Source organism: Pseudomonas avellanae BPIC 631 (genome assembly GCF_000444135.1).
In the GTDB taxonomy this organism is placed as follows: Bacteria; Pseudomonadota; Gammaproteobacteria; order Pseudomonadales; family Pseudomonadaceae; genus Aquipseudomonas; species Aquipseudomonas avellanae.
In genome coordinates, this window is the sequence record NZ_ATDK01000250.1 from 1 (window position 1) to 42,694 (window position 42,694).

Consider the following 42,694-nt stretch of genomic DNA (forward strand, 5'->3'; position numbering starts at 1 on the left):
GCGGGATATCAGTCATTATCTGATGCATCGCTACAACTGGATTCGGCCACACCAGTTCAATGATGGACTGGCGCCCGCTCAGTACGAGAAAAACCTTAACGTCGTGTCCGGGATGAGTTGACCACTACACAACCCCATCAACTCGCGCCCGCCCCTTGAACCTCCTCCTAACCCCAACCACCACAATCACCACCAGCAACCCAACCACCACAAAAAACACCGTATTGAAAACCGGAAACGGCTGATCACGACTCGTCACGGCTTCGATTTCTGTCACGTTGGGAAACATCGACAGGATCGTTATCCGCCAGCCGTAATAACGAATCAGCGCCAGTTGCTGTGCATCACGTGAGTAGCCCTGGGCTTTGGCCTGGATGTCGGCGGAGTCGAATTTGAAGTACCACGGGAAGCTCCAGGCGGTGTCTTCGTTGCGGTAGACCACGACCTTTTTGGTGTCCGGGTCTTCGGTGTTGATGAAGTACACGTCGCGCGTCGGGCCGTCTGCCGGGTTTTCGGCGTTGACCACGCCGTCGGCGTCCATTCTTTTGACTTCCACGCCGGTGATCATCACGACATCATGGCGCGGCAGGACGTAGTAGAGGCTTAATGCGCCGATCCCGAGTGCAACGAATACCACAAGCCAAATCGACCTTTTAAGCCACTTCATACCAGCGTCCTCTGTTTAAAATTGCGTGACTTTGCCCTAATCCGAACGTATTCGAAGCAAAACAGTTATTACAAAATTCGACAAGGCCGTTTCAGGCGGCGCAGTCTTCCGGAGATTGACATGATTTGGTTCCTTGAAGGGCAGTCCAGCCAGCGCGAAGTGATCATGGGCGCGCGCGATGCATTGCCTGCGTCGGTAAAGATTATTGCTTCCCATCGCCAGCAACGCTCCGAAATTACCGGGCAGGCCGATGTGGCGCTGCAAGAGCCGGTCGACAATGAAGAGCGCATCGACTGGGTGCTCGAAACCGCTCGCTCGCTGGGCGTGAAGACGATCGTCGCCGGGCGAATCGGCGGCGTTTATGAAGCGCAGCGTGCTCGTTTTGTCGCTGAAGGCTTGGACCTCGTTACCGGCGGAACGTCCCTGCAAACGTTTCTGGATGTCGATGACAAGAGTCGTTTCACGGCGGCGGCCGAGGCGGCGGGGCTGGCGTGTATCCCCGCCATCACTGCCTGCAACACTGAGGAGCTGCAAGCGGCCTATGACACTTTGTCGGTCTCGGGCGAGGTGTGTATCAAGCCGGTGGTCGGGATTTATGGCCGTGGTTTTTGGCGGTTCAAGACCGATGTCGACGATTTTCGCTGTTTCGCCAACCCTGATGCGCGCGAAACGACGTTTCAGGCGTACCTTAATGCCTATCGTCAGGCCGATGAGCGCCCGGCGATGTTGCTCATGCCTTACATGCCCGGCAACGAGTGTTCAGTGGACATGGTCTGCGAGCACGGCAAGGCGGTCGCGTTTGTCGGGCGGCGCAAGGTGGGTTTGAATCAGACGTTCGAGCGCGACAGCGAAGCCGTGCAATTGGCGGTGCGAGCCGCCGAGCATTTTGCCTGTGACGGGCTGATCAATGTGCAGACCCGCGACGACGCTGACGGCACGCCACGCTTGCTGGAGATCAACCCGCGCTACTCGGGCGGGATCGGTTACACGCGCGAAACCGGCGTTAACCTGCCGGGCATTTTTGCTGCGCGGCGTCTCGGCTTGAAAGAACCGGAAACACATTGGCTTGAGGATATCCGGGTCAAGGCCATAACCGTCGCTGTACGGGCTACGGTTTGATCAGGATAATAGATTTTTGCTATCAATAATCGCTCTTATCAAGGAGGATCGGGCATGCGGCTTCTGGCGCCAGGTGCAAACACTGCTTTAGCTAACGCCCACTGCTCCTGGAACCTGGAGAGCGGTACATCTTCGGTGTTCGGTGAATACGCCGCCGTGGCGCTGCTGGCGGTCAACGAAAAACGCCAGCCCATGGGCGACCCGGCGCTGTTGCATCAAGAGCAAAGCTGGATGGAGTGGAGCGGCGGCCCCCAGGATGTTGGCTGCACGCTCAAGCTGGACAGGCTCCCGGCGGGCAGTGATCGCGTATTGCTGATGGTTTACGTGTACGCCGCGATGGGCCCGATCCGCGATTTTGCCAGCTTGCGCCTCAAGGTGGATGCCGATATCGAGCATCGCCTGGACCTGCGCGATAACGGCGAAGCGGCGATCATCATCGGCGAGTTCTACAAGCGCAACGACCAATGGAAATTTCGTGCGCTGAGCGAAGGCTCGGCGTACGGGCTGTCGGCGTTCGGCCGCAAGATCGGTCTGGAAGTGGACGATCGTCATCCGCGTCGCCCGTCTGGCGGGGCGGGTGGGCCGGCGGGTGGTCCACGGCACGATTCGGCCACCGGCACCGCGTTTGCGGTCGGGCCGGCGCACGTCATGACCTGCGCCCATGTGATTGAAGACATGGGCGTGCTCTATATCAATTCGCTGGAAGGCCGCTACAAGGCCGAGCCCGTTGTGATCGACCGCCGCAACGATATCGCCTTGCTGCGGGTGCAGGGCGCGTCGCCGTTGTCTGCGGTTACATTCCGCGAGGGGCAGGGCTGTGAACCGGGTGATACCGTGGCGGTGCTGGGTTACCCACTGGCGTCCATTTCCGGCGGCGGGTTGCAGGTGACGCAGGGCGGTATTTCCGGGCTGTTCGGCCTGCACAACGATGCCAGCCTGTTCCAGTTCACTGCGCCCATTCAGCCGGGGTCCAGTGGCAGCCCGTTGTTCGACAACGGCGGCGCAGTCATCGGCATGGTGACGTCCACGGTACCGGACGGGCAAAACATGAATTTTGCAGTGAAATCCGCACTGCTGCTGTCCTTTCTACAGGCGTGCCGCATCAACGCGCCGCAGGCCCGTGCGGAAAGGTCGTACACCACCACAGAAATCTCACGCACCTTCCAGTCATCGTTATGGCTCGTCGAAGCCTCTCGCCAATGAAGTCGGTGTTGCCTGCCCATGTTGCAGGCGCCAGGGGCTGCGGCCCCGTTAATCAGGAATATATCGATGGACAGCAGCGCAGCTTTTTCCAACCCTACAAAGCTTCGTGCTGATCTGCTTCGTGGTCGCCTCGACGTCAGTGTCGATTCGTCCACCATTGCCCCGGATTCACTGTTCGGCTTTGCCGAGCGGCGCAATCCCAAGCGCGCGTTTCTGTTTGTTTCGCGGGTGCTTGGCCGTCACATCCCGGCGCGCCCGAGCGTAATGCTCAAGAGTTTTCAGGACCTGGCGCACAAGATTCCGGCAGACCTGCCAGGCCCGGTGCTGGTCATCGGCATGGCCGAAACGGCCGTCGGCCTGGGTGCCGGTGTGCACCGTGCCTACAGCGAAACACGCTCGGATGCGCTGTATCTGGTCAGTACGCGCCATCCAACCGGCACCGAGCTGTTTGCCCGCTTTGAAGAAGAGCACAGCCACGCCAGCGCGCACTTGATCCACCTGCCTGCCGATACTGCGCTGCGCGACATGATGCTCGGTGCACGTTCGCTGGTGCTGGTCGATGACGAAGCGTCGACGGGCAAGACGTTCATCAATCTGCATCAGGCGCTGGTCGAGGCCGGGCTGAGCAAGATCGAGCGGGTGGTGACCTGCGTGCTCACCGACTGGTCGGCAGGTGCGGTCAGCACATCGATGGGCGCTTCGGCGGAGCAGGTATCGCTGTTGCAGGGCTCGTATTCCTTTGACGAGGACGCCAGCGCGCCGCTGCCAGAAATGCCGGAAGTCGGCACCGTTGCGATGGGCGACTGGCCGCTGGTGACCGCCAACGACTGGGGGCGCATGGGCGTGCTGGCGGTTGCCGATACGCTGGCGCCTGGCCTTACGGTAAACAAGGGCGAGCGTGTTCTGGTGGTCGGCACCAGCGAGTTTGTCTGGCGTCCGTTTCTGCTGGCCGAGCGCCTGGAGAAAGCCGGAGCTGATGTGCATTTCAGCTCCACCAGCCGTTCGCCGATTGCGCTGGGGCATGCCATCGATCACGCGCTGTCGTTCTCGGACAACTACGGGCTGGGCATCCCCAACTTTCTTTATAACGTGCGGCCGGGTCAGTTTGACCGGGTGCTGATCTGCACCGAAACCCCAAGGCAGGCCGTACCCGCCGAGCTGATTGAAGCGCTGAACGCCGAGGTGATTTGCGATGAGTAACGACCGCCCGCTGATCTTCGTCGATCTGGACGACACCCTGTTCCAGACCGCGCGCAAAACACCGGCTGACATTGAAAAGCACGTCGCAACGCTGGATATCAGCGGCAATGCCAACGGCTACATGACCAACGTGCAGAAGTCCTTTGCGCACTGGCTACTGGCGCACGCCGATGTGGTGCCAGTGACCGCGCGCAGTGTCGAGGCTTACAGCCGGGTGAAATTGCCGTTCACTGCCGGCGCGATCTGTTCGCACGGCGGCGTGATGCTCGATGTCATGGGGCGACTGGACCCTGACTGGAACGAGCAGATGAAGCAGACCCTGGCCAGCTATCAGTCGCGGTTGCATGAATTGTCTGCCACCACGCTGGCAATCGGTCAGGAGATGGGCTTTTCACTGCGTGGCTGGGTGGTTGAAGAGGCGCAGCTGTTTCATTACGTGGTGACCAAGCACAACGAAAGCGACGACAGCATCCTCACCAAGGTACTCGCCGAAATGCAGGCCCGAGGCTTGCTCGATGGCATGCACATCCACGGTAACGGCAACAATCTGGCTTTCCTGCCCGAGGGGCTGGCCAAGCGCTACGCCGTTCAGGAATGGCTGCGCCGTGACCTGGCGATCAATGGCGAACGCCCGGTGCTCGGTTTTGGCGACAGCATCACCGACCTGGGTTTCATGGACGAGTGCCACTGGTGGGCGACGCCTGCGCGCAGCCAGTTGGCGAAAATGTTTGTCGGAGCGGCACATGAGTGATCCCGTTCACGGGCTCGACACGGTCGGCAGCGGCAGCTACCTGAGCGACGACGTGCATTTTCTGCTGCGCAGCGTCGACATGCAGACCACCGGCGTCGAGGAAAAGGAACGCCTGATCCAGACGCGGCAAAAACACTATTCGGAAATGATCAGCGAAGAATCCGCGCCCAGTGCTGCCCACAAGGCGCTGTACGAGCTGGCGCTCAGCCAGAACGGCGCGCGCATGGCTGCTGATGTGCAGGCGCTGGCGCAGGCGCTCGATCGTGAATACGACGGCTCGCCGATTATTCTGGTGTCATTCGTGCGCGCCGGTTTGCCGCTCGGTGTGCTGTTGCGTCGGGCCTTGATTGACCTTGATCGCGAAGCGCATCACTACGGCATCAGCATTGTCCGCGATCGCGGCATCGATACCGTAGCGCTGGAGGCCATCATTGAGGCTCACGGCGCGCAGAACATCGTGTTTGTCGACGGCTGGACCGGCAAAGGCGCGATCTCCGGCGAGATCCGCCGCAGTCTGGCAGGCGACACACGTTTCCCCGAAGACCCGCGTCTGGTGGTGCTCGCCGATCCATGCGGCAGCGCCTGGCTGGCGGCGTCTGCTGAAGACTGGGTGATTCCGTCCGGCATTCTGGGTGCAACGGTGTCCGGGCTGGTGTCGCGCTCTATCTGGCCGACCGACGGCGGGCTGCATGGTTGCGTGGTCTATGAGCATTTGCAGGCGCACGACGTTACACGCGGTTTTATTGAACAGATCGACATCCAGCGTCGTCAGAAAGAATGTGCGCTGACGCTGGCACCCTGGACGCCTCAGCAGCGAAGCGAACTCAAAGCTAGGGCATCCCGGGTGATCGGCGCGCTGGCCGAGCGCTTCGACGTCAATAACCTGAATCGCGTCAAGCCCGGCATTGCCGAAGCCACACGGGCAGTCATGCGCCGCGTGCCGGATCACGTGCTGGTCCGCAATCTGGCTGACAGTGACGTGCAATTGCTGCTGCATTTGACTGAAAAAGCGGGCATCCCCGTTGAAGAAGTCGGCGATGTCCTGGGGCCCTATCGGGCGGTGACCATCATACGGAGTCTCGGCTAATGGCCTTATTCTCGCCTTACGCGCTGGGGGCAACGCTGTACATGCCCGCTACCCGAGACGACATCGTCGATGTGGTGTTCGGCGAAAAGATTCCCGAGCTGCGTTCGCTGGTTGTCTGCCTGGAAGATGCAGTCGCGCTGATTGATGTCGACACCGCATTGCTCAACCTGCGCCAGGTGCTGACCCGCATCCACGATCGGGGCGGCCGTCCGGCCAATGGCCCGCTGCTGTTCGTTCGCCCGCGTGACGCGGCGATGGCGCGTATTCTCAACGACTGGCCGTTGATGGCCCACGTTGACGGGTTCGTTGTCCCCAAGCTGTCGCTGAAAAGTCTGACGAGCTGGGAGGCGGCGGTTACCAACCCTGCGCTGGCATTGATGCCTACACTGGAAACTCCGGAAGTGTTCAACCCGACGGCCATGGTCGAGCTGGGGCAGGCGCTCAAAGCCAGCCTGCACGAGCGGATCATCGCCCTGCGCATCGGTGGCAATGACCTGATGGGCTGCCTGGGCTTGCGCCGCAATCCGGCCATGACTTTGTATTCAACGCCGATGGGTTATGTGATCCCGATGCTGGCGGGGGTGATGGGCGCGCAGGGCTTTGCGCTCACCGCGCCGGTGTTCGAACAGCTCGCCACGCCAGACATTCTTGAACAGGAACTGGCGCTCGATATTACCAATGGGTTGGTCGGCAAGACGGCAATTCACCCCTCGCAGGTCAATATCATTCAGAATGCACTACGCGTCAGTCTGGAGGACATGAACTCCGCCCGGATGATTTTGAACTCTGTGGCGCCCGCCGTGTTCAAGTACAACGATGCGATGTGTGAACCGGCCACCCACTACAAGTGGGCAACCCACATCATGGAGCGCGCCAAATGGCACGGAGTGTTACCCACACCCGCTTCGATCATGGATGCCAGCATTCGACTCGCTGAGGCAGTTAGCTAGATGATAGAACCTGACCTTGAAACCGTAGAACCTGATCTTGCACCGGTAGGACCTGATCTTGAAATCGAAGTGGAACAACGCTTGCTGGCGGTGTTCGATTTCGATGGGACGATTACCCGGCACGACAGCTTTGTTCCGTTTCTCAAGTTCGCCTTCGGGCAACGTGTTTTCTCCGTACGCATGGCGCGGCTGGTGCTGCCCAGCCTTGGCTATCTGACCAAGCGCCTGACCCGTGACGAACTCAAAGGCCGGCTGATCAAGGCGTTTCTGAGCGGCGTTGAAGTGCAGTGGCTGCAACAGAAGGCCGAAGCCTTCTGCCAGTCGCACTGGAAACGCCTGATGCGTCCTGCCGCGCTTGAGTCCATCGCGGCTGAAATCGAAAAGGGTGCCATTGTCACGCTTTGTTCAGCATCGCCTGCTATGGTCCTGCAACCCTTCGCTGATCGCTTGAAAGTGGAGCTGATCGGCACCAATCTGGAAGTCATCGACGGCAAGTTGACCGGCTTGATCGAGGGCAGTAATTGCCGTTGCGACTCCAAGGTGGCGCGTCTTGAAAGCGTCTACGGGCCGCTGACGCAGTTCCGGGTTCGCGCCTGGGGCGACACGCGAGGTGATCACGAATTGCTTGCCGCTGCTCAGGATGCGCACTGGCGATTGTTCCATCCGACGTGGCGCCGAGGCCGTTACAAAGGCCCCGTTAACGCCAAGTTACACAATCCCGATGGCAAAGACGGGCCAACACGGTAAGGCTGTAACACTTTTATCCGTATTCCGACGACCACATGGAGCGAAAAATGGCACTCACTTTGGCAAAGAACCAGACGATTTCCCTCGAGAAAACCGCTGGCACCGGCCTCAAGAAAGTCAGCATGGGCCTTGGATGGGACCCTGAGAAAGCCAGTGGTTTCTTCGGCAAACTACTCGGCGGTGGCGGCGGCGATATCGACCTGGATGCCTCGTGCATCATGCTCGATGCCGATAAAAAGCCGCTCGATCTGGTCTGGTTTCGTCAGTTGCAATCGCGTGACGGTGCCATTCAGCACTCCGGCGACAACCGTACTGGCGAAGGCGCTGGCGATGATGAAACCATCAGCGTTGACCTGGAAAAACTGCCAGCAACGGTCAAGTATCTGGTGTTCACCGTCAACTCGTTCACCGGTCAAAACTTCGAAAAAGTCGCCAATGCCTACTGCCGCATCGTGGATCTGGGCACGCGCAACGAACTGGGCCGCTTTGATCTGTCCGAGAAAGGCCAGCACACGGGCGTGGTGATGTCTTATCTGTCGCGTACGCCGTCCGGCTGGGATTTCACCGCCGTAGGCCAGGCCACCAACGGCCGTACTGCCGATGATCTGGTTGAACTGGCCATTGGAGCTGTGCGCGCATGACCCAACTTGTCCCGGGCGCCAACGCCCCAGTCGCTGCCGGTCCGCTGACGGTGGAGATCATTTATTCTCCGCTCGCGGATGCGGATATCGATGTATCTGCGTTCCTGCTGACCAGTTCCGGCAAGGTGCGTGGCGATCAGGACATGTGCTTCTACGGCCAGAAAAGCGTGAACGGCGGCGCGGTCCAGCAGACGGAAGCGTCGGCCGGTCGTGCGGTGTTCAGCCTCGATACCGGCCGCCTTGACCCTGTCATCGAGAAAGTTGCCCTGACCGCGACCATCTACGAGAACAAAGCCAGCTTTGGTAGCGTGTCGCGCCTGGCTCTGAACATTACCGGCGGCATTGAAGCGGATATCCCTACCAACGGCATGAAAGAAACCGCGCTGATTCTGGGCGAGTTCTATTTGCGCCAGGGCGCGTGGAAATTCCGCTGCGTCGCCCAGGGCTTTGCCGGCGGCCTTGAGCCACTGGCAAAAAACTTTGGTGTTGAAGTCTCTGCGCCTCAGGATCAGCCTGCACCTGCACCTGCACCTGCACCTGCACCTGCACCTGCACCTGCACCTGTTCCAGCGCCAGCGGCCAAGTCGACCGTCAACCTGAGCAAGATCACGCTGGACAAGACCCGGGCTTCGATCAGTCTGGAAAAATCCAGTGCCGGCTTCGGCGAGATGCGCGTCAACCTGAACTGGAACCGTCGCAACGACACCAAAGGCGGCGGCTTCTTCTCGATGAAGAAGAGCACGGCCATCGACCTTGATGTAGGCTGCCTCTTTGAATTGCAGGACGGTTTCAAAGGCGCGGTTCAGGCGCTGGGCAACTCGTTTGGTTCGCTCAATGACGAGCCTTTCATCAAATTGATGGGTGATGACCGTACCGGCTCGATCAGCGACGGCGAGTGGCTGCACATCAACGGTGCCCACTGGAACAAGATCCGTCGAATTCTGGTCTATGCCTTCATCTACGAAGGTGCGCCGAACTGGAAAGAAACCGACGGAGTTGTCACCATTCACGCGCCAGGTCAGCCGCCCATCGAGGTTCGCCTCAATGAAGAAGGTGGTCGCCAGGGCATGTGTGCAATTGCTTTGCTGGAAAACGACAACGGTGCGGTCAAGGTGACGCGCTGTGTCGATTTTCATAACGGCCACAGCAACATGGACAAGGCCTATGGCTGGGGCATGCGCTGGGCTGCCGGTTCCAAGTAAACAATACCGTGGTATTTCTGGGCTGGCTGTGCCGCCTCATGGGAGATAGACATGCTGGACTGGTTGAAAACAAACGCAACAGCTGCTCGCGACAAGCTGGCTTCCGAAGTCTCGAAGTTCAAGAATCGCGAATTCATGGACGCTGTAGTTTCCGGCTGTGCCCTGGTATCGGCCGCTGACGGTGATATCAGCTCCAGTGAAAAGCAGAAAATGGCCGGTTTCATTCAAAACTCTCAGGAACTGAAAGTTTTCGACATGAAGGAAGTCATTCAAGGCTTCCAGGAAGCCTGCTCCAAGTTTGAGTTCGATTTTGAAATTGGCCGTGCCGAAGCGTTGAAAACCATCGGCAAGATCAAAAAGAAAGAAGATGCCTCCCGTTTGCTGGTGCGCGTCTGCTGTGCTATCGGTGGTGCCGATGGCAGCTTCGATGAGAAAGAGCGGGAAGTCTGCCGCACGATCTGCCGAGAGCTTGGCCTCAACCCGTCCGATTTCGACCTGTAATTTTTTACCCTAAGGAACGCAGTTAAATGGAAAGCACCTCTCTAGGCTTCCCTCCACTCACGATGGCGGTTTTCGTCGGTCTGGCCATTACGGCCATGGCTATCGATATGTTTTCCCATCGCGGAAACAAGCCGATCACCCTCGCGCAAGCTTCGGCGTGGTCGATTTTCTGGGTCGCCATTTCGCTGGCTTTCGCCGGTTTCCTGTATGTGCAGCATGGCTCCGAAGTTGCCACGCTGTTCGTGACCGGTTATGCGCTGGAAAAAGTGCTGAGCGTCGACAACCTGTTCGTGTTCATGGCCTTGTTCTCCTGGTTCAAGATTCCGGATGGCCTGCGCCACCGCGTTCTGTACTGGGGCATCATCGGTGCCATCGTTTTCCGCGGCATCTTCGTCGCCATCGGTACAGGCCTGCTGGCGCTGGGCCCGTGGGTCGAAGTGGTGTTTGCGGTCATCGTTGCCTGGACAGCCATCATGATGCTCAGAGCGGGTGATGACGACGACGAAGAAGTCGACTACTCGCAACACATGGCTTATCGCTTCGCCAAGAAACTGTTCCCGGTGTGGCCAAAACTGCACGGCAGCAACTTCTTCGTGCGTCGTTCGGTGTTGGAAGAAGAAGTCAAGAAACCGGAAAACGCCGGTATCACACTGGCCGCCAAAGGCGCTCTGTTCGCGACCCCGTTGTTCCTGTGTCTGGTCGTGGCAGAGATCTCCGACGTACTGTTCGCCTTCGACTCTGTGCCTGCAATCATCGCAGTGAGCCGTGAGCCTCTGATCGTGTTCTCGGCCATGCTGTTCGCGATTCTGGGCCTGCGTACCTTGTATTTCGTACTTGAAGCCCTCAAACGTTACCTGGTGCATCTGGAGAAGGCAGTTATCGCCTTGCTGTTCTTCATCGCCATCAAACTGGGCCTGAACGCGACCAACCATCTGTTCCATCACGGTTACGAAATCAGCGCCAACGCCAGCTTGCTGGTCGTGGTTGTCGTGCTGATCATCGGTATCGTTGCAAGCCTGCTCTTCCCGGGTAAAGAAGAACCTGCCGAAGAAAAAGCGTAAACACTGGATAAAGGAGATAAACGAATCATGGCTTTGACTCTGCAAAAAGGTGGCAACCTTTCGCTGTCGAAAACCGACCCTACCCTGACCAGCGTATTGATTGGTCTGGGCTGGGATCCGCGTGCCACTGACGGCCAGGAGTTTGACCTGGACGCCAGCGCATTCCTGCTGAGCGCCAATGGCAAGGTCCGCAGTGAAGCTGACTTCATTTTCTACAACCAGCTCAAGAGCGCCGACGGATCCGTCGAACACACCGGTGACAACCGTACCGGTGCTGGCGACGGCGACGACGAAGTGCTCAAGGTCGATCTGACCCGCGTACCTGCCGATGTCGACAAGGTCGTTTTTGTCGTGACCATTCACGATGCCGACAGCCGCAAGCAGAACTTCGGTCAGGTGGGTGGCTCGTTCATCCGCGTCCTGAATGAAAAGTCCGGCTCTGAAGTTGTTCGTTATGACCTGGCAGAAGACGCTTCGACCGAAACTGCAATGGTGTTTGCCGAGCTGTATCGCAACGCTGGCGAGTGGAAGTTTCGTGCGGTTGGCCAGGGTTATGCCGGTGGCCTGAAAGCTGTTGCCAACTCTTTCGGCATGAATTTCTGATTCACGCCTAACCATTTTTCTGAAAAGGATTACGAACATGGCAGTAAGTCTGAGTAAAGGCGGTAACGTTTCCCTGTCGAAAGAGGCCCCGGGCCTGACAGAAATCACCGTGGGCCTGGGCTGGGATCCACGTGTTACCGATGGCACCGAGTTCGATCTGGACGCGTCGATCTTCATCGTTGGCGAAAATGGCAAGGTGTTGGACGACAACAGCTTCATTTTCTACAACAACAAGAAATCGACCGATGGTTCGGTTGAACACCTGGGCGACAACCGCTCCGGTGCTGGCGACGGTGATGACGAGTCGGTAACGGTCAAGCTCACTGGCCTGGCAGCTGCAGTCAAGAAGCTGGTTTTCGCAGTCACCATCCACTCGGCCGAAGAGCGCAAGCAAAGCTTTGGTCAGGTTGGAAACGCTTACATCCGCGTTGTGAACAAGGCTGACGGCAAGGAAATCGCTCGCTACGACCTGTCGGAAGATGCATCGACCGAAACCGCGATGATCTTCGGCGAGCTGTATCGCAATGGCGACGAGTTCAAGTTCAAGGCCATTGGCCAAGGCTTCGCAGGCGGCCTGAAGCCGTTGGCAGAAGCACACGGCGTGGCAATCGGCTAAACCCGAGCAACGCCCAATAAAAACCCCCGCCAGCGATGGCGGGGGTTTTTTATTGGGGCTTTTGAACGTATTGGCTGGTTACAAGGCTATCCGTTCACATGCTCCAGTGTGGCACGATAGTTAAGATTATCGTTCCGCACGCTCCAGCGTGGGAACGCATTTCGCGACGCTCTGCGTCGCAAAGAGGACGCGGAGCGTCCTGAACGGCATGTCGACGCGGAGCGTCGCACGATAGTCAGTAGTTGAGATCATCGTTGCGCATGCTCACCCCCTACAGGATCCCCGCACCCTTGGCCGCTTTCAGCCAGTCTGGAAACTCTTCCATCAGCAGGTCATAGAGCTTCTCTTCCGGCACCTCGTCCAGACGGTCCAGGGCAAAGAAGTTGCAGTTGTCGACGACCCTGCCGCCCATGTCATCGAGCTTTTCCAGAATGCCGTAACCGCGACCACCCAGGCCTACGAACTGCCAGAAGATCGGCAGCTTGGCGGCTTCGATCATCAGCTTGGTGATTTCCCGGTCCTGATGCACGCCGCCGTCGCTGATGAACAGGATGTAGACCGGCGTCTTGTCGCCTGACTTCTTGTAATAGTCGATGACCATGCGCATCGCCTTCGGCTCATCGTTGATGCGTGAGCCCAGTTCCCAGTCTTTCCAGCCTCCGTGATCGGTCTTGATGAAGTTCTGGAAGTTTTTCAGCGTGACTGCATTCAACTGCTGCGGCTTTGCCCCGAACGCCCAGCAATCCAGCGCACCGTCGTCATCGAAATGCACGGCAAGGGGGATCAGGCGATCAACCACTTCCTGAACGTGACCACGGGTGTATTGCGGGTTCATCGAGCCAGACGCATCCAGCACCAGGCCGACCCGTGCCTTGGTGTCGGTCAGCTTGGCTTTTTCCAGGCTGACCTGGGCCTTCTTCGCCAGGCTGATCAACTGCGGCGCAGCGTCGGCGATTTTCTTTTCCAGTGAAATGCGTGCAGGGGCGGCAGGCGCGGGCGGCGGCGCATCCGCGACTTCGCCGCCAAAATGCACCACCAGCGCATCCAGCCCGGCGTTGTAGCCCTGCAGGTTGGATGCGATGCGCCATTCACCGTTCTTGCGGTAGATGTCAGCAACCATGATGGCTTTCTCGGCGGCGAAGGTTGCGCCGGAGAATTCGCCACGAGCCACTTCGCGGCCCTGATGCTGAATGCTGAAATGACTCGCCTGGATATCGCTCATGACGCCCGCGCCATCGATGGACGCGGTGAACACCAACCGATCGATGGAGGCTGGCAAGCCGTCCAGCGCGAGCTGGAAATCCCCGCCGTTGGCCTGTTTTACGCTGTTGCAGGGGCTGGTCGGTTGGTTGAAGAAGATCATGTAGCGGTCGTCCGACAGCTTGCCGTTGGCATCGACGCCAAAGCAGACGTAGTCGATCACATGCGCGGATTTGATCACGATCGACAGCGTGAGATCGTTGCCCTGAATCAGCGTGGAAAGGGGGATGCGTTGACCTTGAGTAATCTGCATGTCGCTTCCTTGGCAAAGAGGGCGTCGGATAGCCCTCGGTCAAATGACGAAGTGGTCACATTAACGTTCGCTTCTGCCCACACCGGCCGGCCCGGCCGCCAGCATGCGCCCGGCCAGACGCGAAAAGGGCAGGCTTTGCAGCCATACCGTGCCAGGCCCGGTCAACCTGGCGAAAAACACGCCTTCACCGCCGAACAGCATGGATTTGATGCCACCGCCGACCATGCGAATATCGTAGTCGACCGTCTGAGTCATGGCTGCCAGGCAGCCGGTATCCACATCCAGCGCTTCGCCCGCGGCCAGTTCGATCTTGCGCACCGTGCCGCCCATGTGCACGAATACCCAGCCATCACCTTCGAGCTTTTGCAGGATAAAGCCTTCGCCGCCGAACAGTCCGGTGAGGATTTTCTTCTGAAACTGGATGCCGATGGAGACGCCCTTGGCACCGGCCAGAAAGCTGTCTTTCTGGCAGATCAGCTTGCCGCCGAAATCGCGCAGGTTCAGGGGCAGGATGGTGCCGGGGTAGGGCGCAGCGAAAGCGACCCGGCCCTTGCCGGAGCCTTGTTGCGAGAACACCGTGGTAAACAGGCTTTCGCCGGTGAGCATGCGCTTGCCGGCACCGAATAACGAACCCAGCAGCCCGGACGACTGATTGCTGCCGTCGCCGAAAATAGTCTCCATTTGCACGTCGCAGGTCTTGTACATCATCGCCCCGGCTTCGGCGACTGCACTCTCGCCGGGATCAAGTTCCAGCTCGACAAACTGGGTTTCTGCGCCGTACAGCTTGAAATCCACGCCATCGGTCGCTTGCCCCTGACCGTAGCCGCCCGAGGCGTTCGGGTCCGGGGTAAACGAAGGACGTTTGGCGGGTACAGGCGCAGGTGTAGGGCCGGCCTGTGCGGGCAGGCCTGAGGGCTTGGGCTGAATCATGTCCGGCGTCGGATCCGGGAACGGTGTCACGCCGTCCTTTTTCATGGCGCGCACCTTCGCCACCTGATAGATCGGCAGCCAGTCCGGCATGCCCTGTTTCCAGCACCAGGCCCCAGGCGCTTCGCGCGCGATCAGCCGCGCCGCAGCGTCATCCATCGGGCCGAGCTGCTTGCCCGCATTCATGACAAACCAGTGTTCCAAAGCGTCTACTCCCCAGCGATTGGTGACAGTCGTCTGCCCGGTGCGTCAGAGGCTCAGGCGCATGGACAGGTCCACGGCTTTCACGTCCTTGGTCATCGCACCGATGGAAATGTAATCCACCCCGGTATCGGCAATGACCCGCAGCGTGTCGTCGTTGATGCCGCCACTGGCTTCCAGGCGGGCGCGGCCTGCGGTCAGGCGCACGGCTTCGCGCATGTCATCCAGGCTCAGCTCGTCGAGCATGATGATATCGGCCCCGGCGTCCAGCGCCTGTTTCAATTCGCCCAGGCTTTCGACCTCGACCTCGACAGGCTTGCCCGGTGCAATCCGGTGCGCCGCTGTCACGGCCTGGGCGATGCCGCCACAGGCTGCAATATGGTTTTCCTTGATCAGAAACGCGTCGTACAAGCCAATGCGATGGTTATGACAGCCGCCGCAGGTGACTGCGTATTTTTGCGCCATACGCAGGCCCGGCAGCGTCTTGCGGGTGTCCAGCAGTTTGACCTGAGTGCCCGCCACGATATCGGCGAAATATTTCGCGCGTGTGGCGACCCCGGAAAGCATCTGCAAAAAATTGAGTGCACTGCGTTCGCCGGTGAGCAGCGAACGGGCAGGGCCTTCAAGGTGGAACAGCGCCTGATTGGGGCTGACACATTCACCATCGACCACTTGCCAGTGCACCGCCACGCGCGGGTCCAGCTGGCGAAAGACCGCATCGACCCAGGCAGTGCCAGCGATCACTGCGGCATCGCGCGAGATGATGGTGGCCTTGGCCAGCCGTTCTGCCGGAATCAACTGGGCGGTGATATCGCTGCTGCCAACATCTTCAAGCAATGCGCGACGCACATTGGCTTCGATCTCGGCGCTCAGGTCGGCAATTCGTAAATTCGGCATAGCGGGCTCCACTGACAAAGTCGTCCGAGTATAAGGCACTGCATCGCGCTAACCCACCTGCGCCAGCGCTCTTGCCCGGTTTGCCCAACGTGCAGTTGGTCGGTTTGGCAAATTGGTTTGCGATGGAACGCAAAAAACGTGGTCTATCGCTGCATATGAGTGCCTTGTCACATTTCTCACTAGAGTGAGGGAAAAGTCTCGCTGGCGTTGATGACAAGTTTTGAAAGATAATCCGACTTGTAATTGACGTCATGAGTTTGACGTTTCTGCAAGGCCAAGGGGGCCGCTTCACAGTACGAGGGTGGCAAGCCACGTGTGTGATGGGGTTCAGGTTGTTTCCTGTCAGGGGGTGTAATGCCGAACGACGAAAAAGTAGTGCCGTTGAGCAAATTGCTCCCTGCGCAAGGGGCAAGTTCGCCTCTGGCCCGATTACCCGTTGTGCTGCTGCAGGTCCGCGATAAAGCGGCGCAACAGCTCAAGGATGCCCTGCAGGCGCTGTTTGATAATGCGGACGACACGCTGTTCGAAATGGCTGACCGTGCCTCCAACAACACCGACCAGAACATCTTTTTTGAAGCCATGCGTGACTTGCGCCTCAAGCGTAAAAGCATAGAGCGTTGCTTTCTCGACAAGTTCTACGAGTCTTTTCTGGCGCTGGGCCAGTATCAAATTCAGGAGCCCGCCCTGCCAGCCGCCGTGTCATTCGACAAGCTGGCGCTGGTGCATAACGACGAGCTCGAGAAAACCGTGGCTGTCGATGCGATGGTCAGCAAGGTCATGAGTCGCGACAGTCTCGCGCTGGGCCAACTGACTGCGCGCCTGAACGTGCTGATTCCGCAGACCATCGCCGAGGAAAACAACCCGTTGGGGCCGGCGATGCTCTGCAGGTTCTTTCTTGAGGCCGGGCGCAGCCTTGGCGTCGAGATCAAGGTCAAGCTGATCATTCTCAAGTTGTTCGAGAAATACGTTCTGGCCAACACCGACCACCTGTATTGCGAAGCGAACCGTTTGCTGATCGCCACGGGTGTGTTGCCGGACATGAAAGCCCTGCCTGCCCGTCGTTCGTCCGACCGCGCGGCACCCAGAAGTCGTGTTTCGGAAATGTCCGATCCGGCGCTGAACGAGGCTGCCGACAAACTCGACAAGGGCGTGCAGGAAGTCTTCTCGGCCTTGCAGGAATTGCTGCTGAGCGTGCGTGGCAACCTTGTTCCGCGCCACGAGCCCAATGCTGAAGTACGCCCGATTTCCAGCAAGGATCTAATGCGTCTGCTGTCTCACCTGCAGCAATACGTGCCTTCTCAGGACGCAGCTGACGATTTCGACCTGCGCAATCAACTGGAACAGTTGCTGACGCGCGTCAACGTCAAGACCGGCAAATCCAGGATTGTTGGCGGCGGCGATGAAGATGTGATCAATCTGATCGCCATGCTGTTCGAGTTCATCCTCGATGATCGCAACCTGACGCCTTCGCTACGTGCGCTGATCGGGCGTCTGCAGATTCCGATGCTCAAGGTCGCGGTGCTCGATAAAAGCTTCTTCAGTCGCGGCAGTCATCCGGCCCGGCGCCTGCTCAATGAGATTGCGACAGCCGCACTGGGCTGGGGCGGTCGTGACGACTTTCAGCGTGATTCGCTTTATCAGCATGTCGAGCAAATCGTGCAGCGTCTGCTGAATGACTTTGTCGACGATCCGGCGATCTTTTCCGAATTGCTGGCGGACTTTCTCGCCTTCACCAGCGACGAGCGCCGTCGCAGCGAGCTGCTTGAACAACGCACCCGTGATGCCGAAGAAGGTCGCGCACGCGCCGAACTGGCCCGGCACCAGGTGCAGCAGGAACTGAATCAGCGTCTGCTCGGCAAAACCTTGCCCGAAGTGGTTGTGCGCCTGTTGCAGGAGGCCTGGAGCAAGGTGCTGCTGCTGACCTGTCTCAAACATGGCGAGCAGTCCAGTGAATGGCAGGCCGGGTTGACGACCATGGACGAGTTGATCTGGAGCGTCGAGCAACATGACGACCCGCAGGCCCTGCAACGCCTGCTGGACCTGGTGCCGGGGCTGCTCAAGTCGCTGCGCGACGGGCTCACCAGTGCGGCGTTTGATCCGTTTGCCACCAGCGAATTCTTCAGCCAGCTGGAGTCGTTGCACGTTCAGGCATTTCAGCACTTCTCGCGCCTGCAGGAAGCGAGCGGCAACGGGCTGCCAGGCGATGCAGATGTAACAGGTGCTGAACCTGCTGAAGGGCCGCCGATGATGGAGGTGGTCGAGGAAATCGTTCTGATCGCCCCTGAAGAACGCATGCTCAACGAGCCGACGGTGCAACTGCCAGACGACGACGCTGGCCTGCGCATGGTCGACACATTGCGCGTCGGCTGCTGGGTCGAGATTCAGGAAGACGAAGAACACAAACTGCGTTGCAAACTGACCGCCATCGTCGAGCCGACCGGCCGCTACGTGTTCGTCAACCGCACCGGTATGAAAGTCCTGGAAAAAACCCGCATCGGCCTTGCCGTCGAGTTTCGCCGCGGTGCTGTACGGGTCCTCGATGATGCATTGCTGTTCGACCGTGCACTGGAATCGGTAATCAGCAACCTGCGCAAGCTGAAGGGCGCCTGATCGCCCGGTTTTACGTTGTCGGTCCTACATCTATGTGTTGGCCTAACTGTTCAGCAAATCTTCATTTGCTGTACCGGCCCTTTCGTGAGCAAGCTCACTCCCACAGGATGATGTTCACTCGTGGGAGCGAGCTTGCTCGCGAAGGTGGATTAATTGTTCAGCAAATCTTCATTGGCTGTACCGGCCTCTTCGTGAGCAAGCTCCCACGGGGATCCTGTATTCCGCCTGATGCCGCAGTTCCAGCCCCGCTTTCTCGGCTTATCCGGACTCATGTAAAACGCTGAGCACTGGTGCGTAGGTAACGAGAGACTCGTACAGAGGGCATTTCCTACGTTGCGGGTCCGCGAGTGAACCCCCACATCTGTTTCTGTCGCGGGCATAATCAACGCCACTCATCCGCTCGCACAAGGAGCACACATGCAACTGGACCCCGCAAGCGGTTGGTGCGATGGCGTGCAGCACTGCCCTTCGCCCAACTTCAATGCGCGACCCACAGGCGAGATATCGCTGCTGGTGATCCACAACATCAGCCTGCCGCCGGCACAATTCAAAACCGGCAAAGTGCAGGCTTTCTTCCAGAACCAACTGGACACCACCGAGCATCCCTACTTTATGGGGATTGCCGACCTGCGCGTTTCAGCGCATTTTCTGATTGAACGTGATGGCGACGTCATTCAGTTCGTCTCTTGTCTTGATCGCGCATGGCACGCCGGCGTGTCCAGCTTCGACGGGCGTGAGGGGTGTAATGACTTCTCCGTCGGCATCGAGCTGGAAGGCACTGACGAACAGCCGTTCACCGATGCGCAATACAACGCACTGATCGACCTGACGCGTCAGTTACGACAGGCTTACGTAGCGATTACCCCCGAGCGCATTTGTGGCCACAGCGACATAGCGCCGGGACGCAAGACTGATCCGGGCCCCTGTTTCGACTGGGGCAGGTTTCAAGCGGCTTTGCAGGATTGACCCGAGGGACGAACAATGAGTTTTCTGGTGCTACTGCTGGCAGTACTTATCGAAAAGTTTTCTGCCCTGCGTCAGCGCGTGCAACGTGATGAACCGTGGCTGAATGCGTTGGCCAGGCGTGAGGCCAGCCCGCGTACGGCGAAACGCCCCTGGCTGACGCTGGCGTTGCTGATTCTGGTGCCGGTTTTGCTGCTGCAACTGGCGCTGACCATTATCGGGTCGGTGGCGTATGGCTGGCTGGTACTGCCCATCCACCTGCTGGTGCTGATCTACAGCCTGGGGCGGGTCGATCTGATTGCAGTGCTCGGCCCGTTCCGCGATGCCTGCCGACGTGGCGACGCGCAGGCCGCGGTGCACGTTGCCCAGCGCGACATGGGCGTCGAGGCCGATGATGGCGAGCAATTGCTGCAAGGCGTGCAGGGTTACATGCTCTGGCAGGCGTTCCAGAGTTTTTTCGCAGTGATCTTCTGGTATTTCGTGCTCGGCCCGGTGGCGGCGCTGGCTTATCGGCTTTTGGCCCTTGCCGCTGAACATGGCAAGACACCCGCGCTGGTCGAGCGGGCAGGGCAGTTGCGCCACGCCTTCGACTGGGTTCCGGTCAGGTTGCTGGCGGCAAGCTTTGCGCTGGTCGGCAATTTTGTCGCGGTCAGCCGGGTGATGCTGCATGAGCTGCTCAACTGGAACATCAGCGCCGCGCAATTGATCACCCGCATTGGCTGTGCCGCCAGCGAGGTCCCGCCGCCGGTCATCGGGACGCAAGGGGTGACGAGCCTCGACATGCTCTGGGAGCTGCTGGTGCGTGCCGCGATTGTCTGGTACGCAGGGTTTGCGTTGTGGACGCTGTTGCGCTGATTTGCCTCAACGACTGGCTGTATGAGGCCAGTCAAACAGCTGGCAGGCATTCTCTGTGCTCGCTTCGGCCAGGCGCTGCGGGCTGATGTTCATCAGGGCCGCGAGCGCCTGACAGATGTCCGGCAAGTGCTCAGGGCTGTTGCGCTGATTGGGATGCATGGCCGGGGCCATGTCCGGTGCATCGGTTTCCAGCACCACGCTGTTCAGCGGCAGGTCGGCGATTACGCGATGCATGCGCAGCGCCTGTGGCCAGGTTGCTGCGCCGCCCAGGCCCAGTTTGAAACCGAGCTTTATGTATTCGCGCGCTTCTTCACGGCTGCCTGCGAAAGCATGAACGATGCCGCTGCGCTTGATCCGGTAGCGCTTGAGGGTGGCAATCACATCGGCATGACTGCGGCGCACATGCAGCAAGGCAGGCAGATTGAAGTCGGACGCCAACTGCAACTGCGCCTCGAAGACTTCCTGCTGACGCACCTTGTCCAGATGATCGACGTAGTAATCCAGGCCAATCTCGCCCACTGCGCACAACTGCGGATGGCTTTTGAGGCGGGTCAGCCAGTCGCCCAGTTCGGTCAGGTGCTCTGCCTGGTGCTCATCGATATAAGCCGGGTGCAGGCCGAACGCAGCATGCAACTGCGGATTGGCTTCGGTCAGGTCCCATAACCGCTGCCAGTCACGCTGATACACCCCGAGTACCACCATGCGCTGCACGCCCAGCGAGCGGCAATGCTCCAGGACTTGAGCGCGGTCGGCATCGAAGTCCGGGAAGTCCAGGTGGGTGTGGGTATCGATCAGCGACACCTTCACACCCCGTGAATGCGTTGCTTGAAGGCGCGCACGATGGCATGCACGCCAGGTTGATAATCGTCCTTCTCGATGGCGGCCAAGGCCAGTTGCAGCGCTTTGTCAGCGATCAGCTGATGTTGCTGGGCCATCGCATTGACGGGCAACGGCAGGAAATCCAGCAATTGCGTGTCACCGAACGTGCCCAGGTGCAATGAGGTCGTGTTGAGTGACTGGCTTTGCAGCACGTCGAACACGCCTTGCAGCAGCACATAGGAAGTGGTGATCAGTGCATCTGGAAAATGCCCCTGGCGTTGCAGCATCTCGGACATCAGGCGCTGCCCGCACTGGCGGCTGAATGCTTCGCCATGTTCAACAATGGTGGTGCCGGCAAAGCCATCCAGAGCGTGCTCGAAGCCTGCGGCCCGGGCCCGGCTGATGCTCAGTTCGGGGCGCGCACCGATCAGGGCGATGTGCCTTGGCTGGGTCTGCAGCAGGCTGCGCGTCAGTTGCAGGCTGGCATCGTGGTCGTCGCTGACCACCGAGCAGAAGAAGTTCGGGTCCATTTCCCGGTCGATGGCGATGATCGGAATGCCTTTGAGCTGCAAATCGCGATAGCTCGCGTCGCTGGGCGGCAGGCAGCTGGCGACCAGCAGGGCGTCACAGCGGCGTGCGCGAAACAGCTGTAACAGCTGCAGTTCACTGACCGGGTCATCATCGGAGCTGGCAATCAGCAATTGATAGCCAAGGCTGCGCGCGCCCTGCTCGAGCAGTTTGGCGATACGCGCATAGCTGGGGTTTTCCAGATCCGGCAGGATGAAGCCCAGCGTTTTGCTGTGACGACTGCGCAGGCCCGCTGCTTGAGGGTTGGGCCGGAAGTCGTATTGCTCGACCACCGCCTTGACGCGCTCGACCGTTGCGGGGCTGATGCGTTGTTGTTCGGCCTTGCCGTTGATGACATAGCTGGCGGTGGTGACAGAAACACCTGCCAGACGTGCAATATCGCTCAGTTTCACCCCGAAAATTCCTTTAGTTGGCCAGGCGGTTCAGGACCGTCGAATTGTTTTCGCCGTGGCGGCGATCATTACACCAGACCGTAGGAAATTCCTAAGTACTTCAAGTATTTTAGGAAGTCTCCTACAGCGATCGGACCGACTGGGCTTCAATGAACGCACAGAATCGAGTAACGTGCCGGGCAATTGTAGATTAAACGATTCAGCACGCCTGTTGTCTGCTGCAATCGAGATGAAACTGATGTCCGATAGGATATTCGATGGGCATCACTTCATCCTCTTAGCTGGCGATCACATGTGATCGCCATTAAAACAAGAATCAGGTGGCGCCTTGGCGCTGCACAGGAGTCAAGGCAATGCTCGAACTCACTCTGGGGCAAATATCCATGGCCCAGTCGGCTGTGGATAAAACTGCCGCACTGAAACTGCTTGCCGACCACCTGGTCGCTGATGGCCTGGTTGCCGAGGGCTACCTCACCGGGCTGATGAACCGCGAGCAGCAAGGCTCGACCTTTCTCGGTCAGGGTATCGCCATTCCCCACGGCACCCCCGAAACCCGCGACCTGGTGTTCACCACCGGCGTGCGCCTCATGCAGTTCCCCGAAGGGGTGGATTGGGGTGACGGGCAAATGGTCTACCTGGCGATTGGCATCGCGGCCAAGTCCGACGAGCACTTGCGCCTGCTGCAACTGCTGACCCGCGCGCTGGGCGAAGAGGACCTGGGCCAGGCGCTGCGTGAAGCGAAGAGCCCGGAAGACCTGCTCAAGCTGTTGCAGGGCGCGCCGCAAGAGCTGGCGCTTGATGCGCAAATGATCAGTCTCGGCGTATCGGCCGACGATTTTGAAGAACTGGTCTGGCGTGGCGCGCGTTTGCTGCGCAAGGCCGACTGTGTGAGCAACGGCTTTGCCGCGGTGCTGCAACAGGTCGAAGCCCTTTCACTGGGTGACGGCCTGTGGTGGCTGCACAGTGAGCAGACCGTCAAGCGCCCGGGCCTGGCGTTTGTGACGCCAGACAAACCGATTCGTTATCTGGGTCAGCCGCTGACCGGCTTGTTCTGTCTTGCCAGCCTGGGTGAAGCGCATCAGGCGTTGCTCGAGCGATTGTGCCTGCTGCTGATCGAAGGGCGTGGCCATGAACTGGGCCATGCCACCAACAGCCGTGTCGTCCTTGAAGCGCTGGGCGGCGAAGTGCCTGCTGAATGGCCAACCCAACAGATTCAACTGGCCAACGCGCACGGCCTGCATGCCCGTCCAGCCAAGATACTGGCGCAACTGGCCAAGGAATTCGAAGGCGAAGTTCGTGTGCGCGTGCTGGAAACCGGCGAGTCTGCGGTGTCGGCCAAGAGTTTGAGCAAGCTGCTCAGCCTGGGCGTGCGCCGTGGTCAGACACTGGAGTTCATTGCCGAGCCGAGCATCGCTGCCGACGCGCTGCCTGCGCTGATCGCTGCGGTAGAACAGGGGCTTGGCGAAGAAATCGAGCCATTGCCTGCTGCCAGCGAGCCTGAGGCCGCGCCGACGCCTTCTGCTGTCGCCAAACCGATTAACGCACCGGCGGCGGGCAGTGTGTTGTCGGCTGTGCCGGCCTCGCCTGGCATTGCCATCGGCCCTGCGCACGTGCAAGTGTTGCAGACCTTCGATTACCCGCAAAAGGGCGAATCGGTTGCGGCCGAGCGCGAGCGTCTGCACACGGCCATCGGCGAAGTGCGCCGTGACATCGAAAACCTGATTCAGCGCAGCAAGTCCAAGGCCATCCGTGAAATCTTCATCACCCACCAGGAGATGCTTGAAGACCCGGAACTGACCCGCGAAGTCGAGCAGCGTCTGAACGACAACGAAAGTGCGGCAGCTGCCTGGGCCACGGTCATCGAAGCGGCTGCTGTTCAGCAGGCGCAACTCAAAGATGCGCTGCTGGCCGAGCGCGCCGCCGACCTGCGCGATGTGGGTCGGCGCGTACTGGCGCAGATCTGCGGTGTTGAAACCGTTGCGGCGCCCGACGAACCTTACATTCTGGTGATGGACGAAGTCGGCCCGTCCGACGTTGCCCGTCTGGACCCGGCGCAGGTCGCCGGTATTCTGACCGCTCGCGGCGGCGCGACCGCGCACAGCGCCATTGTTGCCCGTGCGCTGGGCATTCCCGCGCTGGTCGGTGCCGGTGACGAAGTGCTGCTGCTCAAGCCCGGCACCGTGCTGCTGCTCGACAGCCAGCGCGGACGCCTTACCGTTGCGCCTGACGAAGCCACCTTGCAGCGCGCCGTTCAGGATCGTGATGCCCGCGAGGAACGCCTCAAGGCCGCCGCCGCGGCGCGTATGGAACCTGCTGTGACCCGTGACGGCCACGCCGTTGAAGTCTTCGCCAACATCGGCGACAGCACCGGCACTCCCGCTGCGGTGGAGCAGGGCGCTGAAGGCGTTGGCCTGCTGCGTACCGAATTGCTGTTCATGGCCCATTCTCAGGCGCCGGACGAAGCCACGCAGGAAGCTGAGTACCGCCGCGTGCTGACCGACCTCGGCGGTCGTCCGTTGGTGGTGCGCACGCTGGACGTCGGCGGCGACAAGCCGTTGCCTTACTGGCCGATCGCCAAGGAAGAAAACCCGTTCCTGGGGGTGCGCGGCATTCGTCTGACCCTGCAGCGTCCCGATGTCATGGAAAGCCAGCTTCGCGCCTTGTTGCGCGCAGCCGACAGCGGCCCGCTGCGCATCATGTTCCCGATGATCGGCACCCTTGAAGAGTGGCGTGAGGCGCGTGCCATGACCGAGCGACTGCGCGCGGAAATTCCGGTCAGCGACCTGCAACTGGGGATCATGATCGAAGTGCCGTCGGCCGCGTTGATCGCTCCGGTGCTGGCCAGGGAAGTGGATTTTTTCAGCATTGGCACCAATGACCTGACGCAATACACCATGGCCATCGACCGCGGCCATCCGACCCTGTCGGCTCAGGCTGACGGCCTGCACCCTTCGGTGCTGCAACTGATCGACATGACCGTGCGTGCCGCGCATGCCAATGGCAAATGGGTGGGCGTGTGTGGCGAACTGGCCGCCGACCCGCTGGCGGTGCCGGTGCTGGTTGGCCTGGGCGTGGACGAACTGAGTGTGTCGGCGCGCAGCATTGGCGAGGTTAAGGCCTGTGTCCGTGAACTGACCCTGAGCAGTGCTCAACAACTGGCGCAAAAAGCGCTGACGGCGGGCAGCGCTGCCGAAGTCCGTGCGCTTGTGGAGGCTGTGTAATGGCGAAGATTCTTACCCTGACCATGAACCCGGCGCTGGACCTGACGCTACAGTTGGGGCAGTTGGAGCTGGGCCAGGTCAACCGCAGCAATGCAATGCTCACTCACGCAGCCGGCAAGGGCCTCAACGTGGCGCAGGTGCTGGCTGACCTGGGCCACGAGCTGACCGTTGCCGGTTTTCTCGGCATCGACAACCAGCAGGCGTTCGAGGCGTTGTTCGAGCGTCGTCACTTTGTCGACGAGTTTGTGCGCGTGCCGGGGGAAACCCGCAGCAACATCAAGATGGCCGAAAGCAGTGGCCGCATCACCGACCTCAACGGCCCTGGGCCGCAGGTCAGCGAAGAAGCGCAACAAGCGTTGTTCGCCCGTGTGGAACAGATTGCGCCAGGTTTTGATGTGGTGGTGGTGGCGGGCAGCCTGCCGCGCGGTGTCACGCCTGAGTGGCTGCAAAAGCTGTTGCTGATGCTCAAGGGTCTGGGTCTGAAAGTGGCGCTGGACAGCAGCGGGCTGGCCTTGCGTGCCGGTCTTGCTGCCGGGCCGTGGCTGATCAAGCCCAATACCGAGGAACTGGCCGACGCGCTCGACGCGCCGATCATTTCCATCGCCGCGCAAGCCGAGGCGGCTGCGCGCCTTCATGCCCAGGGTATCGAACACGTGGTGATTTCGCAGGGTTCCGAAGGCGTGCACTGGTTCAGCCCGAGCGTGGCGCTGCATTCATTGCCGCCCAAGGTCACGGTGGCCAGCACGGTAGGCGCAGGGGATTCGCTGCTGGCGGGCATGGTCCACGGCCTGATCGGCGGTCATGAGCCACAGAAGATTTTGCGCACGGCCACGGCCATCGCCGCCATGGCCGTGACCCAGATCGGTTTCGGTATCACCGACGCCGCGCAACTCAAACGGCTTGAAGGCGGCGTCACTGTACGCAGCCTGACAGAACAATAAGAGAGGATCGTCATGAAGTTAGCCATAGTTACGGCCTGCCCGAACGGCAAGGTCAGCAGCGTACTCAGCGCACGATTGCTCGAAGCGGCGGCACTGCGTCAGCGCTGGGAAACCAGCGTCGAAATCATCGACCCCAACAAGGCCGATCAGCAGCTGTCGCCTGAGGATATCCAGGCCGCAGATCTGGTGCTGGTGGTCAACACCGGCCCGGTAGACCTCAGCCGTTTTGTCGGCAAGCGTCTGTTTCAAGACTCGCCTGCCCATGCGTTACAGGATGTAGACGGGTTTTTACAGCGCGCCGCGAAAGAGGCGCAGGTGCATGTGGCGTCTCAGGCTGCCGCGCCTCAAGCCACTGCAACTTCCGTTGGCAACGCCGGGGCAAAACCGCGCATCGTTGCGATCACTGCCTGCCCGACCGGTGTTGCGCACACGTTCATGGCCGCCGAGGCGATTCAGCAGGCGGCCAAGCGGCTGGATTATGATCTGCAAGTCGAAACCCAGGGTTCGGTTGGCGCGCGCAATCCACTCAGTGCTCAAGCCATTGCCGATGCCGACGTAGTGTTGCTGGCTGCCGATATCGAGGTCAACACCGACCGTTTTGCAGGCAAGAAAATCTACCGTTGCGGCACCGGGATTGCGCTGAAGCAATCCGAAGCGACACTGAAAAAGGCCTTGGCAGAAGGCCAGGTCGAATCTGACGAGGCCACCGCCAAGTCGCCCGCCAAGCAAGAGAAGGCCGGGGTCTACAAGCACCTGCTGACCGGCGTGTCGTTCATGCTGCCGATGGTGGTGGCGGGCGGTCTGCTGATTGCGCTGTCGTTCGTGTTCGGCATTACGGCGTTCAAGGAGCAAGGCACGCTGGCGGCGGCCTTGATGCAGATCGGCGGGGAAGCCGCGTTCAAACTGATGGTGCCGTTGCTGGCCGGTTACATCGCCTATTCCATTGCTGACCGTCCGGGTCTGGCACCGGGGATGATCGGTGGTTTGCTGGCGACGACGCTGGGTGCCGGGTTCATCGGCGGCATCATCGCCGGTTTTCTGGCCGGGTACAGCGCGGCGGCGATCAACCGTTACGCACGCCTGCCTGCCAGCGTCGAAGCGCTCAAGCCGATTCTGATCATCCCGTTGCTGTCGAGCCTGTTCACCGGTCTGGTGATGATCTACGTGGTCGGCAAGCCGGTGGCGGGCATGCTCGAAGCGCTGACGCACTTCCTCGACAGCATGGGCACCACCAACGCGATTCTGCTGGGTGTGTTGCTCGGCGCGATGATGTGTGTTGATTTGGGCGGGCCCATCAACAAGGCCTCCTACGCGTTCTCGGTGGGCCTGCTGGCTTCACAGAGCTACGCGCCGATGGCCGCTGCAATGGCTGCCGGTATGGTGCCGCCAATCGGCATGGGCATCGCCACGATCCTGGCGCGCCGCAAGTTTGCGCAAAGCGAGCGTGAGGCAGGCAAGGCGGCTTTCGTGTTGGGGCTGTGCTTCATTTCGGAAGGTGCCATCCCGTTCGCCGCCAAGGACCCGTTGCGGGTGATTCCGGCCAGTGTGGTTGGCGGTGCGCTGACCGGTGCATTGTCGATGTATTTTGGCTGCAAGCTGATGGCACCGCACGGCGGGCTGTTCGTGATGCTGATCCCTAACGCGATCAACCATGCGCTGCTTTATCTGCTGGCGATTGTTGCCGGTAGCGTGCTGACCGGTGTGGTCTACGCGCTGATCAAGCGGCCTGAGCCAGTCGAGCTGCAAGCGGCACCCGCAGGCGCCTGATCACCACGTTATAAATGCCCTCAGCGTGCCAGCGCGAGGGCAACACCCTGGCCACCGCCTATACACAGCGTGGCCAGGCCTTTTTTTGCATCACGCCTGATCATCTCGTGCAGCAGCGTTACCAGTACGCGGCAGCCTGATGCGCCAATCGGGTGGCCGATGGCGATAGCGCCGCCGTTGACATTGAGCTTCTGCGGGTTCAGCCCCAATTCCTTACCGACCGACAGCGACTGCGCAGCGAACGCTTCGTTGGCCTCGATCAGGTCCAGTTCGTCCAGCGACCAACCGGCCTTGTCCAGGCAGCGGCGGGTCGCGCTGACCGGGCCGATGCCCATGATGGCCGGGTCGACACCTGCGTTGGCGTACCCCGCGATGTGCGCGAGTACCGGCAAGCCCAACTGCTCTGCCTTGGTCGCGCTCATCAACATCACGGCAGCAGCGCCATCGTTGAGCGACGATGCATTGCCCGCGGTGACGGTGCCGTCTTTCTTGAAGGCGGGTTTGAGTTTGCCGAGTGTTTCAGCCGTGGTGCCCGCCCGCGGCTGTTCATCAGTGGCGAAGGACAACGGCTCGCCTTTGCGCTGAGGGATCAGGATCGGGGTGATTTCATCGACAAAACGCCCGGCCTCGATAGCGGCAATGGCTTTTTGCTGGGACGAGGCCGCGAAGGCATCCTGGGCTTCACGGCTGATCTCGTACTTCTGAGCCAGGTTTTCGGCGGTGATGCCCATGTGGTAATCGTTGAAGGCATCCCACAGGCCGTCGGTGATCATCGTGTCGATCATGCTGGCATGGCCCATGCGCAAACCGGTGCGTGCGCCGGGCAAGACGTAATTGGACAGGCTCATGTTTTCCTGTCCGCCGGCGATGACGATGTCTGCGTCGCCGCAGCGAATGGCCTGGGTCGCCAGGTGCAGCGCCTTGAGGCCCGAGCCGCAGACCTTGTTGAGGGTCATGGCCGGTACGGAGAAGGGCAGGCCCGCCTTGATGGCGGCCTGACGCGCCGGATTCTGGCCCGCACCAGCGGTCAGCACCTGGCCCATGATGACTTCATCGACCAGCGCGCCGTCCACACCGGTCTGGGCCAGCAGTTGGCGAATGACCGCTGCGCCCAGATCGACAGCGGGGACGGCGGCCAGTGAACCCTGGAAACTGCCCACGGCGGTGCGGGTGGCGGCGACGATAACGACGTCTTGCATGGTGCTGATCCTCATTGTTTTTGGGGGCTGAACCGGCAGAGCCGGAGCGCTTTGATCAAGAGATTCATGGTGTCACAGAAGGGCGTGCCGGTTCCAACCGCGAACCGGTCGGTCACGTTTTGCTGCGTGTGTGGGGGGGCTCAGACGCCCATGCGTCTTTTGGCACGCTGCGCCGAGCCGTCGCGCACTGCCCAGCGCAGGATGGGCGCGGTGTTGTTCACGCCCAGCCGGATCAGCCTGCGTTGCACCGGGCCTTGAGTGACGTCGAGCATCTCGCTGGCCCAGACGGGTAACAGGTCGACACCGGCGCGCATCATCAGCACGCCGAAGGGCTTGGCCAGCCAATTGGGTGCAGGCGCGTCGAGCAGCAGGCGCAGCACCTCGCGGCTGCGCTCATCGCACACCAGTTGCCCGCGGATGTCTGCCAGATAGTCCGCGATGGCCTGACGGGAGCGCGGCACGTTGCGAGCGCCCAGGCGTTCTGCGATCAGCGCGGTTTCAGCGTAATACAGGTCCTGATCGGCCAGTGACAGCGCCGGATTGCGGTAACGCAAATGCGCGGCAAGAAAGCTGCTGACTTCGGCGACGTGCACCCAGGTCAGCAGGTCCGGGTCGCTGGCGGCATAAGGACGACCGTCAGGCGCCGTGCCGGTGACGTTCAGGTGAATGGCGCGCACCTTGTCGATCAACCAGTTGGCGTCCTGTGTGGAGCCGTAGGTCGTGCCGGACAGAAACTGCCCGGTACGCCGCAACCGGCCGAGCATGTCCTGGCGAAAGCTGGAATGGTCCCAGATACCCGCCAATGCCAACGGATGCAGCGCCTGTAACATCAGCGCGCTGATGCCGCCGACCAGCATGCTGGTGAAGTCGCCATGCACCTTCCAGCACACCGACTGAGGGCCAAACAGACCCGGATCGCCCTTGGGGTTCTCCAGGTCCAGTTGACCGAGGGCCAGGCCGGTGAGGCTGATGACCTGGGTTTCGATGCGGGTACGGATGAATTCCATGTCGGGCTCATGCAGCGGGGAGGGGCACGTTTAGCGTCCGTAACGCGCTCACTGTTAAGCACATGTCCTGAGCGCCACCGGGACGGGGCTTCTGCCCGCAGGGCGTGGGAGCGACCGGGGCGGCGATCCGCATTGTTCGCGAAGAGGCCAGTACATCCGCTAAAGATGTACCGCCCGAAATAAAGCTTTCGCGGACAAGTCCGCTCCCACAAGGAGAGCGTACGCACTCATGGTTAGACACAAGCCCTGAGGACCCAGGCTTCTGCCCGTAGAGCGTGGGGCTATTGCGCTTAGCCGCGGTGACGGCCGCGGAAGTAGTTGATCAGGCCCTGGGTCGATGCATCGTCTGCCGGTTCTTCGGTGCCGCCGGTCAGACGCTGGTACACAGCCTTGCCCATTTCCTTGCCCAGCTCCACACCCCATTGGTCAAAGGCGTTGGTGCCCCAGATCACGCTCTGCACGAACACTTTGTGCTCATACATGGCCACCAGCGCGCCAAGGCGACGCGGGCTGATACGTTCTACCACCAGCGTGTTGCTCGGACGGTTGCCGGGGATGACCTTGTGCGGTGCGAGTTTTTGCACCTCTTCCTCGCTCATGCCCTTGTCACGCAGCTCGGCTTCGGCTTCGGCGCGGGTCTTGCCCATCATCAACGCCTGGCTTTGCGACAGGCAGTTGGCGTACAGCCATTGATGGTGGTCGGCAACCGGGTTGAAGCTGACGATCGGCACGATGAAGTCGGCCGGGATCATCTGTGTGCCTTGGTGCAGCAACTGGTGGTAAGCGTGTTGCCCGTTGGCGCCTACGCCACCCCAGATGACCGGGCCGGTATCCGTGAGTGCCGGCGTACCGTCCTGGCGAACGCTTTTGCCGTTGGATTCCATGTCCAGTTGTTGCAAGTGTTTGGTGATGTTGCGCAGGTAGTGGTCGTACGGCAGGATCGCGTGGCTTTGCGCGTTCCAGAAGTTGCCGTACCAGACACCCAGCAGCGCGAGCAGCACCGGCATGTTCTGTTCAAAAGGGGCGCTCTGGAAGTGCTGGTCCATGGTGTAGGCACCGGACAGCAGTTCCTTGAAGTTGGACATGCCGATGGCCAGCGCGATAGGCAAACCAATAGCCGACCACAGCGAATAACGGCCGCCGACCCAGTCCCACATCGGGAAGATGTTTTCTTCACGGATACCGAACGCGACCGCTGCCGCATTATTGCTGGAGACCGCAATGAAGTGGCGATGCAGTTCGACTTCCGAGCCGCCCTGCGCCAGGTACCAGGCGCGTGCAGCCTGGGCATTTTTCAGGGTTTCGAGGGTATTGAAGGATTTCGACGAAACGATGAACAGCGTGGTTTCGGCGCGAATCTTCATCGACAGTTCATGAAATTCACTGCCATCGATGTTCGCCAGGTAATGGCAACGCACACCCTTGTGTGCATACGCCACCAGCGCTTCGGAAACCAGTTCGGGGCCCAGGAACGAGCCGCCAATGCCGATGTTCACTACGTCGGTGATCGGCTTTTCGGTGTAACCGCGCCACAGGCCGTCGTGGATGCGGCCGACCAGCTCGGTCATCTGGTTAAGCACGCGGTGAACGTCGGGTATCACATCGACGCCGTTGACTTTCAGCTTGTCGCCTACCGGGCGGCGCAGTGCGGTGTGCAGCGCCGGACGACCTTCGGATGAGTTGACCAGCTCGCCATCGTATTGAGCCTTGATCGCGTCCTTGAGGCCCACTTCACTGGCCAGCGCAACCAGCAGGTCGCGGGTTTCGGCAGTGATCAGGTTTTTCGAGTAGTCCAGAAACAGACCGGCGCTGCTGAGCGTGAACTGGCTGAAGCGCTTGGGATCAGCCGTGAACGCTTCACGCATGCTGAAATCCTGCATGGCCTGGCGGTGTTTGGTCAGCGCTTGCCAGGCAGGCAGAGCGGTCACATCGGAAGGATTGCGGTAGTACGCCATCGCTGCGGGTTTCCTTTAACTGATTCTGTCTTTGGATATTATTGGAGCGAGGTTGCACGCTTTCTCACTGGCTATGCAGAGCAGACTACCCTTCGCGTACCTGTTTGTCTGCGCTTCGCCTTACTTGACCCCGGTACTTTTTCGCACACGGTGAGCCGGGGCTTTCAATCGAATGCTGTCGGTCATGATTAACGATAGGGCACTGGCGGTGTGGCTTAGTTCACTGCCGCCAGCGCAGCCGTTCAGCCCCTGGTCAGGTGCAGGTTATCGATCAGGCGGGTTTTACCCATAAATGCAGCGGCGAGAATCACCAGGTCGGGATCCTCGGCAGTGGTCGGGCGCAAGCTGTCGGCATTACGTATTTCCAGATAGTCGATGCGAAAGCCGGCCGCTTGCAGTTGCTGTTTCTTGCTGCTCAGCAGCGTATCGAAGTCCTGCTCGCCTGCGCTGATCGCCTCGGCTGTCTGGCGAATGGCTTGATACAGAGCCGGTGCCGCAGCGCGCTGCGCTTCATCCAGATAGCCGTTGCGCGATGACAACGCCAGACCGTCATCGGCGCGCACGGTCGGCTCGCCGATGATCTGGATAGGCATGTTCAGGTCGCGGACCATGGCGCGAATCACCGCCAGTTGCTGGAAGTCTTTCTCGCCGAAGATCGCCAGATCAGGCTGCACCATATTGAATAGCTTGCTGACCACCGTGGCGACACCTTCGAAATGGCCGGGGCGGCTGGCGCCACACAGGCCTTGCGAAAGGTGCGGGACGCTGACCAGGGTCTGATCGGCCATGCCGTGCGGGTACATTTCCTCGACGCCTGGGGTGAACAAAAGGTTGCAACTGGCTTGCAGAAGCCTTTCCTGATCGGCCGCCAGCGTACGCGGGTAGGTGGCCAGGTCTTCGTTGGGGCCGAACTGTAGCGGGTTGACGAAAATGGTCGCCACCACGAAGTCAGCGCGCTGGGCCGCTTTGGTCACCAGTGCGGCGTGGCCGCTGTGCAGGTTGCCCATGGTCGGGGTCAACGCGATCCGCTTGCCTTCGCTGCGTGCCCGCGCAACGGCGGCGCGCAGTTCCAGTACGGTCTTTACTGTGTTCATGCCGAGAATCCGTGTTCAATGGCCGGAAAACTGACGTCTTTGACGGCGCTGACGTAGGCCTGGATGGCCGACTGAATGTCGGGCTGACCGATCATGAAGTTTTTCACGAACTTGGGTACGCGCCCGGTGATGGACAGGCCCAGCATGTCGTGCAATACCAGCACCTGGCCGTCGGTGGCGCTGCCTGCGCCTATGCCGATGACCGGAATCTTTACCGCGTGGGTGATTTCTTCGGCCAACTCGCTCGGCACGCACTCCAGCAGGATCATGGCGGCGCCTGCCTGTTCCAGCGCGATGGCGTCGGCGCGCATCTGCCGCGCCTGCGCTTCCAGTCGCCCCTGAACCTTGTAACCGCCCAGCACGTTGACCGATTGCGGCGTCAGGCCCATGTGCGCGCACACCGGGATCCCGCGCTCTGCCAGCAGGCGGATCGATTCGCCCAGCCACGCAGCGCCCTCGACCTTGATCATGTGCGCACCGGCCTGCATCAGCGTGGTGCTGTTGATGAAGGTCTGCTCCAGCGTGGCGTTGGCCATGAACGGCAGGTCGGCAAGAATCAACGCACCCTGATTGCCGCGTTTCACGCAGGCCACGTGGTAGGCGGTCTCGGCGGTGGTGACCGGCAAGGTGCTGTCGTGCCCCTGCAGGACCATGCCCAGCGAGTCGCCTATCAGCAGCACTTCGACACCCGCCTGGCAGGCCGTGTGGGCGAAGGTTGCGTCGTAACAGGTCAGCATGGTGATTTTCTCACCCTTCTGCTTCATGGCCAGCAGCGACGTAACGGTTATGTTCGGCATGTAAAGTTCTCCATCAGGCGCTGTGAACCCGAGTGCTCAGCGCGTGAGAGTCATCCTGGAAAAGCAGGCACACCGTCGTGTCGCGGTGTTTTGCAAAGGCCTGTTTCGCGCCCGTTCGCCAGTGCGGCAGCGGCGGGAGGCCTATCTTCGTGAGGAGGGGGCGTGAAGTCAATTGCAGGTGTTACCTGTGTGTCGTACCGGTTACACATGTGCGGTGACAGTCAGGCTTCAGACGCTGGCGGGCAGGCGCTCAAGACCTGTAAACGGGCATTCACTCAACAGGTGGGTCAGCTCACGTCCGTCGGCCAGGGTCAGCTCTGGCGCCAGCTCTGCCAGCGGATACAGCACGAATGCGCGCGCCTGCATGTGGTAGTGCGGCACTTTGAGGCGTGCCTCGTCCATGACTCGTTCGCCGAACAGCAGAATATCGAGGTCCAGGGTGCGCGGCCCCCAGCGTTCGTGACGTTCACGCCCTTGACCCAGCTCGATGGCCTGCAACGCGTCAAGCAGCATCAGCGGTGGCAGGGTGGTGTCCAGCGCGGCGACGGCATTGGTAAAGCGCGGTTGACCGGGCAGCAGCGAGTCGCTGACATAGAACGAGGACACGCCAATCAGCGTGGTGTCTGGCAGTTGCGCCAGCGCCTTGATGGCGCTGCGCAGTTGCTCTGCCGGGTCAGCAAGGTTGCTGCCCAGGCCAATGTAAACACGTTCGGTGGCCAACAGCGGTTTACTCACCGCTTTGCGCCTCGCCACTGCTGCGCTTGCGTTTGGCGCCACTGTTGCGACGACGCTTGCGCGGAGCAGCGCCGGCGGCTTCCGGCTTGTTGCTGAGGTCACGAATCATGTCGCGACGTTCGCTGTCATTGCAGTCCTGATAATCGGTCCACCATTGGCCCAGACCGTCAGTCTGCTCGCCCGCGCTTTCGCGTAGCAGCAGGAAGTCGTAGCCGGCACGGAAGCGCGAGTTGTCCAGCAACAGGTCGGCACGTTTGCCTGAACGACGCGGCAGGCGCTCCTGCATGTCCCAGATTTCGCGGATCGGCAGGGTGAAGCGCTTGGGGATCGCGATGCGCTGGCACTGCTCGATGATCAGTTCGTGAGCGGCGTCCTGCATGGCTGCAATCGGCGGCATGCCACGTTCCTGGGCACGCAGCACCTTGGCCGGCAGCGCAGGCCAGAGCAGGGCGGCAAACAGGAACGCCGGGGTGACCGGTTTGTTCTGCTTGATGCGCAGGTCAGTGTTGATCAGGGCATTGCTGATCAGCGTGTGGGTGTAGGTCGGGTTGTATTCCAGCGCCTTTGAGCTGGCCGGGAACAGGGGCTCGAACAGCTCCAGGTCAACCAGCATCTCGAACGTCGGCGCGGCATAACCGGAGAGGAACAGCTTGAGCACCTCTTCGAACAGGCGTGCCGATGGAATATCGCGCAGCATGGGTGCCAGTGCGCGGATCGGCTGGGCACTGTGTTTTTCGATGCCGAAATCCAGTTTGGCCGCGAAGCGCACGGCACGCAGCATGCGCACCGGGTCTTCCTTGTAACGTTGCTCCGGGTCGCCGATCAGGCGGATCAGACGATTGCGGATGTCATGTACGCCGTTGGCGTAATCCAGAACACGCTCGCTGACCGGGTCGTAATACAGCGCATTGATCGTGAAGTCGCGACGCTGAGCGTCTTCTTCAAGCGTGCCGTAAACGTTGTCACGCAGGATGCGTCCGCTTTCATTGCGCGAGGACTGATTGCTGTCCTCTTCTTCATCATCCTGTGGATGATTGGCGCGGAACGTCGCCACTTCGATGATTTCACGACCGAAGTGGATATGCACCAGCTTGAACCGGCGGCCGATGATACGCGCATTGCGGAACTCGGCACGCACTTGTTCCGGCGTGGCACTGGTGGCGACGTCAAAATCCTTGGGCGTGATATTGAGCATCATGTCGCGTACGCAGCCACCGACCAGATAGGCCTGATAGCCTGCGTTTTGCAGACGCTCGACAATATTGACGGCATAACGGCTGAACTGACTGCGTTGCAGCGAATGCTGGCTGCTATTGAGCACTTCAGGCGTGGTGCGCGTATGTTGCTGCGGTTTGCGCAGAGGGGAACGAAATGACTGGAACAACTTCTTCAGCATGGGATGCACTGTTTGAAGGAATATTCGGCCAAAAACGTGGAATGACCGCATGATGGGCGGGGATTCTAGCATTTAGTCGAGGGATGGTGTAGGAAGCTGTCGCGGAAGGGACAAACTACGGCGCGGATAGGGTCTGGAAGCTACTGGGGGAGCCGAAGCTCCCCCAAAGTGTGTGCTCTTTATTTTTATTTTCTGTACGGGCTTCTTGTTTTTGTTGAGTGCCCATTCACGAGACTTTGTCTGTGAACCCTCCCAATCGGGAGTCAAGAGCAAACGGATTGCTTTGGTCGCTGCGTTGCAATGATCATTCGATCCAACCAGTTCAGGCTCTACCTAAGGGTAGTTTTTATTGTTCTCGGCCTGGTTGCGGGGCAAGCCCCAAATACAACTCCTCTCCAAAAGAATCAGTTAGCTGCGCCTCCGCCGTGTTGTTCTTGTTATGCGTGAGTCGATTCGTATTGTTCTTGTTATGGGTGTCGTACTGCTTGTTGTTTTTCTTGTACTAAGCACATAGCAGAAGCTGTGCCAACTTTTGAAAAGCCCCATAAACCGGGGCCTTGCGGTGATTGGCGGTTTTTTCGGGGCACAAAAAAGCCGGGCCTGCGTTACCGTAAGACCCGGCTTTTGTTACGTGAAGTGCTTGCGGTAACAGTTTGCACACAGCCCTGTGCACCGCGTGCCAGAGCCTTGCGCAGAGCTTTACGTTTCGTTGGCCACACCCTTGCGACGGGGAATGCCCAGACGCTGGCGGCGTTCCCACAGGCACTTGCGGCTGACGCCCAGTTTGCGAGCCAGCTCGGTTTCGGTCATGTGGTCCTGGTGCTCCAGAACGAAGTGCTGAAAGTAGTCTTCAAGCGACAGGTCTTCGGCCGGCTCGTTGCCTGTCGAGCTGGAAGAGCCCGGCAGCGGTGCCATGCCCATGTACTCATCGTCGTCCAGACCGTCCAGTTCGATGTCGATACCCAGCAGGTCGGCGGTGATTTCCGGGTTCTCGCAGAGGATCACCGAGCGTTCCACGGCGTTTTCCAGTTCGCGCACGTTGCCCGGCCAGCTGTAATGACGGATGGCCTGTTCGGCATCGGGGGCAAATTTCAGGTCGTCGCGACCGACCTTGGCGCTTTGGCGCACGAGGAACGCGCGGGCAATTTCCAGTATGTCGCTGCCACGCTCGCGCAATGCCGGCAGTTTCAGGGCTATAACGTGCAGACGGTAGAACAGGTCTTCACGAAACTCGCCATTTTTGGCCAGCGTCTTGAGGTCCCGGTGGGTCGCGGCGATCAGGCGCACATCGACCTTCTGCGATTGCACTGAGCCGACGCGTCGAATTTCACCTTCCTGCAATACACGCAGCAGGCGCGCCTGAGCTTCCAGCGGCAGTTCGCCGATTTCATCGAGAAACAGCGTGCCGCCGTCGGCCGCTTCAACCAGGCCTGCACGGCCTGCGCTGGCGCCGGTGAACGCGCCTTTTTCGTGACCGAACAATTCGGATTCGATCAGCGATTCCGGGATGGCCGCACAGTTGACGGAAATCATCGGCGCCTTGGCACGGCGCGACAGATTGTGCAGAGCGCGGGCAACCAGTTCTTTACCGGTGCCCGACTCGCCCTGAACCAGAACGTTGGAGTCGGTCGGTGCCACCTTGCGAATCTTGCTGTAGAGATCGAGCATGGGCGCACAGGAGCCGATGATGCCGATCTCGCCATTGTGGTTCTGCGCCGGACCTTTGTCAGTACTACTCGCTTTGGCGGCCAGCGCGCTGCGCTCATCCTGCAGACTTTTGACGGTCTGACGATCGCGCAGGATGCGCGAAACGGCCTGGAGCATTTCGTCGTGGTCGAAGGGCTTGGCAATGTAGTCAACCGCGCCCATCTTCATTGAATCGACCGCCGAGCGCAGGCTGGCGTAGCTGGTCATGATCAGCACCGGTTTGCCTTCGCCCAGCTTGATCAGTTCAGTGCCCGGTGCGCCCGGCAGGCGCAGGTCGCTGACGATCAGATCAAACGAGGGAATGCTGAAACGTTCCTGAGCCTCCTGAACGGAGCCGGCTTCACTGACTTCATATTGATTGCGTTCAAGCAGACGACGCAGGGCTGAGCGGATAATCGTTTCGTCTTCGACGATCAAAATATGCGGCATTGATTCAGTTCTCTCGACGGTCTCAGTTCGCGGTGGACGTCGCGTCGACATGGCGTGGCAAGGTCACCCGAATACGGGTACCACGCTGTTGCTCGGGATCTGCCGGGCTGTCGATGGTGATTTGTCCATAATGCTCTTCAACGATGGAATAGACCAGCGCAAGGCCAAGTCCGGTTCCCTCGCCAGGGTCCTTTGTGGTGAAGAACGGCTCGAACAATCTGTCCATGATTGCCTTTGAAATCCCACTGCCTTCGTCTTCGACGATGAGGTCCACAGTGTGCTCGGATGCTTCGCTTCTGACCCGCACGGCGCTGCCTGCCGGGGAAGCATCGCGCGCGTTGGAGAGCAGATTGATCAGCACCTGCGCCAATCGCTGCGGATCGCCAACGGCCCAATGCTCGGGGTTGCACAGGTTATAGAAGTGCACTTCGAAATTGCGCCGGTTAAGGGCCAGCAGACCAATGGCATCCTGAGCCACTTCGGCCAGACAGACGGCTTCGTCGCTGTGCTGATGCGCGCCCGCGTGTGCGAAGCTCATCAGCGACTGGACGATGCGCGACACGCGTTTGGTCTGCTCGAGGATCTGGCTGCTGATTTCTTTCAGTTCGCCATCTTCTTCGCGCTCTTCACGCAGGTTCTGCGCAAGGCAGGCAATGCCGGTGATCGGGTTGCCGATCTCGTGCGCCACGCCTGCCGCCAGTCGGCCAATGCTGGCCAGCCGTTCCGAATGCACCAGTTTGTCTTCGAGCATCTGAGTGTCGGTGAGGTCTTCGACCAGCACGACCAGCACGACCAGCCCGCTGTTGCCTGTCGCGAGTGGCTCGTTGATGGCCGCTTTGTGCAGGTTCAGCCAGCGGGTCTGCCCGTCCAGCCCGAGCTTCTGCTTGTGCAAATGTTCATCGGGAAGGCTGGTGAAACCGGTCAGCAGGCCTTTCCAGGGTTCTGCAATGGTGTCCAGGCGCGAGCCGACCACCCGTTGGGCGACGATTCCGGTCAACTCTTCCATGGCCCGGTTCCACATCAGGATCTCCTGATCTTCGGCCAGCGAGCAGACGCCCATCGGCAGCTCCTGCAGCGTCTGACGGTGGTAGCGGCGCAAGGCGTCGAGTTCGGCGGCCAGGCCGGTCAGGCGCGAGTGGTAGTCCTCAAGCCGGCTTTCGATGAAATGGATGTCTTCGGTGACGTATTTTTCGCTGCCTGACTTGTACGGCAGGAAGGTTTCGACCATGTCCTGGGCGACGCTTGGCCCCATCAGCCCGGACAGGTTGGCTTCGATCCGGTCACGCAGGCGGCGCAACGCATACGGGCGGCGCTCGTCGAACGGCAGGTAGAGGTCGCGCAGCGCCTGTTCGACTTCTTTTTGTGCGGCTTTCGCGCCCAACGGCTTGGCCAGTTGCGTGGCGAACTCCTGAGGCGAAACCGCATGCAGCTCGCGGCGTTGCGGGCGACGCATGTTGTCGACGGCGCAGGCCTCGGCGGCGCTGACTTCTTCGGGGCTGGCGTTGGTGAACAGCGAGATCAGGGTAAACAGCAGCACGTTGGCTGCGAGCGACGCGATAGCTGCCATGTGCCAACTGGTGTCGTCCAGCACGTAGATCATGTTCAGCCAGGGAATATAGAAGCCCTGCAGGTTGCCGATCAGCGGCAGCAACATGCTGACCGCCCAGACGCTGATCCCGGCCAGCAGGCCGGCGATGAAGCCACGCCGGTTGGCGGTCGGCCAGTACAGCACCGATAGCACGCCGGGCAGGAACTGCAGGGTTGCCACGAAAGCCACGATGCCCAGATTGGCCAGGTCTTGTTGCGCGCCCAGCATCAGGTAGAAGCCGTAACCCAACGCGATAATCGCCACGATCAGGCCGCGTCGGGTCCATTTCAGCCAGCGATAGATATTGCCTTCAGCCGGTGGCTGATAAAGCGGCAGCACCAGATGGTTGAGCGCCATGCCCGACAACGCCAGGGTGGTGACGATAATCAACCCGCTGGCGGCCGAAAGCCCGCCGACATAGGCCAGCAAGGCCAGCGACTTGCTGTTGGCAGCGATGCCGATCCCGAGGGTGAAATATTCCGGGCTGGTGGTGGCTCCGAGCTTGAGCCCGGCCCAGAGAATCAGCGGCACGGCCAGGCTGATCAACAGCAGAAACAGCGGCAGCCCCCAACTGGCGCTGACCAGCGAGCGCGGGTTGAGGTTTTCCGTGAAGGTCATGTGGTACATGTGCGGCATGACGATGGCCGAGGCGAAGAACACCAGCAGCAGCGTACGCCACGGGCCTTCCTGCAACGGTGTGTGCAGCGAGGCGAGGGCGGTCTGGTTCTGCAACAGCCACAATTCGAGCTGTTGCGGGCCGTCGAACACGCCATACAAGGCATACAGCCCGACGCCACCCATGGCGATCAGCTTGATCAGCGATTCAAAGGCGATAGCGAACACCAGGCCTTCGTGCTTCTCACGGGTTGCGATATGCCGCGAGCCAAAGAAGATCGTGAACAGGGTGATCAGTGCGCAAAATGCCACGGCGACGCGGTCCTGCACCGGTTCGCGTGTCAGAATGCCAATGGAGTCGGCCACGGCCTGAATCTGCAAGGCCAGCAACGGCAGCACGCCGATCAGCATGAACACCGTGGTCAGCGCGCCGGCCCAGGTGCTGCGAAAGCGGAAGGCGAACAGGTCGGCCAGCGACGACAACTGATAGGTACGGGTGATTTTCAGGATCGGATAAAGCAGCACTGGCGCGAGCAGAAACGCCCCGGAAACGCCGAGGTAGCTGGACAGAAAGCCGTAGCCATACTGGTAGGCCAGACCGACCGTGCCGTAGAACGCCCAAGCGCTGGCGTATACACCGAGCGACAGGGTGTAGGTCAGAGGATGGCGAATGATCCAGCGCGGAATCAGCCCGCGCTCGCTGATCCAGGCCACGCCGAACAGCACCAGCAGATAAGCGGCGCTGACCAGCAGCATCTGCGTCAGACTAAAGCTCATCGGCATCTCGCTGGCTTTGCAGAATGAACGTCACCACGATCAGGATCAGCCACAGCATGTAGGGCCGATACCAGGCGCCGGTCGCGTCGATCCACCAGTCCATGATGGCCGGAGAGAACAGATAAATGCCTACCACCAGAAGCAAAACCAACCGGTAAATGTACATCTGGTCTCCCTGCGCTGGTAGATGAGGAGCGGCATGTTAACGGATGCCGGACAACCTGCAAGCATCCTTGCATCACAGTTTTCAGCGACCGCTCTGGATCAGTCTATCCGGGCTTCTTCAATAGTGCGCAGTCGCGGTATGAGCGAGGCGTTCCAGTGCTGAATGCCCCAGGCAAGCACTTCTTGCGCGGTGCCATCGGCCATGTGCGCGTCGACCGGTTGCCCCAGTGCTCGCAGCGCCCGCAGCAGTAGCGGTGTTGCCTGATCGGCAGGCAAAGGCGGGGAGCGATAGGATTTGCCGAGCTTGTGGCCGTCCGGCTGGGTGATCAACGGCACATGCAGGTAGCGCGGCTGGGGCAGGCCCAGCAGTTCTTGCAGGTACAAGTGACGTGGGGTAGAGTCCAGCAGATCGGCACCACGCACGATATCGGTGACGCCTTGCCAGGCGTCGTCGATGACGACGGCGAGTTGATAGGCATACAGACCGTCGCGCCTGCGGATCACGAAGTCGCCGCTTTCGCGCCCAAGGTGCATGTGGAATGTGCCCTGCACACGGTCTTCGAAGCGATACTCCAGCTCCGGCACGCGAATGCGGATTGCAGCGTTTTCTGGCGCATGCCCTGTATTGCGGCAGAAACCGGGGTACACGCCTTCAAAGTCCTCGAGCTGCTTGCGCGAGCAGGTGCAGGCATAGGCCAGGCCGTGATTGAACCAGCGCTGAAGAATGTCGGCGTAGGCGTCATGGCGCTCGCTCTGCCGGACCATCTCGCTGTCCCATTCAAAGCCGTAGCGCTCGAGTGTTTCAAGAATCGCCAACTGCGCGCCAGCTACCTCGCGCGGAGGGTCGAGGTCTTCCATGCGTAACAGCCACTGACCGCCCACCGCACGGGCATCCAGATAAGACGCCAGCGCTGCGACCAGCGAGCCAAAATGCAGATAACCACTGGGAGTCGGCGCAAAGCGCCCGATATAGGCCGGTTTTTTCATGCGCCGGATGTTACGGGCGGCGGGCTTGAGTGGGCAAGCGAAACTCCGGATACCTCATTCCAGTGGAAATGTCTTTTGTGACGCACCGCAGGCTCAAGATGGGACGCGGAGCGTCCAGAAAGGCATGCGACGCGGAGCGCCTCACGATAGTTGAGGTTATCGTTCCGCACGCTCCTGCGTCGGAATGCGTTGCGTGACGCT

General features: G+C 60.2%; 36 protein-coding genes and 1 pseudogene. 20 read left to right on the forward strand and 17 right to left on the reverse strand.

Features of this window, described 5'->3' with window-relative positions:
• Positions 1-121: pseudogene (locus tag DW49_RS1000000132095) on the forward strand (IS3 family transposase); the annotation flags it as partial.
• Between the two features lie 3 nt (positions 122-124).
• Here DW49_RS1000000132095 and DW49_RS0114110 read toward each other — a convergent pair.
• Positions 125-667 (reverse strand): DUF1523 family protein, encoded by a 543-nt coding sequence (locus DW49_RS0114110; protein WP_024421293.1) that lies wholly within the window; start codon positions 665-667, stop codon positions 125-127.
• Between the two features lie 120 nt (positions 668-787).
• On the opposite strand from DW49_RS0114110, the gene DW49_RS0114115 reads away from it, so the two are divergent.
• The 13 genes from DW49_RS0114115 (at position 788) to DW49_RS0114175 (ending at position 12,348) form a co-directional block, all read left to right on the forward strand.
• Complete coding sequence (locus tag DW49_RS0114115) at positions 788-1,786, forward strand: ATP-grasp domain-containing protein (protein WP_005614812.1); 999 nt, start codon at positions 788-790, stop codon at positions 1,784-1,786.
• A 54-nt stretch (positions 1,787-1,840) separates the two neighbouring features.
• Positions 1,841-2,989, forward strand: coding sequence for a trypsin-like peptidase domain-containing protein (locus DW49_RS0114120; protein WP_005614813.1), 1,149 nt, complete (start codon positions 1,841-1,843; stop codon positions 2,987-2,989).
• Positions 2,990-3,055: 66 nt separating this feature from the next.
• Positions 3,056-4,189: a phosphoribosyltransferase domain-containing protein gene (locus tag DW49_RS0114125; RefSeq protein ID WP_005614814.1), complete on the forward strand. Its 1,134-nt coding sequence runs from the start codon at positions 3,056-3,058 to the stop codon at positions 4,187-4,189.
• The gene (locus DW49_RS0114130; protein WP_003383232.1) at positions 4,182-4,940 is read left to right on the forward strand and encodes an HAD family hydrolase; all 759 of its coding nucleotides are present in this window, start codon (positions 4,182-4,184) and stop codon (positions 4,938-4,940) included. Before DW49_RS0114125 ends, DW49_RS0114130 begins: the two co-directional genes overlap by 8 nt.
• Positions 4,933-6,027 carry a cysteine protease StiP family protein gene (locus DW49_RS0114135; RefSeq protein WP_005614815.1) on the forward strand — a complete coding sequence of 365 codons (1,095 nt, stop codon included), beginning with the start codon at positions 4,933-4,935 and terminating at the stop codon, positions 6,025-6,027. Before DW49_RS0114130 ends, DW49_RS0114135 begins: the two co-directional genes overlap by 8 nt.
• Complete coding sequence (locus tag DW49_RS0114140; RefSeq protein WP_003383235.1) at positions 6,027-6,977, forward strand: HpcH/HpaI aldolase/citrate lyase family protein; 951 nt, start codon at positions 6,027-6,029, stop codon at positions 6,975-6,977. The genes DW49_RS0114135 and DW49_RS0114140 overlap by 1 nt, the downstream gene beginning before the upstream one ends.
• Positions 6,978-7,724: an HAD-IB family hydrolase gene (locus DW49_RS0114145; protein ID WP_003383237.1), complete on the forward strand. Its 747-nt coding sequence runs from the start codon at positions 6,978-6,980 to the stop codon at positions 7,722-7,724.
• Between the two features lie 47 nt (positions 7,725-7,771).
• Positions 7,772-8,365 (forward strand): TerD family protein, encoded by a 594-nt coding sequence (locus DW49_RS0114150; protein ID WP_003383238.1) that lies wholly within the window; start codon positions 7,772-7,774, stop codon positions 8,363-8,365.
• Positions 8,362-9,567 carry a TerD family protein gene (locus tag DW49_RS0114155; protein WP_024421294.1) on the forward strand — a complete coding sequence of 402 codons (1,206 nt, stop codon included), beginning with the start codon at positions 8,362-8,364 and terminating at the stop codon, positions 9,565-9,567. Before DW49_RS0114150 ends, DW49_RS0114155 begins: the two co-directional genes overlap by 4 nt.
• 51 nt (positions 9,568-9,618) lie before the next feature.
• The gene (locus DW49_RS0114160; RefSeq protein ID WP_005614818.1) at positions 9,619-10,068 is read left to right on the forward strand and encodes a tellurite resistance TerB family protein; all 450 of its coding nucleotides are present in this window, start codon (positions 9,619-9,621) and stop codon (positions 10,066-10,068) included.
• A gap of 26 nt (positions 10,069-10,094) precedes the next feature.
• Positions 10,095-11,129: a TerC/Alx family metal homeostasis membrane protein gene (locus tag DW49_RS0114165; protein WP_003383242.1), complete on the forward strand. Its 1,035-nt coding sequence runs from the start codon at positions 10,095-10,097 to the stop codon at positions 11,127-11,129.
• A gap of 27 nt (positions 11,130-11,156) precedes the next feature.
• Positions 11,157-11,732, forward strand: a complete 576-nt coding sequence (locus DW49_RS0114170; RefSeq protein WP_003383243.1) for a TerD family protein — start codon at positions 11,157-11,159, stop codon at positions 11,730-11,732.
• A gap of 37 nt (positions 11,733-11,769) precedes the next feature.
• Positions 11,770-12,348: a TerD family protein gene (locus DW49_RS0114175; protein ID WP_003383244.1), complete on the forward strand. Its 579-nt coding sequence runs from the start codon at positions 11,770-11,772 to the stop codon at positions 12,346-12,348.
• A 271-nt stretch (positions 12,349-12,619) separates the two neighbouring features.
• On the opposite strand, the gene DW49_RS0114180 is transcribed toward DW49_RS0114175, so the two are convergent.
• Genes DW49_RS0114180 through nadC form a run of 3 tightly spaced genes read right to left on the reverse strand, consistent with a single transcriptional unit; the run spans position 12,620 to position 15,886 of the window.
• A complete protein-coding gene (locus DW49_RS0114180; RefSeq protein WP_005614819.1) occupies positions 12,620-13,861 on the reverse strand; it encodes a VWA domain-containing protein in 1,242 nt (413 codons plus the stop codon).
• Positions 13,862-13,921: 60 nt separating this feature from the next.
• The gene (locus DW49_RS0114185) at positions 13,922-14,992 is read right to left on the reverse strand and encodes a TIGR00266 family protein (RefSeq protein WP_005614820.1); all 1,071 of its coding nucleotides are present in this window, start codon (positions 14,990-14,992) and stop codon (positions 13,922-13,924) included.
• Positions 14,993-15,037: 45 nt separating this feature from the next.
• Positions 15,038-15,886, reverse strand: coding sequence for a carboxylating nicotinate-nucleotide diphosphorylase (nadC, locus tag DW49_RS0114190; protein WP_024420214.1), 849 nt, complete (start codon positions 15,884-15,886; stop codon positions 15,038-15,040).
• Positions 15,887-16,240: 354 nt separating this feature from the next.
• On the opposite strand from nadC, the gene DW49_RS0114195 reads away from it, so the two are divergent.
• The 3 genes from DW49_RS0114195 (at position 16,241) to ampE (ending at position 20,314) form a co-directional block, all read left to right on the forward strand.
• The gene (locus tag DW49_RS0114195) at positions 16,241-18,496 is read left to right on the forward strand and encodes a DUF1631 domain-containing protein (RefSeq protein WP_024420213.1); all 2,256 of its coding nucleotides are present in this window, start codon (positions 16,241-16,243) and stop codon (positions 18,494-18,496) included.
• Between the two features lie 417 nt (positions 18,497-18,913).
• Entirely contained in the window at positions 18,914-19,462 is a 549-nt protein-coding gene (gene ampD / locus DW49_RS0114200; RefSeq protein ID WP_005614824.1) for a 1,6-anhydro-N-acetylmuramyl-L-alanine amidase AmpD, read from the forward strand.
• 15 nt (positions 19,463-19,477) lie between these two features.
• A complete protein-coding gene (gene ampE, locus DW49_RS0114205; protein ID WP_005614825.1) occupies positions 19,478-20,314 on the forward strand; it encodes a regulatory signaling modulator protein AmpE in 837 nt (278 codons plus the stop codon).
• A gap of 6 nt (positions 20,315-20,320) precedes the next feature.
• On the opposite strand, the gene DW49_RS0114210 is transcribed toward ampE, so the two are convergent.
• On the reverse strand, positions 20,321-21,121 hold the full coding sequence (locus DW49_RS0114210; protein ID WP_005614827.1) for a TatD family hydrolase: 801 nt from the start codon (positions 21,119-21,121) through the stop codon (positions 20,321-20,323).
• Positions 21,118-22,113 (reverse strand): catabolite repressor/activator, encoded by a 996-nt coding sequence (cra, locus tag DW49_RS0114215; RefSeq protein WP_005614829.1) that lies wholly within the window; start codon positions 22,111-22,113, stop codon positions 21,118-21,120. The genes DW49_RS0114210 and cra overlap by 4 nt, the downstream gene beginning before the upstream one ends.
• Before the next feature lie 353 nt (positions 22,114-22,466).
• Here cra and ptsP point away from each other — a divergent pair, with 353 nt between their 5' ends.
• Genes ptsP through DW49_RS0114230 form a run of 3 tightly spaced genes read left to right on the forward strand, consistent with a single transcriptional unit; the run spans position 22,467 to position 28,042 of the window.
• Positions 22,467-25,334: a phosphoenolpyruvate--protein phosphotransferase gene (ptsP, locus tag DW49_RS0114220; RefSeq protein ID WP_005614830.1), complete on the forward strand. Its 2,868-nt coding sequence runs from the start codon at positions 22,467-22,469 to the stop codon at positions 25,332-25,334.
• Positions 25,334-26,275, forward strand: coding sequence for a 1-phosphofructokinase (pfkB, locus tag DW49_RS0114225; RefSeq protein WP_003382263.1), 942 nt, complete (start codon positions 25,334-25,336; stop codon positions 26,273-26,275). The genes ptsP and pfkB overlap by 1 nt, the downstream gene beginning before the upstream one ends.
• 12 nt (positions 26,276-26,287) lie before the next feature.
• Positions 26,288-28,042 (forward strand): PTS fructose-like transporter subunit IIB, encoded by a 1,755-nt coding sequence (locus DW49_RS0114230; RefSeq protein WP_005614833.1) that lies wholly within the window; start codon positions 26,288-26,290, stop codon positions 28,040-28,042.
• Between the two features lie 20 nt (positions 28,043-28,062).
• On the opposite strand, the gene DW49_RS0114235 is transcribed toward DW49_RS0114230, so the two are convergent.
• From DW49_RS0114235 to gluQRS, 11 genes are all read right to left on the reverse strand, one after another.
• The gene (locus DW49_RS0114235; protein WP_005614835.1) at positions 28,063-29,241 is read right to left on the reverse strand and encodes an acetyl-CoA C-acetyltransferase; all 1,179 of its coding nucleotides are present in this window, start codon (positions 29,239-29,241) and stop codon (positions 28,063-28,065) included.
• A 140-nt stretch (positions 29,242-29,381) separates the two neighbouring features.
• Complete coding sequence (locus tag DW49_RS0114240; protein ID WP_005614838.1) at positions 29,382-30,248, reverse strand: oxygenase MpaB family protein; 867 nt, start codon at positions 30,246-30,248, stop codon at positions 29,382-29,384.
• Positions 30,249-30,538: 290 nt separating this feature from the next.
• The gene (gene pgi, locus DW49_RS0114245; protein ID WP_003382270.1) at positions 30,539-32,203 is read right to left on the reverse strand and encodes a glucose-6-phosphate isomerase; all 1,665 of its coding nucleotides are present in this window, start codon (positions 32,201-32,203) and stop codon (positions 30,539-30,541) included.
• A 242-nt stretch (positions 32,204-32,445) separates the two neighbouring features.
• The gene (gene panC / locus DW49_RS0114250; protein WP_005614843.1) at positions 32,446-33,297 is read right to left on the reverse strand and encodes a pantoate--beta-alanine ligase; all 852 of its coding nucleotides are present in this window, start codon (positions 33,295-33,297) and stop codon (positions 32,446-32,448) included.
• Positions 33,294-34,094 carry a 3-methyl-2-oxobutanoate hydroxymethyltransferase gene (gene panB, locus DW49_RS0114255; protein ID WP_005614845.1) on the reverse strand — a complete coding sequence of 267 codons (801 nt, stop codon included), beginning with the start codon at positions 34,092-34,094 and terminating at the stop codon, positions 33,294-33,296. Before panB ends, panC begins: the two co-directional genes overlap by 4 nt.
• A gap of 228 nt (positions 34,095-34,322) precedes the next feature.
• Positions 34,323-34,829: a 2-amino-4-hydroxy-6-hydroxymethyldihydropteridine diphosphokinase gene (gene folK / locus DW49_RS0114260; RefSeq protein WP_005614847.1), complete on the reverse strand. Its 507-nt coding sequence runs from the start codon at positions 34,827-34,829 to the stop codon at positions 34,323-34,325.
• Entirely contained in the window at positions 34,822-36,225 is a 1,404-nt protein-coding gene (locus tag DW49_RS0114265; protein WP_003382274.1) for a polynucleotide adenylyltransferase PcnB, read from the reverse strand. The genes folK and DW49_RS0114265 overlap by 8 nt, the downstream gene beginning before the upstream one ends.
• A gap of 699 nt (positions 36,226-36,924) precedes the next feature.
• Positions 36,925-38,361, reverse strand: a complete 1,437-nt coding sequence (locus DW49_RS0114270) for a sigma-54-dependent transcriptional regulator (RefSeq protein WP_005614849.1) — start codon at positions 38,359-38,361, stop codon at positions 36,925-36,927.
• A 22-nt stretch (positions 38,362-38,383) separates the two neighbouring features.
• Positions 38,384-41,347 (reverse strand): sensor histidine kinase, encoded by a 2,964-nt coding sequence (locus DW49_RS0114275; protein WP_024421295.1) that lies wholly within the window; start codon positions 41,345-41,347, stop codon positions 38,384-38,386.
• Positions 41,331-41,507, reverse strand: coding sequence for a hypothetical protein (locus DW49_RS0114280; RefSeq protein ID WP_002552060.1), 177 nt, complete (start codon positions 41,505-41,507; stop codon positions 41,331-41,333). The genes DW49_RS0114275 and DW49_RS0114280 overlap by 17 nt, the downstream gene beginning before the upstream one ends.
• A 98-nt stretch (positions 41,508-41,605) precedes the next feature.
• Positions 41,606-42,493: a tRNA glutamyl-Q(34) synthetase GluQRS gene (gene gluQRS / locus DW49_RS0114285; protein ID WP_005614890.1), complete on the reverse strand. Its 888-nt coding sequence runs from the start codon at positions 42,491-42,493 to the stop codon at positions 41,606-41,608.
• Between the last annotated feature and the right edge of the window lie 201 nt (positions 42,494-42,694).

Coding starts and splice junctions, on each gene's coding strand:
- pfkB (WP_003382263.1), top strand. CDS start 25,334: ATGGCGAAGATTCTTACCCTGACCATGAACCCGGCGCTGGACCTGACG.
- DW49_RS0114140 (WP_003383235.1), top strand. CDS start 6,027: ATGGCCTTATTCTCGCCTTACGCGCTGGGGGCAACGCTGTACATGCCC.
- DW49_RS0114240 (WP_005614838.1), bottom strand. CDS start 30,248: ATGGAATTCATCCGTACCCGCATCGAAACCCAGGTCATCAGCCTCACC.
- DW49_RS0114115 (WP_005614812.1), top strand. CDS start 788: ATGATTTGGTTCCTTGAAGGGCAGTCCAGCCAGCGCGAAGTGATCATG.
- DW49_RS0114265 (WP_003382274.1), bottom strand. CDS start 36,225: ATGCTGAAGAAGTTGTTCCAGTCATTTCGTTCCCCTCTGCGCAAACCG.
- ptsP (WP_005614830.1), top strand. CDS start 22,467: ATGCTCGAACTCACTCTGGGGCAAATATCCATGGCCCAGTCGGCTGTG.
- DW49_RS0114165 (WP_003383242.1), top strand. CDS start 10,095: ATGGAAAGCACCTCTCTAGGCTTCCCTCCACTCACGATGGCGGTTTTC.
- DW49_RS0114175 (WP_003383244.1), top strand. CDS start 11,770: ATGGCAGTAAGTCTGAGTAAAGGCGGTAACGTTTCCCTGTCGAAAGAG.
- DW49_RS0114235 (WP_005614835.1), bottom strand. CDS start 29,241: ATGCAAGACGTCGTTATCGTCGCCGCCACCCGCACCGCCGTGGGCAGT.
- DW49_RS0114275 (WP_024421295.1), bottom strand. CDS start 41,347: ATGCCGATGAGCTTTAGTCTGACGCAGATGCTGCTGGTCAGCGCCGCT.
- DW49_RS0114280 (WP_002552060.1), bottom strand. CDS start 41,507: ATGTACATTTACCGGTTGGTTTTGCTTCTGGTGGTAGGCATTTATCTG.
- DW49_RS0114145 (WP_003383237.1), top strand. CDS start 6,978: ATGATAGAACCTGACCTTGAAACCGTAGAACCTGATCTTGCACCGGTA.
- DW49_RS0114160 (WP_005614818.1), top strand. CDS start 9,619: ATGCTGGACTGGTTGAAAACAAACGCAACAGCTGCTCGCGACAAGCTG.
- DW49_RS0114270 (WP_005614849.1), bottom strand. CDS start 38,361: ATGCCGCATATTTTGATCGTCGAAGACGAAACGATTATCCGCTCAGCC.
- DW49_RS0114125 (WP_005614814.1), top strand. CDS start 3,056: ATGGACAGCAGCGCAGCTTTTTCCAACCCTACAAAGCTTCGTGCTGAT.
- DW49_RS0114195 (WP_024420213.1), top strand. CDS start 16,241: ATGCCGAACGACGAAAAAGTAGTGCCGTTGAGCAAATTGCTCCCTGCG.
- DW49_RS0114155 (WP_024421294.1), top strand. CDS start 8,362: ATGACCCAACTTGTCCCGGGCGCCAACGCCCCAGTCGCTGCCGGTCCG.
- DW49_RS0114150 (WP_003383238.1), top strand. CDS start 7,772: ATGGCACTCACTTTGGCAAAGAACCAGACGATTTCCCTCGAGAAAACC.
- DW49_RS0114120 (WP_005614813.1), top strand. CDS start 1,841: ATGCGGCTTCTGGCGCCAGGTGCAAACACTGCTTTAGCTAACGCCCAC.
- DW49_RS0114110 (WP_024421293.1), bottom strand. CDS start 667: ATGAAGTGGCTTAAAAGGTCGATTTGGCTTGTGGTATTCGTTGCACTC.
- DW49_RS0114130 (WP_003383232.1), top strand. CDS start 4,182: ATGAGTAACGACCGCCCGCTGATCTTCGTCGATCTGGACGACACCCTG.
- gluQRS (WP_005614890.1), bottom strand. CDS start 42,493: ATGAAAAAACCGGCCTATATCGGGCGCTTTGCGCCGACTCCCAGTGGT.
- panC (WP_005614843.1), bottom strand. CDS start 33,297: ATGAACACAGTAAAGACCGTACTGGAACTGCGCGCCGCCGTTGCGCGG.
- DW49_RS0114135 (WP_005614815.1), top strand. CDS start 4,933: ATGAGTGATCCCGTTCACGGGCTCGACACGGTCGGCAGCGGCAGCTAC.
- panB (WP_005614845.1), bottom strand. CDS start 34,094: ATGCCGAACATAACCGTTACGTCGCTGCTGGCCATGAAGCAGAAGGGT.
- DW49_RS0114180 (WP_005614819.1), bottom strand. CDS start 13,861: ATGCAGATTACTCAAGGTCAACGCATCCCCCTTTCCACGCTGATTCAG.
- pgi (WP_003382270.1), bottom strand. CDS start 32,203: ATGGCGTACTACCGCAATCCTTCCGATGTGACCGCTCTGCCTGCCTGG.
- DW49_RS0114170 (WP_003383243.1), top strand. CDS start 11,157: ATGGCTTTGACTCTGCAAAAAGGTGGCAACCTTTCGCTGTCGAAAACC.
- ampD (WP_005614824.1), top strand. CDS start 18,914: ATGCAACTGGACCCCGCAAGCGGTTGGTGCGATGGCGTGCAGCACTGC.
- DW49_RS0114230 (WP_005614833.1), top strand. CDS start 26,288: ATGAAGTTAGCCATAGTTACGGCCTGCCCGAACGGCAAGGTCAGCAGC.
- nadC (WP_024420214.1), bottom strand. CDS start 15,886: ATGCCGAATTTACGAATTGCCGACCTGAGCGCCGAGATCGAAGCCAAT.
- ampE (WP_005614825.1), top strand. CDS start 19,478: ATGAGTTTTCTGGTGCTACTGCTGGCAGTACTTATCGAAAAGTTTTCT.